The organism is Streptomyces bambusae (genome assembly GCF_020532645.1).
GTDB lineage: Bacteria > Actinomycetota > Actinomycetes > Streptomycetales > Streptomycetaceae > Streptomyces > Streptomyces bambusae.
This window is the reverse complement of sequence record NZ_JAJAUZ010000058.1, coordinates 1-43,125: the sequence shown is the minus strand read 5'-3', so window position 1 is coordinate 43,125 and position 43,125 is coordinate 1. Positions and strand designations below refer to the sequence as shown.

The following is a 43,125-nucleotide window of genomic DNA, read 5'->3' as shown; positions in this document are numbered from 1 at the left end:
CGCGGCCGGCACCCGGGTGTCCGTGTCGTTCACGCCGACGCTCGCGCCGATGCCCCGCGGCATCCTCGCCACCTGCTCCGCGAAGGCCGTCCCCGGCACCACGGCGGAGAGCGTGCGCGCCGCGTACGAGAAGGCGTACGCCGACGAGCCGTTCGTCCACCTGCTGCCCGAGGGCCAGTGGCCGGCGACCGCCCACGTCCACGGTTCCAACGCCGTTCAGGTGCAGGTCGCGTACGACGCCGCCGCCGGACGGATCATCGCCATCAGCGCGATCGACAATCTCACCAAGGGCACCGCCGGCGGCGCGGTGCAGAGCATGAACATCGCCCTCGGTCTCGACGAGGGCCTGGGACTTTCCACGATCGGAGTCGCACCGTGAGTGTCACGGCCGCACAGGGATTCACCGCCGCGGGCATCGCCGCGGGCATCAAGGAGAACGGCAACCCGGACCTCGCCCTCGTGGTCAACCACGGGCCACGTCTGGCGGCCGCGGGCGTCTTCACCTCGAACCGTGTGAAGGCGGCCCCCGTCCTGTGGTCCGAGCAGGTCCTGCGCGGCGGCGCGGTCTCCGCGGTCGTCCTCAACTCCGGCGGCGCCAACGCCTGCACCGGCCCCAAGGGCTTCCAGGACACCCACGCCACCGCCGAGAAGGCGGCCGCCGTCCTCGGCGGCGAGCACAACGCCGGCGAGATCGCCGTCGCCTCCACCGGCCTCATCGGCGTACCGCTGCCGATGGACCGGCTGCTGCCCGGCATCGAGCAGGCCGCCGCGGCCCTCACCGCCGACGGCGGCGAGGCCGCCGCCATCGCCATCAAGACCACCGACACCGTCCACAAGACCGCGGTCGCCGGCGGCAGCGGCTGGACCGTCGGCGGCATGGCCAAGGGCGCCGGCATGCTCGCCCCCGGCCTCGCCACCATGCTCGTGGTCCTGACGACCGACGCCGACGTGGACAGCACCGCCCTGGACCGGGCGCTGCGCGCCGCGACCCGTACGACGTTCGACCGGGTCGACTCCGACGGCTGCATGTCGACCAACGACACCGTGCTCCTCCTCGCCTCCGGCGCCGCCGGCACCGTCCCCGACGAGCAGGAGTTCACGGAGGCCGTACGGGCCGTCTGCGACGACCTCGCCCGGCAGCTCATCGGCGACGCCGAGGGCTCCAGCAAGGACATCCGCATCGAGGTGGTGAACGCCTCGACCGAGGACGACGCCGTCGAGGTCGGCCGCTCGATCGCCCGCAACAACCTGCTCAAGTGCGCCATCCACGGCGAGGACCCCAACTGGGGCCGCGTCCTGTCCGCCATCGGCACCACCAAGGCCGCCTTCGACCCGGACCGCCTCAACGTCGCCATCAACGGCGTCTGGGTCTGCCGGAACGGCTCCGTCGGCGAACCCCGCGAACTCGTCAGCATGAAGGACCGCGAGGTCCGCATCACCGCCGACCTGGCCACAGGCACCGAGTCCGCCGTCATCTGGGCCAACGACCTGACCGCCGAATACGTCCACGAGAACAGCGCGTACAGCTCATGAGCACTGCCCGCAAGCACACCGCCCTGCCCAAGGCGCAGACCCTCATCGAGGCGCTGCCCTGGCTGACCCGCCACCACGGCAAGACGGTCGTGATCAAGTTCGGCGGCAACGCCATGATCGACGAAGAGCTGAAGGCGGCCTTCGCCCAGGACGTCGTCTTCCTGCGGCACGCCGGCCTCAAGCCCGTCGTCGTACACGGCGGCGGCCCGCAGATCAGCGCCCAGCTCGACAAGCAGGGCCTGGTCAGCGAGTTCAAGGCGGGCCTGCGGGTCACCACGCCCGAGGCCATGGACGTCGTACGGATGGTGCTGGCCGGGCAGGTCCAGCGCGAGCTGGTCGGACTGCTCAACCAGCACGGGCCGCTCGCCGTCGGCATGACCGGCGAGGACGCCCACACCATCACCGCCGTCAAGCACGTCCCGCAGATCGACGGCGAGCCCGTCGACATCGGCCGGGTCGGCGAGATCACCGCCATCGAGACCGGCGCCATCGAGGCCCTCCTCGACGACGGCCGGATCCCGGTGATCTCGTCCATCGCGCGCAGCGCCGACGACGGCCACGTGTACAACGTGAACGCCGACACCGCCGCCGCCGCCCTGGCCGCCGCGCTCGGCGCCGAGACCCTGATGGTCCTCACCGACGTCGAGGGCCTGTACGCGGACTGGCCGGCCAGCGACGAGGTCATCAGCCAGCTCACGGCGAGCGAACTGGAACGGCTGCTGCCCGAACTGTCCAGCGGCATGGTCCCGAAGATGGAAGGCTGCCTGCACGCCGTCCGCAACGGCGTGCACACCGCCCGCGTGATCGACGGCCGGGTGCAGCACGCCATCCTGCTGGAGATCTTCACGGACGAAGGCATCGGCACGATGGTCGTGCCGGACACGGAAACGGAAGACGAAGGGGGAGCACAGTGAACGACACCGGCAACGAGGCCTACGCACAGCGCTGGAAGAACGCCCTGACCGACAACTACGGCACCCCCGCCGTGGCTCTGGTCCGCGGCGAGGGCGCACAGGTCTGGGACGCCGACGGCCGTCAGTACACCGACTTCGTCGGCGGCATCGCGGTCAACGCGCTCGGACACGCCCACCCGGCCGTGGTCCGCGCCGTCTCCGAGCAGATCGCGACCCTCGGCCACGTCTCCAACCTGTTCGCCTCCGAGCCCGTCCTCGCCCTCGGCGAGCGGCTGCTCCAGCTGTCCGGCCGCGACGGCCGGGTGTTCTTCTGCAACTCCGGTGCAGAAGCGGTCGAGGCCGCCTTCAAGATCGGCCGGCTCACCGGCCGGACCCACATGGTCTCCACCCGGGGCGGCTTCCACGGCCGCACCATGGGCGCCCTCGCCCTCACCGGCCAGCCGGCCAAGCAGGAGCCCTTCCTGCCGCTGCCCGGCGAGGTCACCCACGTCCCGTACGGGGACGCGGACGCGCTGCGGGCCGCCGTCACCGAGGACACCGCCCTCGTGATCATCGAGCCCATCCAGGGCGAGAACGGCGTGGTCGTGCCCCCGTCCGGCTACCTGCGGGCCGCCCGCGAGATCACCGCGGCCACCGGCACCCTGCTCGTCCTCGACGAGGTGCAGACCGGCACCGGCCGCACCGGCCACTGGTTCGCCGCCCAGGCCGAAGGCGTCGAAGCCGACCTCGTCACCCTCGCCAAGGGCCTCGGCGGCGGCCTGCCCCTCGGCGCCACCGTGGCCTTCGGCCCCGCCGCCGACCTGCTCAGGCCCGGCCAGCACGGCACCACCTTCGGCGGGAACCCGGTGGCCTGCGCCGCCGGCCTCGCCGTCCTCGACACCATCGCCGCCGACGGCCTCCTCGACCGGGTCAAGGAGACCGGCGAGCGGCTGCGCAGCGGAATCGAAGGATCCGGTCCGGTTCCGAAGCACCCGCTGGTCTCCCACGTCCGCGGCGCCGGCCTGCTGCTGGGTATCGTGCTGACCGAGCCCCTCGCACAGAAGGTGCAGCAGGCGGCTCAGGATGCCGGCTTCCTGGTCAACGCACCCGCCCCCGACGTCGTACGGCTCATGCCGCCGTACGTGCTGTCCGCGGCCGAGGCGGATGCGTTCGTACGGGCCCTGCCGGGCATCCTCGACGCAGCCGACGGGGACGGACGATCCGGAGAATGAGACGACGATGAGCCAGGCGCAGGACAACGAGGACTGGCGGACCTCCCGGGCGGAATCCGGGGCAGGCCCCGCCGTTCCGCAGACCCGCACCGCCCGCCACCGCCGGATCGTGGACATCCTCAACCGGCAGCCGGTCCGCTCCCAGAGCCAGCTGGCGAAGCTGCTCGCCGACGACGGGCTGAGCGTCACCCAGGCGACGCTCTCCCGCGACCTCGACGAGCTGGGCGCGGTGAAGATCCGCAACACGGGCGGCGAACTCATCTACGCGGTGCCCAGCGAGGGCGGATTCCGCACCCCGCAGGCCCCGCTGGGGGAGTCCGCCAAGGAGGAGCGCATGCGGCGCCTCTCCGGCGAACTGCTGATCTCGGCGGAGGCCTCCGCCAACCTCGTGGTCCTGCGCACCCCGCCGGGCGCCGCCCAGTTCCTGGCCTCGGCGATCGACCAGGCCGAACTGCAGGCCATCCTCGGCACCATCGCCGGCGACGACACCCTGATGCTGATCAGCCGTGACCCGGCGGGCGGCCAGGCCCTCGCCGACCACCTGCTGCGGCTGGCCCAGAAGGAAGGCTGACCGACGGCCGCCGCCCCGCCCGGGGCGGCGGCCCTCGCCGTCCGGCTCAGTAGCGGGTGACCGCCGTCGGACCGGACACGGTCCCGATCGCGATGTGCGGGCTGCGCCGCGGATCGGCCCAGGCCAGGATCCGCCGCATCGCGTACTCCGGCACCGAGACGCAACCCGCCGTCGGGCCCGCCCCGTTGACGTGCAGGAAGATCCCCGCACCCCGCTTGCGCACCGGCGTCGTGTAGTTGAAGCCGATGACCATGGCGTACGCGTACTGCTGCGCGTATGTGACCAGGTGCTCGGACTCGCCGGGCGCGCAGTCGCCGGGCAGCGGCTCCACCCAGCGGTTGTAGCTTGCCGACGCGTTGTCCTGGCACCACCAGGAGTCCTGGCGCACCGGCCGGTACCGCATCCGGGTGCCCGCCGGGGCCGGCCGGATCCCGAACGCGTACGGCAGGGCGTACAGGCCGGTCGGCGTGGTGTTCGTGCCCTGCTGCCGGGTGGCGCCCTCGGTGAGCCCCTTGGCGCCGAACCGCGCCCCGCTGGTGCCCATCGGGATCCAGTGCCCGGCCCGCCGCTCCCACCAGGTCAGCTTGCCGGTGGTGGCGCCGGGAGCGTCGGCGACCGCGGTGATCAGCTGGCTGCCGCCGCCGGTGTCGGCCATCAGGGCCGGCAGCGGCGCCGCGGGACCGGCGGCCGGTCCGGTGGCTGCGGCGGGCCCGGCAAGGGGGCTGACGAGGAGTGAGGCGACGGCGAGGGCAAGAACGGTTCTTCGCATGCGTCAGACGGTACGCGGCGGCACCGGCAGCGGCAGCGCGGGCAGTCCGTCCAGGCTCGTGCCGACGTGGTCCTTCTTCTCGCAGTACTCGCGGAACTCGTCGTCCGTCTTGCGGCCGAAGTACTCGGCGTGGAGCGTCCGCTCCTCCTTGTACTCCATGAAGGGGACGGCGTAGCCGCAGGTGTCGGACACCCGGCGGGCGTGCACCACGATGACCGCCCGCGCCGACGGGCCGTCGGCCTCGCCGAACCGTGCGATCAGGTCCGCCCAGCGGGGGTCGTCCCGGAAGACGGCCTCGCCCTCGCCGTGCACGCGGACGATGTTCGGCGGCCCGCTGAACGCGCACCACATCAGCGTGATCCGGCCGTTCTCCCGGACGTGCGCAATGGTCTCCGCGCCGCTTCCCCCGAAGTCCAGGTAGGCCAGGGTGTGTTCGTCGATGACCACCAGGGTCCCGGCCCGGCCCTTCGGCGACAGGTTGACGTGCCCGTCCCCGGCCAGCGGTGCGGTGGCGGTGAAGAACACCGGCTGTTCTTCGATGAACTTCCGCAGCCGTCCGTCGATGCGTTCGTATGTTTTCCCCATGGCCTGGATTATCCGCCCGGCCGCCCCGGCCGCCGTCGGCGGGTCAGCCGCGCAGCCCGAGCCGCCTGTGCAGGTCCTGCACCTCGTACCGGTCGAGGGCCTGCCGGCACCGGGCCAGCGCGGCGGCCACGTCCGGGTCTCCGGCCGGCACGCGGAGCGGTGCGTACCAGGCGGCGAGCGCCCCCACGGCGGTGTCCCGCAGTTTCCCGTCGTGTGCGTCCAAGGCGGCGAGGGCGGCCTCCCGGAGGGCGGGTCCGCCGTTCGCCCGGATCAGCCGGAACGCAGCCATCCGGGTGTGCGCCGGGTGCTCCGGGCCGACCAGCGCGGCCAGGGTCCCGGCGGGCACCTGACGGCCGTACGGCAGCAGGGCGAGGGCGGCCTCCCGGGCCACGGCCGGGGCCGGGTCCGCCAGCAGCGGCAGCAGCGGTTCGGGGCGCACCCCGCCCAGCAGCCGCAGCCCGGCGACCGCCCGCGCCCGTACCCCGGCCGCCGGGTGCACCAGCAGCGGCCGCAGCAGCTCCGCGTCCGCCCGGCCACCGCACTCGGCCAGCCCGTACGGGGCCCACTGCGGCAGCGCCGGATCCGCCGGGTCGGCGCACAGCGCCCGGTACCGTACGGCCGGATCCTCGCCGTGCGCCTTCACCGCCCACCGGGCGCAGGCCCTGACCAGCGGCGACCGGTCCGTCAGGAACGGCCGGGCCTCGGTGGTCCGGCCCGCGGCGCGCAGCGCCGTCACCCCCGCCGACCGGGTCCACGGGGCGCGGGCGGTCAGCAGCACCCCGAGGGCGGCCGCCGCCTCCGCTTCCGGCGCCTCCGGCAGGGCCGCGAGGGCCGCGTCGGCGCACAGCCGGGCGGCCAGCGGGTCGCTGTTGCCCCGGGCCGCGCGCGAAGCCAGCTCCGCCAGGGGCCAGCGGCCCTCCCGCAGCGCGAGCCGCACCCCGAGCCGGCGCATGCCGAGGTCGGGGCTGGCTTCGAGCTGCAGGGCGGCCTCCTCGGGCAGCCCGGCCAGGGCCGCGAGCAGCCGCTCGTGCAGCCATCCGCCGTGGTCCCGGCGGCTGACGGTCAGCACGACCGGCCCCAGCGCCACCGCCGCCGGCAGGCCGCCGGGCCCGTCGAGGACCTCGTCGAGGAGGGTGCGGGCGCGTTCGCGGACGGGCCCGGCCCAGTCCGTGCAGCGGACCACGACCAGGGGCAGCAGCCGCGGGAACCCGGCGGCGTGCGCGAGGGCGGCCTCGCGGACCCGGCCGTCCGGGTGGCACAGCGCCAGCGCGACCTCGCCCTCCCCGAGCGGCTCGGGTGGCGGGCGGAGACCGAACCGGCTGCCGGCCGGCGGCCGGGGCCTGTTCCACGGCCAGGCGAAGGTCCGTTCGCCCGTCATGCGCGCCGGCCCCGGCAGCCGGGCGTACCGGCCCCAGCCGCGGACCGCGCGGTCGAAGGAGGTCCACCGCTCGGCGGGCGCCGCGGACGGATCCGGGCCGAGCGCGTCCTCCAGCGGCCCGCCTCCGGCCAGCCGGCACACCCGTTCCTGCCAGGGGTGCACGTAGTCCTCGTGGGCGTCGCCGTGACGGGTCATCGGCCGGGGTGCTGCTCGTAGCGGGCGCGCTGGGCCTCGTAGCGCACCTCGGGGTCCTCGTCGTCGGACAGCGGGGCCAGCACCCGCTTGCGCAGCTCCAGCCCGTGGGCCGACAGCAGCCGCAGGCCCGCGTGGCGGGTGTGCCGGGGCCGCCCGGGGGCCACCAGGCCGGCGAGCCATTCCTCCGGGAGCAGCAGGACGTACGGCACCAGCGCCTTGCGGGCGGCCCGGACCAGCGGCGGGTGGGGGTCGGACATGGCGTGCATCAGCTCGTCGGGGGTGACCGCGCCGGCGATGCGCAGCGCGGCGAGTGCGGCCGCCCGGACCCGCCCGGCCGGGTGTGCGGCCAGCCGGCGCAGCAGGGGGACGGCGTCGGGCGGCGCGCACTCGACGAGGCCGAAGGCGAGGCCGGGCGGCGGGCCGGCCGGGTCCTCGGCGGTCCGCTCGTACAGCTCCCGGTAGAGGGCGGCGGGGTCGCCGCCCGACATCCGCACCACCAGCCGGGCCGCGGACCGCACCCGGGCCGACGGGTCGGCCAGCCAGGCCCGGGCCTCGGCGCCCCGGCCGATGCCGTGCAGGGCGGTGACGGCGCTGGACCGGGCCACCGCGGAGCTCGCCGCGCCGAGGACGCCGAGCACGTCCGCCGGGTCGTCGGGGCCCACGGCGGCGAGTGCGGCGGCGAGGCAGCGGCGGCGGATCCGGGGGTCGCTGCCCGTGCAGGCGAGCCGGGCCAGCCGGCGCGGCGGCAGCAGGCCGGCAGCCAGGGCCGCGTCGAGGGCGGTGTGCCGGATGAGGTCGTCCGGGCTCTCGGTGATCAGAGTCTCGGCCAGTGCGGCGGGCAGCGGTCCGGCGGCCAGGAGGACGGACAGGGCGACCCGCCGGACCCGGACCTCGGGGTCGCCGGCGGCGAGGTCCGCGAGCTGCCCGGGCGTGATCAGGGCGTGCTGCGCCGCTCTGCGCAGGGCGCCCTCGCGCAGCGGGCGGTGCGTGCTGCCGAGCTGTTCGAGGATCCGCTCCGCCGGCACGGCGCCCCGGGTGCGGACCGTGAACTCCCAGCCCCAGTCGCCGTGCCGCCGCAGCCCGGCCAGGAGGGCCACCGGGACCAGCCGGTCGGCGGCCTCCGGGGTCAGCTCCGCGGCGGCCTCGGCCAGCACCTCGCGGGCCCGGGCGCGGACGGCCGGCTGCGGGTCGGCGCACCGGAAGAAGAGCAGGGGCAGCAGCCCGGGCAGCGCGCCGGCGAAGCCGAGGGCCGCCCCGCGGACCCGCGGGTCGTGGTGGCAGAGTCCGAGGGCCACCTCGGCGGGGCCGGGCGGCAGCGCGGACCAGGCCACGCCCGGCGGCCGGGCGGTCTCCACCCAGCGGGGCGCGGTGCTCCAGTCGGGCCGGTCTTCGCGGTCCCGGACCTCCCGCATGCCGCGGCCGGGGTCGGTCTCGTAGTGGACGTTCCACTCCAGCCGCTCCCAGGACACCGCGTCCATGACGTGCAGGGCCCGCTCCGGCGGTATGCCGAGCAGCAGGCGCTCCGCGGGGGACAACGAGGGGCGGAACACAGGACTCATGTCTGCACTCTAGGGAGACACGCCCGCTCTGACCAGCAACTTTCCCGGCTCGTTGACGAAACATACGGAGTAGTGCATAGTTATGCCTGTCGTTGAATGCACCGTAAGGAGAAACCCGTGACCGAGCGCGTCGTACTCGCCTACTCGGGCGGCCTGGACACCTCCGTCGCCATCGGCTGGATCGCCGAGGAGACGGGCGCCGAGGTCATCGCCGTCGCCGTGGACGTCGGCCAGGGCGGCGAGGACCTGGACGTCATCCGCAAGCGCGCGCTCGCCTGCGGTGCCGTCGAAGCCGAAGTCGCGGACGCCAAGGACGAGTTCGCCAACGAGTACTGCCTTCCGGCGATCAAGGCCAACGCCCTCTACATGGACCGCTACCCGCTGGTCTCGGCGCTCTCCCGGCCGACCATCGTCAAGCACCTCGTCGCCGCCGCGAAGAAGCACAACGCCTCGATCGTGGCCCACGGCTGCACCGGCAAGGGCAACGACCAGGTCCGCTTCGAGGCCGGCATCGCCGCCCTCGGCCCCGACCTCAAGTGCATCGCCCCGGTCCGCGACTATGCGATGACCCGGGACAAGGCCATCGCCTTCTGCGAGGCCAAGCAGCTCCCGATCGCCACCACCAAGAAGTCCCCGTACTCGATCGACCAGAACGTCTTCGGGCGGGCCGTCGAGACCGGCTTCCTGGAGGACATCTGGAACGCGCCGATCGAGGACATCTACGAGTACACCTCGAACCCGGCCACCCCCCGCGAGGCCGACGAGGTCGTCATCTCCTTCAAGGAGGGCGTCCCGGTCGCCATCGACGGCCGGCCCGTCACCGTGCTCCAGGCCATCCAGCAGCTCAACGAGCGGGCCGGCGCCCAGGGCATCGGCCGGATCGACATGGTCGAGGACCGCCTCGTCGGCATCAAGTCCCGCGAGGTGTACGAGGCTCCCGGCGCGATCGCCCTGATCACCGCCCACCAGGAGCTGGAGAACGTCACCGTCGAGCGCGAGCTGGCCCGCTACAAGCGGCAGGTCGAGCAGCGCTGGGGCGAGATGGTCTACGACGGCCTGTGGTTCTCCCCGCTGAAGCGCGCCCTGGACGGCTTCATCAACGAGGCCAACCAGCACGTCACCGGCGACATCCGGATGACCCTGCACGGCGGCCGCGCCGTCGTCACCGGCCGGAAGTCCGACGAGTCGCTGTACGACTTCAACCTCGCCACGTACGACACGGGCGACACCTTCGACCAGTCGAAGGCCCAGGGCTTCATCGAGATCTTCGGGCTCTCCTCGAAGATCGCGGCGAAGCGCGACCTGGCCTGAGCCTGGCGGCGCGGCCGCACGCCGCCGCCCCCGGTCCCCCCGGGCGCCCGTGAGCGCACCCCGGGTCGGCCGAGGTGCGGCGGCGTGCGGTGACACCCGCCGCTTCCCCGCTCCTCCGCGGCGGGGAAGCGGCCTCGTACCTTCCGTGAAGTCCTGAGGAGCAGAGCAGTGAGCAGCAACAACGGTGACGTCCGGCTCTGGGGCGGCCGGTTCGCCGACGGCCCGGCCGAGGCCCTGGCGAAGCTTTCCGCGTCGGTCCACTTCGACTGGCGCCTGGCGCCGTACGACATCGCCGGCTCCCGCGCCCACGCCCGCGTCCTGCACGGCGCCGGCCTGCTCACCGCCGACGAGCTCGACCGCATGATCGCGGGCCTCGACGCCCTCGAGGCGGACGTCGCCGACGGCTCCTTCACCGGCACCATCGCCGACGAGGACGTGCACACCGCCCTGGAGCGCGGCCTGCTGGAGCGGCTCGGCGCCGACCTCGGCGGCAAGCTGCGCGCCGGCCGGTCCCGCAACGACCAGGTGGCCACGCTGTTCCGGATGTACCTGCGGGACCACGCCCGGATCATCGGCGGCCTGATCGCCGACCTCCAGGACGCGCTGGTCGGCCTCGCCGAGGCGCACCCGGCGACCGCCATGCCCGGCCGGACCCACCTCCAGCACGCCCAGCCGGTGCTGTTCGCCCACCACGTGCTGGCCCACGTGCAGTCCCTGTCGCGGGACGCGGAGCGGCTGCGGCAGTGGGACACCCGGACCGCGGTCTCCCCGTACGGCTCCGGGGCGCTGGCCGGCTCCTCGCTGGGGCTGGACCCGGAGGCGGTCGCCGCCGACCTCGGCTTCGAGCGCGGCTCGGCCGGGAACTCGATCGACGGCACGGCCTCCCGGGACTTCGTCGCCGAGTTCGCCTTCATCACCGCGATGATCGGGATCAACCTGTCGCGGATCGCGGAGGAGGTCATCATCTGGAACACGAAGGAGTTCTCCTTCGTGACCCTGCACGACGCGTTCTCCACCGGCTCGTCGATCATGCCGCAGAAGAAGAACCCCGACATCGCCGAGCTGGCGCGCGGCAAGTCGGGCCGCCTCATCGGCAACCTCACCGGCCTGCTCGCCACCCTGAAGGCGCTGCCGCTCGCCTACAACCGCGACCTCCAGGAGGACAAGGAGCCGGTCTTCGACTCCTGCGACACCCTCGAGGTCCTGCTGCCGGCCTTCACCGGCATGATGGCCACCCTCACCGTGAACCGGGAGCGGATGGAGGAGCTGGCCCCCGCCGGCTTCTCGCTCGCGACCGACATCGCGGAGTGGCTGGTCAAGCAGGGCGTGCCGTTCCGGGTGGCGCACGAGGTGGCCGGCGAGTGCGTCAAGGAATGCGAGGCGCAAGGCATCGAACTGGACGAGCTGACCGACGCCCAGTTCGCGAAGATCTCCGAGCACCTGACCCCCGAGGTCCGCTCCGTGCTCAACGTGCCCGGCGCGCTGGCCTCCCGCAGCGGCCGCGGCGGCACCGCCCCCAGCGCCGTCGCCGTCCAGCTCACCGAGCTGAAGGCCGACCTGGCGATCCAGCACGCCTGGGCCACCGCCAAGCGGAAGTAACCCGCCCGCGCCCCGAGGGGCGGCAGGACGCGCACCGGCGCTCCTGCCGCCCCTCAGCCGTTCCCGCCCCCGCCCCACCCGGCCAGCTCCGCGAAGTCCTCCGCCACCAGCCCGACCCGCTCGTCGACGTACCGCAGCAGCGCCTGCCCCGGGTGCTGCCGGTCGACGTACGCGTGGTCCCGGGCGGTGATGTCGTCGTCCACCCACGCGAACGGCCGCCCGGCCGTGTAGTCGACGACGTACTGCGTCTTCCAGCACGTGCCGTCCGGCGCCCTCCCGTGCATCTGCGGCCAGTCGATGAAGGGCAGCCGGGGCAGCCCCAGGTGCGGCCCGATCCACTCGTTGGCCTCGTCCTTCCACGTGGTCGCCCAGACCAGCTCGTACACCTCGGCGAGCGCGAGCAGCTGCGCGCCGTGGGCGTGGTTGAGCCAGACGCGCAGCGGCTTGCCCGAGGTCCAGCCGGTGGGGCGCATCCGGTGCGTGGTGTAGCCCGCGGGCCTGCGCTGGGCCTTGGCCGCGTACGGGTTCAGGGGGCCGTCGACGTCGATCAGGAGCAGCGGCTTCAGCGACTTCATCGTTCAAGTGTTCCCTTCTTGGGGTGGGCGAGGCAGCTGAGTTTTTTGGAATGAGACATCAACGTCTCATTTGGTGTATGGTTGTCTCATGGCAATGGATCGTGACCAGGTGCTGCGTACGGCGGCCGCGCTGCTCTCCCGCAAGGCGACCGCCACCATGGACGAGGTCGCGAAGGCGGCCGGGATCGGCCGGGCGACCCTGCACCGGCACTTCGCCGGACGGGACGCACTCGTCCGCGCCCTCGAAGACCTCGGCATCCGCGAGTTCGAGGTCGCCTTCGACAAGGCGCGCCTCGACGAGGGCACCGCGCCCGACGCGCTGCGCCGCCTGGTCGCCGAATCCGAGCCCAACGCCCCGCTGCTGGCCTTCCTCGTCACCGAGAACCAGCTGTTCGAGGGCGACCAGGTCAACGAGGGCTGGGCCCGGCTCGACGCCCGCGTGTCCGCGCTCTTCCGGCGCGGCCAGCAGGAGGGCGACATCCGGATCGACCTCAGCCCCGCCTGGCTGACCGAGGCCCTCTACGGCCTCGTCGGCTCCTGCGCCTGGGCCGTCATGGACGGCCGGGTCGCAGCCAAGGACTTCCAGCACATGGTCGCCGAGCTCCTGCTCGGCGGCGCCCGACGGAGTGTGGAGAAATGAACGGAACCGAACAGACCGGCCTGCGCACGGAGACGGAGGTCAAGAGCCCCGGCCGCTGGCTGGCCCTGTCCGTGCTCGTGCTCGCCGTGCTGCTGGTCGCCGTGGACGCCACCGTCCTCGGGCTCGCGACCCCCTCGCTCAGCGAGGACCTCAAGCCGTCCGGCAACCAGCTGCTGTGGATCGGCGACATCTACTCGTTCGTGATCGCCGGCCTTCTCGTCTCCATGGGCAGCCTCGGCGACCGCATCGGCCGCAAGAAGCTGCTGCTCGTCGGCGCCACCGCCTTCGGCGCCGTCTCGGTGCTCAACGCGTACGCCACCAGCCCCGAGATGATGATCGTCGCCCGGGCCCTGCTGGGCGTCGCCGGCGCCACCCTGATGCCGTCCACCCTGGCGCTGATCCGCAACATCTTCCACGACCCCAAGGAGCGCAGCCTCGCCATCGGCATCTGGGGCGCCACCGCCTCCGCCGGCGCGGCCGTCGGCCCCGTCATCGGCGGCTTCCTGCTCCAGCACTTCTACTGGGGCTCGGTCTTCCTCATCAACCTTCCCGTGATGCTGGTCCTGGTCATCGTCGGCAGCAAGCTGCTGCCCGAGTCCAAGAACCCGGTCGCCGGCCCCTGGGACCTGCCCAGCGTCGGCCTGTCCCTCGTCGGCATCATCGGCATCGTCTACGCGATCAAGGAGCTGGCCAGCCACGGTGCGACCGCCGGGGCCGGCCTCGCCGCCGCCCTCGGTGCCGCCGCCCTGTACGCCTTCGTGCGCCGCCAGCTCACCCTGACCGCACCCCTCCTCGACATGCGCCTGTTCCGCCACCGCGGCTTCTCCGGCGCCGTCCTCGCCGACCTGCTGACCGTCTTCGGACTGTCCGGCCTGGTCTTCTTCCTCTCCCAGTTCCTCCAGCTCGTCCAGGGCCGCGAACCCCTGGAGGCGGGCCTGGCCGAACTGCCCGCCGCCATCGGCGCCGTGGTCACCGGCCTGGTCGCCGGCCGCTACGCCCGCCGGTACTCGGTGCGCACCGTCGTCACCGGCGGCCTCGCCGCCATCGGACTCGCGCTCGGCGTGCTCACCCTGGTCCACCAGGAGACCGGCTACCCGCTGCTCGGCGCCGCCCTGCTGGTCGTCGGCCTCGGCGCCGGCTTCTCCTTCACGGTGACCGCCGACGTGATCCTCTCCAGCGTCCCCAAGGAGCAGGCCGGCTCCGCCTCCGCGGTCTCGGAGACGGCGTACGAACTCGGCGCCGCGCTCGGCATCGCCCTGCTCGGCTCCATCGTCACCGGCGTCTACCGCGGCTTCACGGTCCCGGCCGGCGTCCCGGCGCCCGTCGCCGACGCCGCGCACGAATCGCTCGGCGGCGCCGTCGAGGCCGCGAAGACCCTCGACCCGCAGACCGCGCACACCGTGGTCGGCGCGGCCCAGGACGCCTTCGTGGACGGCCTCCGCCTCGCCTCGGGCGTCGGCGCCGCCGTGCTGCTGGCCACCGCCGTGGCCGCCTGGTTCCTGCTGCGCGGCCAGCGCCTCCACGACGGCGCCGGCCACTGACCGGCCCGGCCCGGCACCCCGGCACTGCGCCGGGGTGCCGGGCCGCCGCCTGACGGTACGGCAGGAGCGGCCGCCCGTACCGGAGTTGACAGTGTGATCATCGGGCGGCAGCATCCGCCCGGTGGAGATGACCGACCTGACCCCGGCGGAACGCCGCATCTGGCAGGCGTTCCCGTCCGACGAGCCCGTCGACCTGCGCGGCGGCCGGACCGACGCCGCGGCCGACGGCGCCTCCTGGGGCCCCGAGCGCACCGTACGGGCAGAGGTGCTGCGGGCCCTGCTCCTGACCGCACCCACCCGCGAGGGCGCCGCCGCGGGCCTCACCCTCCAGGGCGCCCGGATCACCGGCGTGCTCCGCCTGAAGTACGCCGCGATCGACCACCCCGTACGGCTGCGCGGCTGCCACTTCGAAGAGGAGCCCGACTTCTACGGCGCCCGGATGCGGGCCCTGGTCCTCACCGACTCCGACCTGCCGGGCCTGGAGGCCTCCAACCTCGACCTGGAGGTCTACCTCCGGCTGTCCTGCTGCCGCATCCGCGGGCAGCTGCGCCTGTCCGGCTCCCGCATCGGCGGCGGCGTCTTCCTCAACGACGCCGTGATCGGCACCCCCGGCGCACCCGTCCGCGGCGACGAGTCCCAACCCACCAGCCTGCTCCTCAACCACGCCACCGTCGGCACCGACATCCGGGCCAAGCGCCTGACCGTCCACGGCCGGTTCCTCCTCAACGGCACCACCGTGGCCGGCCGGGTCCTCCTCGACGGCGGCTCCTTCGCCAACCCCGGCGGCAGCGCCATCCACGCCGAGACGCTCTCCGTCGGCACCGACCTGTCCGCCAAGGACATCCGCGCCACCGGCCGGGTCGACCTCAAGGGGGTCCGCATCCCCGGCCAGCTCGACCTGCACCGGGTGGCCCTCTCCAACCCGGGCCGGCTGGCCCTGCGGCTCACCAGCGCCGAGGTCGGCGAACTGTGGCTGCGCGGCTCCGAGCCGGTCCGCGGCACCGTCAGCCTGCGCCGTTCCACCCTCGACATGCTCCACGTGCCCACCGGGGTGCTGCCCGACGGCGTCCTCCTCGACGGCCTGACGTACCGCACCCTCGCCCCGCACCTGCCCGCCGAGGAACGGCTGCCGCTCCTCGAACGCGACGAGGGCGGCTACCTGCCGTACGCGTACGAGCAGCTGGCCGCCGCCTACCGGACCGCGGGCGACGAGGCCGCCGCCCGTACCGTCCAGCTCGCCAAGCTCCGCCGGCACCGCCACACCCTGCCCTGGTACGGGCGCATCTGGGGGCACCTCCAGGACGCCACCGTGGGCTACGGCTTCCGGCCCATGCGGGCGGCCGGCTGGCTGGCCGCCCTGCTGCTCGCCGGCTCGGTCGCCTTCGCCGTTCGCCACCCGGCGCCGCTCAAGGCCGACGAGGCACCGGGCTTCAACCCGGTCTTCTACACGCTCGACCTGCTCCTGCCCATCATCGGCTTCGGACAGGAGAGCGCCTTCGCGCCCGCCGGCTGGCAGCAGTGGCTCTCGTACCTGCTCATCGTCATCGGCTGGACCCTGGCCACCACCATCGCGGCCGGCATCACCCGCGCCCTCAGCCGGCAGTAGCGCCCGCCGACGGCGAAGGCCGGACCCCCGACGGGATCCGGCCTTTCCGTGACGGTGCGGAGGGCGCCGCTACGCGGCTTCCTTGGCCTTCGTGGCGTACATGTCCACGTACTCCTGCCCGGACAGCCGCATCACCTCGGCCATCACCGAGTCCGTGACCGCGCGCAGCACGTACCGGTCGCGGTCCATGCCCTCGTAGCGGGAGAACTCCATCGCCTCGCCGAAGCGGACCGTCACCCGGCCCGGCCGCGGCATCCCCTTGCCGCCGGGCTGCAGCTTGTCCGTGCCGATCATGGCGAAGGGGACCACCGGCGCGCCGGTCATGAGGGTGAGCCGGGCGATGCCGGTACGGCCCCGGTACAGCCGCCCGTCGGGGGAGCGGGTGCCCTCAGGGTAGATCCCGAAGATCTTGCCCTCCTCCAGGATCCGGCGGCCGGTCATCAGCGCGGCGACCCCGCCGTTCGCGCCGTCCCGGTCCACGGGGATCATGCCGGCGCCGGTGAAGAACCACGCCATCAGCCGGCCCTTGAGACCCTTGCCGGTCACGTACTCGTCCTTGCCGATGAAGTGCACCGTACGGTCGCACACCAGCGGCAGGATCATGGAGTCGATGAACGTGAGGTGGTTGCCCGCGAGGATGACCGCACCACTGCCCGGAATGTTCTCGATGCCCTCCACGCGCGTACGGAACATCATGCGCATGACGGGTCCGACAGTGGCTTTGATGAGCGCGGTACGGAACAACGTGGGCCCTCCGGCGTCGAAGCGGTCTTGCACCACGGGGAGTCAGTGCAGGTGAGGACGATACTCGCGGGCCGCCGCTGATCGCACATCGGGTTCACGCAACGGATACGCAGTGTTGACGCACGTTTCCGCCATGTTCCGGCCGACCTCGCCCCGCCGTAAGCAACGGCTGCCTACGATCGCGGCGCCGAGAACGGCCGGGAACTGCCGGGGACGGGCCGGAAACACCCGGTACGTCCCGGCCCGTCGACACAGCAGACAGGGGAGCAGACATGACGCAGGGTGGGGCAGCGCGGCGGACCGTGCTGGGCGCGGCGGTGCTCGCCGCCGGCGCGAGCACGATCGGCATGGGCGCCGGGACGGCCGCCGCGGCCGGGTCCCCGGCGGCGGAGGACGGCCGCCACCCGCAGGGCCACCGGGGCCTGCCCGTGCCCACCGTGATCGGGCACCGGGGGGCCAGCGGCTACCGCCCCGAGCACACCCTCGGCTCGTACCAGCTCGCCCTCGACCTCGGTGCGCACGTCATCGAGCAGGACCTCGTGCCCACCAAGGACGGACATCTCGTCTGCCGCCACGAGAACGAGATCGGCGGCACCACCGACGTCGCCGACCACCCCGAGTTCGAGGGCCGCCGCACCACTAAGACCATCGACGGGGTCGCCGTCACCGGCTGGTTCACCGAGGACTTCACCCTCGCCGAGCTGAAGACCCTGCGCGCCAAGGAGCGCATCCCGGCCGTGCGGCAGCGCAACACGCTCTACGACGGCCGCTGGGCCGTGCCCACCTTCGAAGAGGTGCTGCGCTGGGCCCGCCGCGAGGGCCGCCGCCGCGGCCACGAGGTCTGGCTGCACGTCGAGACCAAGCACCCCAGCTACTTCCGGGGCCTGGGACTCGGCCTGGAGGAGCCGCTGGCGAAGCTGCTCCGCCGCTACGGCCGCGACGGCCGCAACGCCCCCGTCTTCCTCCAGTCCTTCGAGCCCTCCAGCATCCAGCGGCTGGCGAAGCTGGTGGCCGCGCCCAAGGTGGTCCTGCTGTCCGGCGCCACCACCCGGCCCTGGGACTTCGTCCAGGCCGGAGACCCGCGGACGGTCGCCGACCTGGTGCGCCCCGAGGGCCTGCGGTGGATGGCCGGCTTCGCCCAGGGCATCGGCCCGACCCTGGACCTCGTCATCCCGCGCACCCCGGCCGGCACCCTCGGCACGCCCACCACCCTGGTCCGCGACGCCCACGCCCAGGGCCTGCTCCTGCACCCCTACACGGCCCGCAACGAGAACAGCTTCCTGCCGGCCGAATTCCGCAAGGGCACCGACCCGGCCGCCTACGGAGACGTCTTCGGCGCCCTGCGCGCCTACTTCGCCCAGGGCATCGACGGCATCTTCACCGACCAGCCGGACACCGCCCTGCTGGCCGCCGCCGACTTCACCGACCGCTGAGTCCGCCGCGGGCCGGCGCTCCGGCTCACGTCACCCCTGCGGGTGAGCCGCGGCCGGCGGGGAAACCCGCCGGCCGCAGCCGTGCGTCCCGGCGGGCATGGACCTGATGCACGAACTCGCCCCCCTGCTCCCGCTCCTGTCGGCGGAGGCGGCCGCCGAGGCCCCCGGCGCGGGCGTGGAGCCCGCGGACCTCGAACAGGCCGTCTGGGTCCGTCTGCTGGAGCGTGACCGGGCCGCCGGCCGGCCCTCGGAAGCGGCGAGCTGGCTGCGCCGCGCGGTCCGCGCCGAAGCCCGTACCGCCCGCCGCCGGGCCCTGCGGGAGATCCCGTACGGCGGCCTGCCCGAGGGCGGCACGCCGACACCGGAACGGGCCGCACTGGAGGGGGAGGCGCAGGACGCCCTCCGTTCGGCGGTCGCCCGTCTGCCCGGACGCTGCCCCGAGCTGCTTGCCGCACTTCTTTCGCCCCGAGACCTCACCTACCGTGAAATCGCAGGGGAGTTGGGTATCTCACAGGGGAGTTTGGGGCCCGTTCGTTCCCGTTGCCTGGGATGTCTGCGCAGAATGCTGACGGCAGAGGTTGCAGCTCCTGAACTGCGGGGAAAGGAGCGGTAGACCGACGGGCTACCAGGTGAGCGGGAGGCATGCGCACATGGGCATGAGCGTGACCATCTCTGCGGCGGACGCGGACGACGCCGAGCAGATCTTCAGACTGCAGTACCTCTGCTTCCAGACCGAGGCCGAGCTCTACGGCAACTACCGGATCGAGCCCCTCGTCCAGTCCCTCGACTCCGTCAAGGCCGAACTCGCCACCGACTGCGTCCTGGTCGCCCGGCTCGGCGACGAGGTGGTCGGCACGGCCTTCGGCACCTCGGACGAGGACGGCACCGGCCGCATCGGAAAGCTCTGCGTCCACCCCCGCATGCAGGGCCACGGCCTCGGCGCCCGGCTGCTGCGCGCCGTCGAGGAGGCCCTCGCCGGCCGCGCCGCCACCAGCCGCTTCCAGCTGTTCACCGGCGAGCGCAGCGAGGGCAACCTGCGCCTCTACCGCAGGGCCGGCTACGCCCGGGTCGCCGACCGGACCGGCACCGACGGGATCCGGCTGATCGTCCTGGAGAAGGCGGCCGCGGACTACGCGGTCAGCGCCTGAGCACCACGCAGCGGCGCCCGGCACCCCAAGCGGCGGGTGCCGGGCGCCGCTGCCTGCGCGGAGGGCGTGCTCAGCGCCGCCGGCGCAGCCACAGCATGCCGGTGACGGGCAGGATCACCGGGATGAACAGGTAGCCCATCCCGAAGTCGGACCACACCGTCGCGTCCGGGAAGGCCTCGGGGCGCACCAGCGTCCAGGCACCCACGAGGAGCACCCCGGCCAGCTCGCCGGCACAGCACACCAGCGCCGCCTTCCGGGCCGCTTCCCCGCCGCGGACCAGCGAGTACGTGATGAACGCGTAGACCAGGGCGGCGACCGCCGACAGCGCGTAGGCCAGCGGCGCCCGGTCGAACTCGGTGGAGATCTGGTAGATCGAGCGGGACACCGCGCCGACCACCATCACCCCGTACAGCCAGACCAGCAGCAGCCCGGGGCCCTTGACGAGCCGGCGGTCCGGCGCGGCTGCGGCGCCGTCCGCGGTCCCGGGCGCGGATCCGGTGGCGGCGGACTCAGGCACCGGTGCCTCCCCAGATGTCGGTGAGCCGCACTTCCAGCACGGCCAGGACCACGGCGCCCGCCGCAACGGTTACCGAGCCCCACTTGGTGCGCTCGGTCAGCGACAGGAACCCGGCGGCCGGGACCGCGCAGAACGCGCCGACCAGGTACGCGACGAAGATGACGCCGCCCTCGTCGGGCTCGCCGCCCTGCGCCAGCCGGACGATGCCGACCACCAGCTGGGCCAGGGCCAGCAGCGTCACCACCGCCATGCCGATGAAGTGCCAGTCCTTGGTCGGCTGGTCCCGGTAGGCGGCGAAACCGCACCACCCGGCCAGGGCCAGCGCGGCCACGCCGAGGGTGAGGGTGAGGGCATCGAGCATGCAGCGAGGGTATTACGGCGCCGCCGGCCGGCCGCCCGCGGGCTGCGCCCGGCCGGGGCGGGTGCGCCCCGGCCCCGCCCCGGGGTAGTGGTCTTGACCACAACGGCGGCCTCGACGGGCCGCCACACGGATCCCGTCAGTGGCTGGATCATGCGGGTGTCCGTGCAGGTCAGGGGCGTGTCCAGGGGGTGGGATCCAGGGGCCTGAGCAGACCGCCTTGTCCGGTATGCGGCTCGATTCTGTCCGCTATTCGGACAGATCTGATCGCCGCGGCGGACGTTCTGCTTTACTGGGCCCATGACCACGACGAGCAGCCGCACCCTTGCGACCGAGGCGATGATGACGCCCGGTGCTCGTTGTATGTGTCGAATGTGCGCCTTCTGAGGGCCCCTTCCCGAGCCTCGCGCCCCGAAGCGAGACCAGGCGAGCCTGTCCGCACCTGACGGATCCGCTCCAGCCCCGCGCATGCGCTGAACCAGCAATTCCTCCCGGTTCCGCCCGTATCGCGTCCCCAGATGAACGCCCCGTGCCCGGCACAGCTGCGCCGCGCACTCGACAGCGACGGAAATCCTGTGATCACCACATCGGGCCTCACGAAGGTCTACCAGTCCCGTGGCCGCGAGGTCACCGCCCTGGACGGCGTCGACCTGCACGTCCGTGAGGGCGAGGTCTACGGAGTCATCGGCCAGAGCGGTGCCGGCAAGTCCTCCCTGATCCGCTGCGTCAACCTCCTGGAGCGCCCCACCACCGGCACCGTCACCGTCGACGGCGTCGACCTGACCGCCCTCGCGGGCGGCGGCGGCCGCCGCGCCGGCAAGGAGCTCCGCCAGGCCCGCAGCCGCATCGGCATGGTCTTCCAGCACTTCAACCTGCTGTCCTCGCGGACTGTGCAGGCCAACATCGAGCTGCCCCTGGAGATCCTCGGCGTCTCCGGCCGCGAGCGCTCCCGCAAGGCCCTCGAACTCCTCGACCTGGTCGGCCTCGCCGACAAGGCCAAGGCCTACCCCGGCCAGCTCTCCGGCGGCCAGAAGCAGCGCGTCGGCATCGCCCGCGCCCTCGCCGGCGATCCCAAGGTGCTGCTGTCCGACGAGGCCACCAGCGCCCTGGACCCCGAGACCACCCGCTCGATCCTCCAGCTGCTGCGCGACCTCAACCGCCAGCTCGGCCTGACCGTGCTGCTCATCACGCACGAGATGGACGTCGTCAAGAGCATCTGCGACTCCGCCGCCCTGATGAAGAAGGGCCGGATCACCGAGTCCGGAACCGTCTCCGAGCTGCTGGCCACCCCCGGCTCCGAACTCGCCGCCGAACTGTTCCCGGTCAGCGGCGACCCCACCGGCGAGGACCGCACCGTCGTGGACGTCACGTTCCACGGCGAGGCCGCCACCCAGCCGGTCATCTCGCAGCTCTCCCGCACGTACAACATCGACATCTCGATCCTCGGCGCCGCGATGGACACCGTCGCGGGCCGCCAGGTCGGCCGCATGCGGATCGAACTGCCCGGCCGCTACGAGGACAACGTCGTGCCCGTCGGCTTCCTGCGCGAACGCGGCCTCCAGGTAGACGTCGTGGAGGCCGCCGACGCCGCCGGGGTGGTCGCCGCCGCCGAGCTCATCAAGGAGGGGGCCAAGTGACCTGGTCCGACATGCAGCCGCTGCTCACCCAGGGCACCTACGACACCCTCTACATGGTGCTGTGGTCCACCCTCGTGACCGTGCTCGCCGGCCTCCCGCTCGGCATCCTCCTGGTCCTCACCGACAAGGGGGGACTGCTGCAGAACCGTCCCCTCAACAAGGTCCTCGGCGTGATCGTGAACATCGGCCGGTCGCTGCCGTTCATCATCCTGCTGATCTTCCTGATCCCGGTCACCACCGCCGTCGTCGGCACCTTCATCGGCCCCACCGCCATGATCGTGCCGCTGGCCATCGGAGCCATCCCGTTCTTCGCCCGCCTGGTGGAGACCGCGGTCCGCGAGGTCGACCACGGACTCGTCGAAGCCGTCCAGTCCATGGGCGGCGGCGTCCCCACCCTGGTCTGGAAGGTCCTGCTGCCCCAGTCCCTGCCCTCCCTGGCCGCCGGCGTCACCACCACCGTCATCACCCTGGTCGGCTACTCCGCCATGGCCGGCGCGGTCGGCGGCGAAGGCCTCGGCTCCAAGGCCATCACGTACGGCTTCCAGCGCTTCGAGACCGGCTTCATGTTCGCCACCGTCGCCGTCCTCATCGCGCTCGTCACCGTCGTCCAGCTGCTCGGCGACGGCGTGGTCCGCCTGCTCGCCCGCCGCGGCCGGACCGCCTGAACAGACTTCCCTCCCCACCACAGCCCGCACTCGTCGTGCTCGGGCGTCGTCCGCACCACCCAGAAAGAGGCACTCTTCGTGCGCAAGAACATCAAGCTCGCCGCCGCCGCCACCGCAACCGCCGCCCTGGCCCTCGGCCTGACGGCCTGCGGCACCTCCTCCGACCCGGCGTCCGCCAAGGACTCCACCGGAGCGGCCGCCGAGTCCAAGCCCCTCGTCGTCGCGGCCTCCCCGACCCCGCACGCCGACATCCTGAACTTCGTCAAGGACAACCTGGCCGCCAAGGCCGGACTCAAGCTGGAGGTCAAGGAGTTCACGGACTACGTCCTGCCGAACACCGCGACCCAGGCGGGCCAGGTCGGGGCCAACTACTTCCAGCACAAGCCGTACCTCGACGACTTCAACAAGAAGAACGGCACCGACATCGTTCCGGTCGTGAACGTTCACCTGGAACCGCTCGGCCTCTACTCCAAGAAGCTCAAGAGCCTCAAGGACATCAAGGCCGGCCAGACCGTCGCCGTCCCCAACGACACCACCAACGAGGGCCGCGCCCTCCAGCTGCTCGCCGCCAACGGCCTGATCAAGCTGAAGGACGGCGTCGGCACCAGCGCCACCCTCGCCGACATCACCGACAAGAAGGGCCTGGAGTTCAAGGAGCTGGAGGCCGCCACCGTCCCGCGCGCCCTCAGCGACGTGGACGCCGCCGTCATCAACGGCAACTACGCCCTCGAAGCCGACCTCAAGCCCGCCGAGGACGCGCTCGCCCTCGAGAAGGCCGAGGGCAACCCGTACGCCAACTTCCTCGCCGTGAAGCGCGGCAACGAGAACGACCCCCGCGTCCTGAAGCTCGCCACGCTCCTGAACTCGCCCGAGGTCAAGAAGTTCATCGAGGACAAGTACGACGGCTCCGTCATCCCCGCCTTCGGGAAGCCCGCCGCCTGATCCGCCGCGGCAAGCAGACCGCCGGGCCCCGCACCCTCCTGAGCCAGGGGTGCGGGGCCCGGCCATGCACATCCGCGGGCCGATGCTGCATGCTGTGCGAAGAAGGCCGTTCTCACAGGCCGTCAAAGTCCCTACAACGGCCCGTAATCCGGTCCCACGGCATGGAGCTGCGCATGACTACCACCTTCCCGGACGTCTCCATCAGCACGGACCGGCTGGTGTTGCGCCCCTTCGAGGAGGCGGACGTCATGGCCCTGGCCGAGATGATGAACGACGAACTCATCACCGCCTGGACCTCCGTGCCCCACCCCTACACCGTCCAGGACGCCCGCGACTGGGCCCTCCACCACTCCCACGCCGAACGCACCGCCGGCCGCGGCATCGTCTTCGCCGTCACCGAGTTCCTCACCCAGCGCCTCGTCGGCTGCATCCACCTCAAGAACGTCGACTGGCGCTGCCGCAGCGCCGAGGTCGGCTACGTCACCGCCCCCTGGGCCCGCGGCGAGGGCTACGCCTGCGAGTCCGTGCTCGCCGCCGCCCAATGGCTGTTCCGCGACCAGAAGTTCGAACGGCTCGAACTGCGCACCGCCGCCGACAACACCGCCTCCCAGCAGGTCGCCCAGAAGATCGGTTGCATCAGCGAAGGCGTCCTGCGCAACGCGTGGATAGTGCGCACCCAGACGCCGGACGGCGGCTGGGCGGACACCCGCACCGACCTGATCGTCTGGAGCCTGCTCCCCGAGGACCTCGACGGCCTCGACGGCCGGCTCGCCGACGCCGGCGGCTACGCCGGATACACCGACTGGAACCACGCCGACTGGCAGTGAGCCCACCGCCCCGGGCCCGGCGCCACCGCGGAAGGTCCGGACCACCCCGGCTACCACCAGGTAGTCTCACCGTGTCCGCCCCGGCGGACCGCACCCCCGCCGCCGCCGACCCCAGGAGACCGAGAAGATGGCCGACCGGGTCACGGTGATCGGCTGCGACGGTTCGCCCCTCACCGCGGCCGCCAGGTCCGCGCTCTCCGCCGCCACCCTCGTGGCCGGAGCCGCCCACCACCTCACGCTCCCCGAGATCCCCCCGGCCGCCGAACAGATCCGCCTCGGCAGCCTCGGCCCCGCCGCCGGCCGCATCGCCGGCCACCGCGGCAGCGCCGTGGTCCTCGCCGACGGCGACCCCGGCTTCTTCGGCGTGCTCCGCGCCCTGCGCGCCCCCGAGCACGGCCTCGAAGTAGAGGTGGTCCCCGCCGTCTCCTCCGTCGCCGCCGCCTTCGCCCGCGCCGGCATGCCCTGGGACGACGCCCGCGTCGTCGTCGCCCACCCCCGCACCCTGCGCCGCGCCGTCAACGTCTGCCGCGCCCACCCCAAGGTGGCCGTCCTCACCTCCCCGGGCGCCGGCCCCGCCGAACTCGCCCTCCTCCTCGACGGCGTCCACCGCACCTTCGTCATCTGCGAGGAACTCGGCACCGCCAACGAGCAGGTCACCGTCCTCACCTCCGACAAGGCGGCCGACCACACCTGGCGCGACCCCAACGTCGTGATCGCCGTCGGAGGCGGCGGCACCGTCGAGGGGACCGACGGCGGCTGGCTCGCCGGCACCACCGGACCGGCCCCCGAACGCGGCTGGGCCCGCCCCCTCGACGGCGCCCCCGAAAGCGAGGGCGAACAGCTGCGCGCCCTCCAACTGGCCCGGCTCGGCCCCCGCCCCGGCGACCTCGTCTGGGACGTCGGCACCGGCAGCGGCGCCTTCGCCGTCGACGCCGCCGCCTTCGGCGCCGCCGTCATCGCCGTCGACGCCGACCCGCAGGCCTGCGACCGGGTACGCGCCCTCGCCCGCAGCCGCGGCGTCCAGCTCCAGGCGGTCGCCGGCCGCGCCCCGCACGTCCTGGAGAGCCTGCCCGAGCCCGACGTCGTACGCGTCGCAGGCGGCGGCAGCGCGGTCGTCGCCGCCTGCGCCGAACGCAGGCCCGAGCGGATCGTCACCCACGCCTCCACCCGCGACGAGGCAGAGGCCGCCGGGCGCGCCCTCGCCGAACGCGGCTACAGCGTCGACTGCGCCCTGCTCCAGGCCGTCGGCCTCGACCCGCACAGCTGGGCGGAGCGCGAGCGGTCTGTCGTCTTCCTCCTCTCCGCCGAGCGCGCCGAGCGCCCCGACCGCACGGACCGTGCCCCCCGGGGCTGACGTCCCGACACGCGGGGTAGGCTGGCAGATCGTTGTACTGCCCCGGACGCTCGGCGTTTTGTTCGAACGAATCGGGACGAGGCGCCCCCGACCGGGCGCCTTTTGCGGTACGGCGAGTCCCGGGGACGCGCGACGTGGCGCAGTCCACAGCGGGCCGTGGCGGTAATGGCTGCCATGGCGGCGAACGGACGCGACAATGCTTGTGTTGTCGACGGGCGTTCGTGCCGCGCGGCACTCACGCTCGTTCTTCATGAGGGGCGCCGGGTGTGCCGCGCTGTGACCGCCCGGCGAGCTGATCGAAGACGCACAACCGATGGGCGAGGGGTACGCATGACTGACACCGGCCAGGTTCCGGAGGGTCTCCCGGAGAACGCGGGCATGGTGGATCAGCCGGGCATCCCCGCCCCGGGGGCCTTCACCTATCTCGACCCGGCCGCCGCCGCACCCGGTGCGGAAGCGGACGAGGAGATGCTCCTCATGCCGAGCGGGCAGGGCGCCTGGAGCGACCCGCAGCTCGTGCCGCCCGCCCCCTTCCCGCAGGAGGCGTACCCCCAGGAGCCGTACCCGCAGGAGTTCGCGCAGGGCTTCCCGCACGACCCGCTGCAGGACACCGGTGCGCACGAGGCCGGAGGCCGGGACACCGGTGCCGTGGACCTCGGCGGCGTACGCGTCCCGCACCCGGCCGGTCCGGCCGCCGCCGCCCCGCAGCAGCCGGGCCGCCGCCCGCTGCACATGGGCCCGCCGGTCCCCGAGGCCACCGGCGGCGTCGTGCGCTCGCTCGCCGACCGCGGCCCGGCCGCGCCGGCCGCACCCGCCGCACCCGTACCGCCGGTGCAGCCGGTCGCGGTGACGCCGCTCCAGTCCGGCCCGCCGACCCTCGGCGCCGGGCCCGAGTACCTCGACGGCCGGACGGACGGGGGAGCGGTGCCCGAGCCGCAGCAGCCCGTCGAGATCCCGCCGCAGGCCGGTGCCCCCTGGGGCGAGGAGACCGTGCAGGCCGTCCAGGCGCCCGTGGCACCCGTACCGCAGCCGCAGATCCCGCTGGTCGGGCAGGCCGTGCCGGTGACCCCGGCCGGGCAGCCGGTGGCGGACGCTGCAGAAACGGTCGTGCCGGAGGGGTTCGTTCCGGTTGAGCCGGTGGCAGCCGAGCCGGTCGTGGCCGAACAGGTCGCGGCCGAGCCGGTCGTGGCCGCTGAGCCGGTTCCGGCCGCCGCCGAGCCCGTCGTCGCCGAAGCGGTCGTCGAGGCGCCGGCCGAGAGCGCCGAGGCCGTCGTGAACGCCGAGGCCGTGCCGGCCGCTCCTGCCGAGCCCGCGCCGGTCGAGACGGCCGTCGCCGTCGAGCCGGTGCAGGCCGCTGCGGCCGTACCCGCGCCCGAGGCCGTACCGGCCGCCGAGCCGGTGGCGGCCGAGGAGCCCGTGGCCGTCGTCCCCCAGCCGGAGCCCGTCGTGGCCGAGGCTGCGCCGGTCGCGGAGCCGGTGGCGGCCGAGCAGCCCGCGCCGGCCGCCGAGGCCGTCCCCGTGCCGGCCGAGCCCGTCGCCGTCGCCGGGGCCGTGGTCGTCGAGCCGGTCGCAGAGGCGCCCGCCGAGGCTCCCGTCGCCGGGGCCGTGGTCGCCGAGGTGCCCGCCGTCGAGGTCCCGGTCGCCGAACAGGCCGTCGTCGCGGAGCCCGTGGCCGTGCCGGCCGCCGAGGCCGTGGCCCCGGTGGACCCCGTCGCCGTCGAGCCGGTCGTGGCGCCCGGCGCCGAAGCCGCTCCGGTCCAGCCCGCCGAGGCCGTCGTGGCCGAGGCGGTCGCCGAAGCCCCGGCCGAGGCGGTCGCCGCCGAGCCCGCCGCAGAACCCGTGGCCTCCGAGCCCGTCGTCGTGGAAGCGGCCCCCGTCGAGGCCGTCGCTCCCGAGGCCGTGGCCCCCGCAGCAGACCCCGCCCCCGCCGAGCCCGTCGTCCCCGAAGCCGTGACCGCCGAGGCCGTCGTCGCCGCGGCCGAGGCCCCGCCGGCCGCCGAGCCCGCGCCGGCCGCCGAGGCCGTTGCGGCCCCGTCCCCGCAGGACGCCCCTGCCGAGGAGCTTCCCGCGGCCGCCGAGAGCCCTGCCGCGGAGCAGCCCGCCGTCGAAGAGACCGCCCCCGACGCCCCGGAGGACGCCCTCGCTGCCACGGAGGGCGAGGAGCCGCAGCCCGAGGCCGAGCCCCGCCCCGCCGCCCCCGGGTACGCCGACGCCGAGCGCGAGGCCGTCCTGCGCGTCATGCGCGAGCGCCGCGACATCCGCAACGGCTTCCGCACCGACCCGATCCCGCACGAGGTGCTGCTGCGCGTCCTCGAAGCCGCGCACACCGCGCCGAGCGTCGGGCACTCGCAGCCCTGGGACTTCGTCGTCATCCGGTCCGCCGAGACCCGCCGGACCATGCACGAGCTGGCCACCCGCCAGCGCGAGGCGTACGCGAAGTCGCTGCCCAAGGGCCGGGCCAAGCAGTTCAAGGAACTGAAGATCGAGGCCATCCTCGACACCCCGGTCAACATCGTCGTCACCGCCGACCCCACCCGCGGCGGCCGCCACACCCTCGGCCGGCACACCCAGCCGCAGATGGCCCCGTACTCCTCGGCCCTCGCCGTCGAGAACCTCTGGCTCGCCGCCCGCGCCGAAGGCCTCGGCGTCGGCTGGGTCAGCTTCTTCGACGAGCGCGAGATGGTCCGCGCCCTCGGCCTGCCCGAGCACCTGGAGGTCGTCGCGTACCTCTGCGTCGGCTACGTCGACGAGTTCCCCGACGAGCCCGAGCTGATGCAGGCCGGCTGGTCCAAGCGCCGCCCGCTGTCCTGGGTCGTCCACGAGGAGACGTACGGCCGCCGCGCCCTGCCCGGCGAGGAGCCGCACGACCTGCTCGCCGAGACCGTCGCCGGCATCCGCCCGCTCGACGCCAAGGCCCTCGGCGAGGCCTGGGAGCGCCAGAAGCGCATGACCAAGCCGGCCGGTGCCCTCGGCATGCTGGAGATCATCTCCGCCCAGCTGTCCGGCCTGTCCCGGGTCTGCCCGCCGCCGATCCCCGAGCCGGCCGCCGTTGCGATCTTCGCCGGCGACCACGGCGTGCACGCCCAGGGCGTCACCCCGTGGCCGCAGGAGGTGACCTCGCAGATGGTCGCCAACTTCCTCGGCGGCGGCGCGGTCTGCAACGCCTTCGCCAACCAGGTCGGCGCCGAGGTCTGCGTCGTCGACGTGGGCGTCGCCGGCGAACTCCCGGCCACCCCGGGCCTGCTGCCGCGCAAGGTCCGGGCCGGCACCGCCGACCTGACCACCGGTCCGGCCATGACCCGCGAGGAGGCGATCGCCGCCATCGAGGTCGGCATCGAGACCGCCCGCGACCTGGTCGCCGCCGGAAACAAGGCGCTGCTGACCGGCGAGATGGGCATCGCGAACACCACCGTGTCCGCCGCCCTGATCTCCGTGTTCACGGACACCGACCCGGCCGAGGTCACCGGCCGCGGCACCGGCATCAACGACGAGACCCACACCCACAAGATCGAGGTCGTCCGCCGGGCGCTGGAACTCCACCAGCCCGACCCGTCCGACCCGATCGGCGTCCTCGCCGCCATCGGCGGCCTGGAGCACGCGGCCATCGTCGGCCTGCTGCTCGGCGGCGCTTCGCTGCGCACCCCGGTCATCCTGGACGGCGTCAGCGCCGGCGCCGCGGCCCTGGTCGCCCGCGCCATCGCCCCCGAGTCCCTGTCGGCGTGCATCGCGGGCCACCGCAGCGCCGAGCCGGGCCACGTGGCCGCGCTGACCAAGCTGGGCCTGCGCCCCCTGGTCGACCTCGACCTCCGGCTCGGCGAAGGCACCGGCGCCCTCCTGGCCCTCCCCCTGGTCCAGAGCGCCGCCCGCGCCATGCACGAGGTGGCCACCTTCGACTCGGCAGGCGTGACGGAGAAGTAGGCGCCGGCAGGGCCGGATGCCGCGCAGCGACGTCCGGCCCCGCCCAGGGGGCACCTCCCAGTCCCCTGGGGCCGGGGGCGTTCGAGAGGCGCAGTGTCCGGGGCGGAACCCCGATCTTCCAGCCCTGCCCCGCCCCGCCGTATCGTGGACCCTGCACCAACAAAACCGCACGTCAAAGACAGGCCGCTCCAGCGCAGCAGCGGCGCAGCCCCGCCGCACCAGGAGCCACACCGCCATGGCCGAACACACCGCCTACCCCGTCGGTCTGCGCCTCACCGGCCGCCGTGTCGTCGTCATCGGCGGCGGCCAGGTCGCCCAGCGCCGTCTGCCCGCCCTGGTCGCGGCCGGCGCCGACGTCCTGCTGATCTCCCCGTCCGCCACCCCGTCCGTGGACGTCATGGCCGAGACCGGCGAAATCCGCTGGGAGCGCCGCCGCTACGAGGACGGCGACCTCGACGGCGCCTGGTACGTGCTGGTCGCCACCCGTGACCGGGAGGCCAACGACCGGGTGTCCGCGGAGGCCGAGCGCCGCCGCATCTGGTGCGTGCGCAGCGACGACGCCGAGGCGGCCACCGCCTGGACGCCGGCCACCGGCCGCAGCGAGGGCGTCACCGTCGCCGTGCTCACGGGCAACGACCCGCGCCGCTCCGCCTCCGTGCGCGACGCCATCGTCGAGGGCCTGCGCGACGGTTCGCTGGCCGCCCCCGCGCACCGCGACCGGCCGTCCAACCCGGGCGTGGCCCTGGTCGGCGGCGGTCCCGGCGACCCGGACCTGATCACGGTCCGCGGCCGCCGCCTGCTCGCCGAGGCCGACGTGGTGATCGCCGACCGGCTCGGGCCCCGTGACCTGCTGGACGAGCTGCCGCCGCACGTCGAGGTCATCGACGCGGCGAAGATCCCGTACGGCCGGTTCATGGCCCAGGAGGCCATCAACAACGCGCTGATCGAGCACGCCAAGGCCGGCAAGGCCGTGGTCCGCCTCAAGGGCGGCGACCCGTACGTCTTCGGCCGCGGCATGGAGGAGGCGCAGGCGCTCGCCGAGGCGGGCATCGCCTGCACCGTCGTCCCCGGCATCTCCAGCTCCATCTCGGTGCCCTCCGCCGCCGGCATTCCTGTCACCCACCGGGGCGTCGCCCACGAGTTCACCGTCGTCAGCGGGCACGTGGCCCCCGACGACCCGCGCTCGCTCGTCGACTGGGCCGCGCTGGCCAAGCTGACCGGCACCCTCGTCGTGCTCATGGGCGTGGACAAGATCGGTGCGATCGCGGCCCGCCTCGTCGAGTGCGGCCGGCCCCCCGAGACCCCCGTCGCCGTCGTCCAGGAGGGCACCACCGCCGCGCAGCGCCGGGTGGACGCCACCCTCGCCACGGTCGGCGAGACGGTCCGCGCGCAGGACGTCCGCCCGCCCGCCGTCATCGTGATCGGTGACGTCGTCGGCGTCGGCATCCCGCCGATCGCTGTCTGAGCCCGCACCAGGCCCAGTAACCGCCGGTAACGGATCTCGTTCCCGGCGTTGGCACCACACCCAGGACAAGGCAGTATCACCCTGTGGCTGATCTCATCACCGTCGAAGACCCCGACGACCCGCGCCTGCGCGACTACACGGGACTGACCGACGTCGAACTCCGGCGCCGCCGCGAGCCCGCCGAAGGCCTGTTCATCGCCGAGGGCGAGAAGGTCATCAGACGGGCCAAGAGCGCCGGCTACGAGATGCGGTCGATGCTGCTGTCCGCGAAGTGGGTCGACGTCATGAAGGACGTCATCGACGAGCTCCCGGCTCCGGTCTACGCCGTGAGCCCGGAGCTCGCCGAGCGCGTCACCGGCTACCACGTGCACCGCGGGGCCCTCGCCTCCATGCAGCGCAAGCCGCTGCCGACCGCCGAGGAACTCCTCACGACGGCCCGCCGCGTCGTGATCATGGAGTCGGTCAACGACCACACCAACATCGGCGCCATCTTCCGCAGCGCCGCCGCCCTCGGCATGGACGCCGTCCTGCTCTCCCCGGACTGCGCCGACCCGCTCTACCGGCGGTCGGTCAAGGTCTCGATGGGTGCGGTTTTCTCCGTGCCGTACGCCCGTCTGGACGCCTGGCCGAAGGGCCTGGAGGCGGTCCGCGAGGCCGGCTTCAAGCTGCTGGCCCTCACGCCGCACGAGAAGGCCTCCGCCATCGACGACGCGGCTCCGCACACCCTCGAACGGGTCGCCCTGATGCTGGGAGCCGAGGGCGACGGCCTCTCCACGCAAGCCCTCCGCGCCGCCGACGAATGGGTCCGCATCCCCATGGCCCACGGCGTCGACTCCCTCAACGTGGGCGCAGCCGCCGCCGTGGCCTTCTACGCGGTGGCCACGTCCCGCTAGGAGGGGGCGGGAAGCCGAGGTCCGGGCAGGGGGGCAATTCCAGCCCGTCCGGCGTTTGAGGACCGGGGTACGGGGCGGAGCCCCGAGATCAAGCCTCGCCGGCCTCCGAGGCGCGGCGTCCGCGAAGCCTTGCGCTTCGCCGACGCGCCGGTCACAGCTTCTGCGCCGCCGCGATGCCCAGCGCAACGACCAGCGTGACCACCACGAACACGATCAGCCGCTGCCGGAGCAACCGCCGGTCCGGACCCACCGGCCGACGCCCCGCCCCGGTCGTCCGCGGCGCAGCAACCCGCCCCCCGGTCCGGGAACCCGTACGCGACGCCCCCGTGCCACGAGGCGCCGCCGCCCGCCCACCGGGCCGCGACTGCGACGGCCGCGGCGCCGGAGTCCCCGACGTCCGCCGCTCCGTCCGCTGCTGGGCGTACTGCTCCGCGAGCCGCCCACTGGGCCGCTCCGGACCGCCCCGCTGCGCCGGCGCCCGCACCTCGGTCAGCCCCTGCGCCTCACGGGCCGCGATCTCCTTGAGCCGCATCGACAGCTGCAGGGTGCTGGGCCGCTCCTCCGGATCCTTGGCCAGACAGGCCTGCACCAGCGGCGCCAGCGCATCGGGCACGCCGTACAGCTGCGGCTCCTCGTGCACCACCCGGTACAGCATGACCTCGGAACTGCCGTGCCCGAAGGGCGAGTCGGCGGTGGCCGCGTACGCGAGGGTGGCGCCGAGCGCGAAGACGTCCGTGGCCGGGGTGACCGCCGCGCCGCGCACCTGCTCGGGGGCGAGGAAACCGGGGGAGCCGACCGCCGTGCCGACGTGCGTGAGGGTGCTCGCACCGGTGGCCCAGGCGATGCCGAAGTCGATGATCCGCGGCCCCTTCGGGGACAGCAGGATGTTGGACGGCTTCAGGTCCCGGTGCACGACCCCGGCCTCGTGGACGGCGACCAGGCCCTCGGCCAGCGCGGCCCCGATCGCGGCGATCTGCGCGGCCGACAGCGGGCCCTCCTCGGCCACCTTGTCGTGCAGCGAGGGGCCCGGCACGTACTGCGTGGCGAACCAGGGCCGCTCCGCGTCCAGGTCGGCGGCGACCAGCCGGGCCGTGCAGCCGCCGCGGATCCGCCGCGCCGCCTGCACCTCACGGGCGAACCGGGAACGGAACTCCTGGTCCTCGGCCAGATCCGGCCGGATCACCTTGAGCGCGACGCGCTGCCCGCGGCGGTCGGAACCGAGGTAGACCACGCCCATGCCGCCCGCACCGAGCCGCCGGTGCAGCCTGAACGAGCCGACGACACGCGGGTCCTCGCGCCGGAGCCGCATCATCGCCATGTCCACCCCGTGTGCCCGGTCGTCCTGTTGACGTGGCACAGCTTACGGACGATCCGCCATGTGTGCTCAGAGGCCGCGCCCTCGGCCGGGAATTCGACTGTCAGTGCGGGGCACGACACTTGAGGGTTGGTCAGAACCGGCCGCCGGATCCGCCGCCCGCCGGGTTCCGGCCACCAAGAATCCCCGGGATCAAGGGCGTTGGGGCCGCACGGCCGTCCCGGGCGGCCGCCACGGCGGGGGAGGGGCGCGGGGGGAGCGGACGGGCGCGACCCGGCCCGCGGCGGAGCGCGGAGCCAGGCCCGGAGGGAGCCCGAAGTGATCGAAGTCACGCTCCGTGTCCCCTCCGGTGCCACCCCGTGTCCACGCCCCTCCGGACCCCCACCGCGGCCGCCCGACGGTCTCCCCTCCGGGAAGTCCCCCATCCCGGGGACGCCGTCTCCACCCAGGGGAGTACGCCGGACCCCGGCACCTCATCCTCCCGGAGGCCCGGAAGAGGGTACGAAGGCATGAGGTGCCGGAACCCGCCCCGCCCTACTGTTGAAGACAAGCGGCGGGTGGACACACTCGTCCCCCGAGGTCAGCCACCCGCCGCTCACCACTGCACGCACGGTACGAAGGGGAGTGGGGACATGGCCTTCACGGCAGGCCGGACACTGGTCCGCACCCGGGGCGGCAAGACCGCGCCGCGCCACCCGCTGGTGGCCGCCGCCATGGTCCTCCCCCTCGCCACCCTCCTCGTGGTCGTCTTCGGCGGCTGGGAAGCGGTGGTCACACAGGCGTCGTCCGTGGGCGTGATGCTGGGGCGCTGAGCGGCGCTCCGGGCCCGGGAGAGCGGCCCGGGCCGGGACATCGGCCATCGGCCCCGTGGGGACGGGGGTGCTGCGGACGGCAGGGAAAGGGTGCTGCCCGTACGACTGGGGAGTCGTACGGGCAGCACCCTTTCGCGTGTCCGGCCGCCCGCCTCCGACCGGCCCCGCTGCGGCGTCCGGACGCATCCGGGACGCGTACGCCGGGCGCACCCCGCACCCCTGCGCGTACGATCCCTGCAGGCCCGACGACCTGGGGGAACACATGGACCGCTTTGCCGCGGAGCTGGCCGCCCTGGCGGTCCCGGCCGCCGCCGCCGGCCCCCGGGAGCGCCCCGGCGTCCCCAGGCAGCACATCCTGCTGGCCGACCGGCCCGACGGCACGGTCGTCCGCAACGGCGGGGTGGTCGTCAAGGCCCACGCCCGCGACAGCGACCATGCGGCCCTCTCCGTCCGCATCCGGATCGCGGCCGCCGGACCGCTCGACGGCATCCTGCTGGCCCCGCTGGCCGTGACCGCCCCGGAGGGTGCCCTGACCACCCTGCTGCGGGGCCGCCCGGTGTCCGCGTGGCCGCACGGCCAGCCCGTGGACCCGGAGCGTCCGGAGGCCGCGCCCTGGGAGGACGCCGCCCGGCTGCTGGCCCGCCTGCACCGGGTGCCGGCGGCCGTACTGCCCGGCCCGGTGCCGCCGATGCGCGGCCCGGCGAAGGTGGCCCGGGCGCTGTCCCGGATGGCGGCCGCGGGGCCGCACCCGCAGGCCGCGGTGGTGCTGGCGGCGGCTGCCCGGCTGCCGGCCTGGGCCCGCGGGGAGGCCCCGGCGCCGCAGTCCGCGGTGCTCTGCCACGGCGACCTGCACCTGGGCCAGCTGGTCCGGCACCCCGCCCCCGACGGACCGTGGCTGCTGATCGACGTGGACGACCTCGGCCTCGGCAGCCCGGCCTGGGACCTGGCCCGGCCCGCCGCCTGGTACGCGGGCGGGGTGCTCGGCCCGGAGGTCTGGGAGCGGTTCCTGGCCGCCTACCGCCGGGCCGGCGGGCCCGCGGCCGGCCCCGAGGGTGCCGACCCGTGGCCGGAACTCGACGTTGCCGCCCGGGCGCTGACCGTCCAGACCGCCGCGCTGGCCCTTGCCAAGGCGCATGCGGAGGACCGCGGACTGGACGACGTGGAGCAGCTGATGGTGCAAAGCTGTGCCCGAATCGGCACACTCCCGCCGGACTTGGACCGGGGGACCGCGTCGTAGGGTGAACTCCACGCCACCGGGCATGCATCCGGTGACGACGTCCGACGGCGAGGAGTGAGCCGATCATGCAGTGTCCGAAGTGCCACGCAATGATGCACACGTACAACCGCAGTGGTGTGCAGATCGAGCAGTGCAGCGGCTGCCGCGGCATATTCCTGGACTACGGCGAGCTGGAGGCCCTGACCCGCATGGAGGGCCAGTACGGCCAGGTCCCGCCGCCGCCGGCGCCGCCCGCCTACCCGGCCGGCCAGGCCCCGGCCTGGGGTGCCCCGCAGCACCACGGTCACGGTCACCACGGCCACGGTCACCAGCGCGGCTTCGGCCGGATGCTCTTCTCCTCCTGATCCGACCGCGGTCCGTTCGCCGGCCCGGCCGCCAGGCCTGCCGGCGGACCGCCCGGCGGACCCTACGGCGTCCCCTTCCCGGGGGCGCCGTTTCTCCGTGCTCCCGCAGCGGTCCCGCACACGCGAAAGCCCCGGCCGTGGAGACGGCCGGGGCTTCCGGACGGTGCGCGATACTGGGATTGAACCAGTGACCTCTTCCGTGTCAGGGAAGCGCTCTCCCGCTGAGCTAATCGCGCGGGGACCTTCTTCGCGTGAATGCGAAGCCGCAGGTCGGGCGGTGTTGCGTGCGCGATACTGGGATTGAACCAGTGACCTCTTCCGTGTCAGGGAAGCGCTCTCCCGCTGAGCTAATCGCGCGGGGGATCCGAAGATCCAGTGGACGATACTGGGATTGAACCAGTGACCTCTTCCGTGTCAGGGAAGCGCTCTCCCGCTGAGCTAATCGTCCTTGGAGGTGGAGACGGGATTTGAACCCGTGTAGACGGCTTTGCAGGCCGTTGCCTCGCCTCTCGGCCACTCCACCATGGAGCTGCAGGGGTTCTCGGGAAGATCCCCCACTTCGAGCGGACGACGAGATTCGAACTCGCGACCCTCACCTTGGCAAGGTGATGCTCTACCAACTGAGCCACGTCCGCATGTCGCCGTGTTGCTTGGGGTTTTTCCTTCGCTCCCCGGCGACGTGTTGAACTCTAGCGGATTCCCGGGCCAGCTCAAAAACGCGTTTCCGCAGCGTGCTGCCGTACGTTCACAACAGGTCACCCGCCGGCCGCCCCACCGGCGCCCGGCGGCCACCCGTCCTAGACTCACAGCCGTGCACGACCTGCCCCCCATGGCCCGCTTCGGCGGCCTGCTCGCGACCGACCTGCGTGACGTGACCAGCGATCCGGGCGCTCTGGAGTCCACCGGCTTCTGGGCCGTCTCGGCCGACTTCGAGGGGCGCCTGGTGTGCGCCCGCTTCGGAGACGTGCGCCCCGACCCCGTGCCCGAGCCGGTGCCCGGCGCCTGGCGGGGCCCCGACACCGCCGGGTGGACCTCTTCGCTGGACCGCGAGGCGTACGTGGCCGGCGTCCGGCGGATCCGGGAGTACATCGCGGCAGGCGAGGTCTACCAGGCCAACCTCTGCCGGGTGATGTCCGCGCCGCTCGCCGACCCGGACCGCGCCGACGTGGACGCCCTGACGGACCTGCTCGCCCGCGGCAATCCGGCCCCCTTTGCAGGAACGATCCGGCTGCCCGCGCACGGCGTGGAGATCGCCACCGCCTCGCCGGAGCTCTACCTGCGCCGCACCGGCCACATCGTGGAGTCCGGCCCCATCAAGGGCACCGGCCGCACCGCGGCCGACCTGCTGCCCAAGGACCACGCCGAGAACGTCATGATCGTCGACCTGGTCCGCAACGACCTCGGCCGCGTCTGCAGCACCGGATCCGTCACCGTCCCCGAACTCTGCGCCGTCGAGGAGCACCCCGGGCTGGTCCACCTCGTCTCCACCGTCCGCGGCGAGATCGCCCACGGCGCCGGCTGGCCCGCCCTGCTCGCCGCCACCTTCCCGCCCGGTTCGGTCACCGGCGCCCCCAAGTCCTCCGCACTGCGGATCATCGAGGAGCTGGAGACCGCCCCCCGCGGCCCCTACTGCGGAGGCATCGGCTGGGTGGACGCCGACCGCCGCACCGGAGAGCTGGCCGTCGGCATCCGCACCTTCTGGATCGACCGCGAGGCCCCCGGCGGACCCGCCCTCCGCTTCGGCACCGGCGCCGGCATCACCTGGGGCTCCGACCCCGAACGCGAATGGGCGGAGACCGAACTGAAGGCCGCCCGGCTGCTCGCGGTAGCGTCGGGGACGTACCAGGCGAGTGGAGGGACCGTACGGTGAGGATCTGGCTCGACGGAGAGCTGCGGGACGCGGACGCCGCCAGGGTGTCCGTCTTCGACCACGGCCTGACCGTGGGGGACGGCGTCTTCGAGACGCTCAAGGCGGTGGACGGGCAGGCCTTCGCGCTCACCCGGCACCTGGACCGGCTGACCCGCTCCGCGCGGGGCCTCGGCCTGCCCGACCCCGACCACGACGAGGTCCGCCGGGCCTGTGCGGCCGTCCTCCGCGACCGGCCCGTACCGCTCGGCCGGCTGCGCATCACCTACACCGGCGGAATCTCCCCGCTCGGTTCCGACCGCGGCGACAGCGGCCCCACCCTGGTCGTCGCCCTCGGCGAGACCACCCGCCGCCCCGACACCACGGCCGTGATCACCGTGCCCTGGGTGCGCAACGAGCGCAGCGCCGTCGCCGGGCTCAAGACCACCTCGTACGCCGAGAACGTCGTGGCCCTCGACCGCGCCCTGCGGGCCGGGGCCTCCGAGGCGCTCTTCGGCAACACCCTCGGCCGGCTCTGCGAGGGCACCGGCTCCAACGTGTTCGTCGTCCTCGACGGCGAACTCCACACCCCGCCGGTGGCCTCCGGCTGCCTCGCCGGCATCACCCGGGCGCTGGTCGTCGAATGGACCGGCGCCCAGGAGACCGACCTGCCGCTGGACGTGCTCGACCGCGCCGAGGAGGTCTTCCTGACCTCCACCCTGCGCGACGTCCAGGCCGTCCACCGCATCGACGGCCGCGACCTCGCCGCCGCCCCTGGCCCGGTCACCGCCAAGGCGATGCGCGTCTTCGACGAGCGCGCGGGCGCCGACCTCGACCCGTAGGGCCCGTCCGACCGGTAATTGCCGGTGACGGAACGCCGCAGGGCCGGTACAACTCCACTGATGACCACCACCCTGCGGCCGACCGGGCCGCTCCAGCAGAGCAGCAGCGGGGCGCGGGTGCGCGCCTACGAGGTCTGCGTCAACAGCCGGCACGTCGGCGCCCTCGAACTCGGCACGGACACCCCCTTCGGGCCCGTCCTCGGCGAGATCAGGGGCCTGTACATCGACGAGCCCGACCGGGGGCGCGGCCGCGGCGCGGTCGCCGCGCTCGCCGCCGAGGAGGTGCTGCGCTCCTGGGGCTGCCGCCGGGTCCGGACCGCCGTTCCCGCCGACTCCGCGGCCGGCCGCCGCCTCGCCGCCGCCCTCGGCTACCGCGAGGTCTCCCGCAACATGGTCAAGGACCTCGACGGCGCCCCGTGCCCGCTGCCCGACGGCATCACCGGGCGGCCGATGACGGCCGCGGAGTACGGCCCCTGGCTGGTCCGCGCCATCGAGAACTACGCGAAGGAATGGACGGACCGCGGCCTGCCCGCGGAAGCCGCGCAGGCCAAGTCCCGCGCCGACCACGACAGTCTGCTCCCGGACGGCCTCGACACCCCGGGCGTGTGGTTCCGGGTCCTGGAGCAGGCGGACGGCGCCACGCTCGGGACGCTGTGGGTCTCCCGGCACGACCGGGTGCTGCCCGACCGGGCCGGCGCCTACGTCTTCGACGTCGAGGTGGCCGAGGAACACCGGGGGAGGGGTCACGGCCGCTCGCTGATGCTCCTCGCCGAGGAGGTCGCCCTGGCCGACGGGGCCCCGCTGATCGGCCTCAACGTCTTCGCGGGCAACACCCCGGCGCTGCGCCTGTACGAATCGCTGGGCTACCGGCCCAGCTCCTACAACTACGGCAAGGACCTCGTCTGAGACCCCGCCCCGCCCCGCCCCGGTTCCGGGCGGGGCGGGACGCCGGCCTCAGGCGCCGAGCAGCCGGTCGGCGATCTCCGTGATGCGGGCGCGCAGACCCTCCTGGCTCTTTCCGCCGTCGAGGCGCTCGCCGCCGATGACGTACGTCGGCGTGCCGGTCACACCGATCGCCTTGCCCTCCGCCTGGTCCGCGTCCACGATCAGGATGTGCCGGCCGTCGATCAGGGCGGTGTCGAACTCCCCGGCGTCCAGGCCGAGTTCGCGCGCCACATCGAGCAGCACGGCCTCGCCGCGCTCGCCCAGCTCCTCCGCCCGGGCGAGCACCGCCTCGGCGTACGGCCAGCCCTGGCCCTGCTCGGCGGCCTCCTCGGCGGCCTGCGCCGCGGCGAACGCGTGCTTGTGCTTCTCCAGCGGGAAGTGGCGCAGCCGGACGTCCAGCCGGTCGCCGTAGTGGGACCGCAGGGCGCGCAGGTCCTCCAGGGAGCTGCGGCAGTCGGGGCACTGGAGTTCGCACCACACGTCCAGGACGACGGTGGCTGCGGGGGCGGTGGGCTGGGAATCGCTCATGCCCCCAGTCTCCCAGCCGCCGCACCGCCCGCCGCATCCGGCCGTCCGGTACCCGTCGCGGATCCGGCCGCCTGCACCCTGCGGAGGAGGCCGCCCCGGAGATCCCCCGGAGATCCGGCCGGAGCGGCCCGCGGGCGTGGCCCGGGTGCCGCAGGGCGGTGCAGGATGGAGGGGAGACAACCTCCCCGGTGCCGTCCGGGGCCCGCCGAGCTGGAGGATCGCATGCTTGCCGAGACCATCTGTTCCGCGGTGGCCGCGGCCGGCCTGGGCATTGCGGCGCTGACCGCGTACCGCAAGCGCTTCCTGGCCGCGACCCGGATCGCCGCCTACGCGCTGGTCCCGCTCGGCCTGGTCATGACCGGGGTCGTGGACTGGCTCTCCGGGATCGTCTTCAAGCCGACCGTGTGGATCGGCTTCGGCGTCCTCGGCCTGTCCTGGCTCCTGTTCACGGCGACCCGCCTCGTCGAACGCCGCGGCAAGGGCCGTACGGCCGCTCCGGCGGGCCCGGAAGCCGTGGCCCCGGCCGCCTCCGCCCCCTCCCTCGGCAGCCGACCGGCCCCCGCGGCCCCGCCGAAGTCCACGGCGCCCGCCGACGACTTCTCCGACATCGAGGCGATCCTCAAGAAGCACGGCATCTGAGCGGCGTACGGCTCCGCGCCCGGCCCGGCGGCCGTGAACGGACGGCCGGCACAACCACGGGATCTGACGAACTGGCCGTCCGCGCGGGCGTGTTGAGGGGCAGCCGGCGGTTGGCTGCGCCATCATGCCCCCGAGATGGCACCGAACACCCAGCGGGGCGAGGCCCCCGTCGTCACGGCAGCGGCCGCACCCCTTCCGGGCCCCGCCGACCCGGCGCCCCCGGGCCCCGAGGCCCGCGGCTGCCTGTACGCCCTGTCCCAGCCGCCGCTGATGATCTTCCTGTCGGTCATCGCGGCGCTGCTCCTGATGGCCGCGGTGCACGACCTGCTCCTGCTGTGACCGCGGCCGCTGCGGCTACTCGCCGGCTTCCTTGCGGCGCGCCCGGTACGCGGCGACGTGCAGCCGGTTCCCGCAGGTGCGGCTGTCGCAGTAGCGGCGGGAGCGGTTGCGGGACAGGTCGACGAAGGCGCGGCGGCAGTCCGGGGCCTCGCAGCGGCGCAGCCGCTCCCGCTCGCCGGAGACCACGATGAAGGCCAGGGCCATGCCGCAGTCCGCGGCGATGTGGTCGCCGACGGAGGCGCCGGGCGCGAAGTAGTGCACGTGCCAGTCGTAGCCGTCGTGGTCGGTCAGCCGGGGGGTGGTGCCGGCCGCCGCCACCAGCTCGTTGATCACGCCGGCCGCGATCCGGGGGCTCTTCGCGCCGAACACCTGGGCGAAGCGGGTCCGGACGGCCCGTACCCCGGCGAGGTCGCGCGCCCCCAGCTCCCCGACGTCGCTGATCTCGTGCTCGCGCACGAAATCGCGCAGCGCACCGAGGTCCGACAGTCCGTCGGCCTGGTCCGCTTCGGGCGCGGTGTTCACCAGGTCGACGACGACGTCGAGCGCGCGACGGGTGTCGTGGGGAATCTGCACGTGATCCGCTCCCTGGGGCTGCCGGCAGGAGGGTCCCGCCGCTGGCCGACTCTAGCGGCTCCCCCGGAAAGCGCACCGGCGCCGTCCCCGCGGGTGGCTCCCGCGGGAACAGCGCCGGCACTGCCGTATGTGGTTGTCCAGCTCACACCGTCGCCCCGAGTCGGACGGTGTCGAGCGAGGCTCGTGCTGGTTCAGCTCTCCGCCAGGATGTGGGAGAGCTCCTGGTCGAGGTCGAAGTGCCGGTGCTCGGTGCCTGGTGGAACCGCGGCGTCCGTCCGCTTCAGGAACGATTCCAGCGCTCGTGCGGGTGCTTCGAGCAGTGCTTCTCCCTCCGGTGAGCTCAGGGCGATGCAGACCACGCCCTGACCGTGACTCCGGGACGGCCAGACGCGGACGTCTCCGGTACCGGTGGGCCGGTGCAGGCCCTCGGCGAGGAGGTCGCGGGCGAATACCCATTCGACCGTCTCCTCGGCGCCGGTGTGGAAGGTGGCGTGCACGGCGTAGGGGTCGGCCGTGTCATACCGCAGGCCCGCGGGTACAGGCAGTGAGGACTCGCTCGACACAACGAGGCGCAGGTGCAGCTCGCAGCTGACCGTGGTGTTCATAAGCGCCAGGGCCTTTCGCTCAGTGTGCGCTCGGGGATTCGCACGTCGGCGAAATCGACATGCCACCTACGGTGCCGTTGTAAACCCCTCTGACCGTTTTGCGGTTCTTCAGGTACCTCGGACGGCGGATCCCAGGGGCCCTCGACATGTGCTGGGCACGCCCGTCCGGCTCGGGTAGGTTTGCGTCCATGAATACGGGGAGTGACGAAGACAAGACCGCGGAGACGTCCGAGGGGGAGCAGCCGCTCGGCTCGCGGGCGCCGGAGTTCATCAAGGCCCGCCGGACCCTGCACCTCAGCTGGCAGGTGGGCGTCTTCATCGTCGGACTGGCCGTGGTCGTGGCCGGCGTGATCATGCTGCCGCTGCCGGGGCCGGGCTGGCTCGTGATCTTCGCGGGCATGGCGATCTGGGCCACCGAGTTCGTCTGGGCCCAGCTCGTGCTGCGCTGGACCAAGCGGAAGGTGACCGAGGCGGCGCAGCGGGCGCTGGATCCCGAGGTCCGGCGGCGGAACCTGATCCTCATCACCACCGGGCTCGTGATCACCGGGGTGCTGCTCGGGGTCTACCTCTGGAAGTTCGGGTTCGTGATGCCGTGGAGCATCGCGCAGTGACGGGCCGAGGGTGGGGGTGGTCTCGGGTACCCGCTGACATGCGGTAATGTTCTCGGTGTGCCCGGGCGATTAGCTCAGCGGGAGAGCACTTCGTTCACACCGAAGGGGTCACTGGTTCGATCCCAGTATCGCCCACCCGGACCGAAGGCCCGGAGACCGAATAGGTCTCCGGGCCTTCGGCGTTTCCGCGCGCCGTGCCGGTGGCCCGGAGGGCCTGTCCGGCAGCGCCTGCCCGGCTGCCGACCGGGCAGGGCCCCGGCCCGACTGCCCATGGGGCGCGGCACCCACCGCTTGCCGGTGCCGCCTGCCTTCCGGGCTGGGCAGTCCGACCCTGCCCGGGTCGATTGCCCGCCGGGCGGGGCATTCCCACCCGTGCTCGGCTGCCTGCCCGCCGGTCCTGGCATTCCCACCCTGTCCGGGTCGATTGCCCGCCGGGCCTGGCCTCACCTTGCTCCGGCCGGCTGCCCACCGGGCGGGGGGCAAAGTCCAGCCGACTTGGGCCGGCTGCCCACGGGGCGGGGGCAAAGTCCAGCCCCTCCGGCGCTTGAGGAGCGGGGTTTGGGGCGGAGCCCCAAGAACGGCAACCCGGCCGGCGCCGGGC

Annotated in this window: 42 protein-coding genes and 6 tRNA genes; 31 read left to right on the top strand and 17 right to left on the bottom strand. The window is 73.7% G+C overall.

Annotation, left to right across the window (positions count from 1 at the left end):
• The 5 genes from LG634_RS29885 to LG634_RS29865 all read left to right on the top strand — a co-directional run.
• The coding region (locus tag LG634_RS29885; RefSeq protein WP_264203765.1) for an Asd/ArgC dimerization domain-containing protein at nt 1-379 on the top strand (379 nt) is incomplete at its 5' end.
• Entirely contained in the window at nt 376-1,533 is a 1,158-nt protein-coding gene (gene argJ, locus LG634_RS29880) for a bifunctional glutamate N-acetyltransferase/amino-acid acetyltransferase ArgJ (protein WP_226738285.1), read from the top strand. The genes LG634_RS29885 and argJ, both read left to right, overlap by 4 nt.
• A complete protein-coding gene (gene argB, locus LG634_RS29875; protein ID WP_226738283.1) occupies nt 1,530-2,447 on the top strand; it encodes an acetylglutamate kinase in 918 nt (305 codons plus the stop codon). The genes argJ and argB overlap by 4 nt, the downstream gene beginning before the upstream one ends.
• Nucleotides 2,444-3,658 (top strand): acetylornithine transaminase, encoded by a 1,215-nt coding sequence (locus LG634_RS29870; protein ID WP_226738281.1) that lies wholly within the window; start codon nt 2,444-2,446, stop codon nt 3,656-3,658. The genes argB and LG634_RS29870 overlap by 4 nt, the downstream gene beginning before the upstream one ends.
• 7 nt (nt 3,659-3,665) lie before the next feature.
• Nucleotides 3,666-4,229, top strand: a complete 564-nt coding sequence (locus LG634_RS29865; protein ID WP_226738279.1) for an arginine repressor — start codon at nt 3,666-3,668, stop codon at nt 4,227-4,229.
• A gap of 46 nt (nt 4,230-4,275) precedes the next feature.
• Here LG634_RS29865 and LG634_RS29860 read toward each other — a convergent pair whose 3' ends face one another.
• Genes LG634_RS29860 through LG634_RS29845 form a run of 4 tightly spaced genes read right to left on the bottom strand, consistent with a single transcriptional unit; the run spans nt 4,276 to nt 8,715 of the window.
• Nucleotides 4,276-4,998: a L,D-transpeptidase family protein gene (locus LG634_RS29860; protein ID WP_226738277.1), complete on the bottom strand. Its 723-nt coding sequence runs from the start codon at nt 4,996-4,998 to the stop codon at nt 4,276-4,278.
• Between the two features lie 3 nt (nt 4,999-5,001).
• Nucleotides 5,002-5,583: a pyridoxamine 5'-phosphate oxidase family protein gene (locus LG634_RS29855; RefSeq protein ID WP_226738275.1), complete on the bottom strand. Its 582-nt coding sequence runs from the start codon at nt 5,581-5,583 to the stop codon at nt 5,002-5,004.
• A gap of 43 nt (nt 5,584-5,626) precedes the next feature.
• The gene (locus LG634_RS29850) at nt 5,627-7,156 is read right to left on the bottom strand and encodes a hypothetical protein (protein ID WP_226738273.1); all 1,530 of its coding nucleotides are present in this window, start codon (nt 7,154-7,156) and stop codon (nt 5,627-5,629) included.
• Nucleotides 7,153-8,715 carry a HEAT repeat domain-containing protein gene (locus LG634_RS29845; RefSeq protein WP_226738271.1) on the bottom strand — a complete coding sequence of 521 codons (1,563 nt, stop codon included), beginning with the start codon at nt 8,713-8,715 and terminating at the stop codon, nt 7,153-7,155. Before LG634_RS29845 ends, LG634_RS29850 begins: the two co-directional genes overlap by 4 nt.
• Nucleotides 8,716-8,832: 117 nt before the next feature.
• Here LG634_RS29845 and LG634_RS29840 point away from each other — a divergent pair, with 117 nt between their 5' ends.
• Together LG634_RS29840 and argH are read left to right on the top strand one after the other, a co-directional pair.
• Nucleotides 8,833-10,026, top strand: coding sequence for an argininosuccinate synthase (locus tag LG634_RS29840; RefSeq protein ID WP_226738269.1), 1,194 nt, complete (start codon nt 8,833-8,835; stop codon nt 10,024-10,026).
• Between the two features lie 168 nt (nt 10,027-10,194).
• The gene (gene argH / locus LG634_RS29835) at nt 10,195-11,625 is read left to right on the top strand and encodes an argininosuccinate lyase (protein WP_226738267.1); all 1,431 of its coding nucleotides are present in this window, start codon (nt 10,195-10,197) and stop codon (nt 11,623-11,625) included.
• 53 nt (nt 11,626-11,678) lie between these two features.
• Here the strand turns inward: argH and LG634_RS29830 are convergent, their stop codons facing one another.
• Nucleotides 11,679-12,191, bottom strand: coding sequence for an HAD domain-containing protein (locus LG634_RS29830; RefSeq protein ID WP_308072698.1), 513 nt, complete (start codon nt 12,189-12,191; stop codon nt 11,679-11,681).
• Nucleotides 12,192-12,288: 97 nt separating this feature from the next.
• On the opposite strand from LG634_RS29830, the gene LG634_RS29825 reads away from it, so the two are divergent.
• From LG634_RS29825 to LG634_RS29815, 3 genes are all read left to right on the top strand, one after another.
• On the top strand, nt 12,289-12,840 hold the full coding sequence (locus LG634_RS29825; protein WP_226738263.1) for a TetR/AcrR family transcriptional regulator: 552 nt from the start codon (nt 12,289-12,291) through the stop codon (nt 12,838-12,840).
• A complete protein-coding gene (locus LG634_RS29820) occupies nt 12,837-14,381 on the top strand; it encodes an MFS transporter (protein ID WP_226738261.1) in 1,545 nt (514 codons plus the stop codon). Before LG634_RS29825 ends, LG634_RS29820 begins: the two co-directional genes overlap by 4 nt.
• A gap of 121 nt (nt 14,382-14,502) precedes the next feature.
• Nucleotides 14,503-15,987, top strand: a complete 1,485-nt coding sequence (locus LG634_RS29815; protein ID WP_226738259.1) for a membrane-associated oxidoreductase — start codon at nt 14,503-14,505, stop codon at nt 15,985-15,987.
• 69 nt (nt 15,988-16,056) lie between these two features.
• Here LG634_RS29815 and LG634_RS29810 read toward each other — a convergent pair whose 3' ends face one another.
• Nucleotides 16,057-16,689 (bottom strand): lysophospholipid acyltransferase family protein, encoded by a 633-nt coding sequence (locus LG634_RS29810; protein ID WP_226738257.1) that lies wholly within the window; start codon nt 16,687-16,689, stop codon nt 16,057-16,059.
• Between the two features lie 314 nt (nt 16,690-17,003).
• Here LG634_RS29810 and LG634_RS29805 point away from each other — a divergent pair, with 314 nt between their 5' ends.
• The 3 genes from LG634_RS29805 (at nt 17,004) to LG634_RS29795 (ending at nt 19,312) form a co-directional block, all read left to right on the top strand.
• Complete coding sequence (locus LG634_RS29805) at nt 17,004-18,164, top strand: glycerophosphodiester phosphodiesterase (protein WP_226738255.1); 1,161 nt, start codon at nt 17,004-17,006, stop codon at nt 18,162-18,164.
• A gap of 97 nt (nt 18,165-18,261) precedes the next feature.
• A complete protein-coding gene (locus LG634_RS29800) occupies nt 18,262-18,777 on the top strand; it encodes an RNA polymerase sigma factor (protein WP_226738253.1) in 516 nt (171 codons plus the stop codon).
• A 37-nt stretch (nt 18,778-18,814) separates the two neighbouring features.
• The gene (locus LG634_RS29795; RefSeq protein WP_226738251.1) at nt 18,815-19,312 is read left to right on the top strand and encodes a GNAT family N-acetyltransferase; all 498 of its coding nucleotides are present in this window, start codon (nt 18,815-18,817) and stop codon (nt 19,310-19,312) included.
• Between the two features lie 70 nt (nt 19,313-19,382).
• Here the strand turns inward: LG634_RS29795 and LG634_RS29790 are convergent, their stop codons facing one another.
• Complete coding sequence (locus tag LG634_RS29790) at nt 19,383-19,829, bottom strand: hypothetical protein (RefSeq protein WP_372482516.1); 447 nt, start codon at nt 19,827-19,829, stop codon at nt 19,383-19,385.
• Nucleotides 19,822-20,190 (bottom strand): hypothetical protein, encoded by a 369-nt coding sequence (locus LG634_RS29785; RefSeq protein ID WP_226738249.1) that lies wholly within the window; start codon nt 20,188-20,190, stop codon nt 19,822-19,824. The genes LG634_RS29790 and LG634_RS29785 overlap by 8 nt, the downstream gene beginning before the upstream one ends.
• A 572-nt stretch (nt 20,191-20,762) precedes the next feature.
• Here LG634_RS29785 and LG634_RS29780 point away from each other — a divergent pair.
• From LG634_RS29780 to LG634_RS29745, 8 genes are all read left to right on the top strand, one after another.
• Nucleotides 20,763-21,824: a methionine ABC transporter ATP-binding protein gene (locus tag LG634_RS29780; RefSeq protein WP_226738247.1), complete on the top strand. Its 1,062-nt coding sequence runs from the start codon at nt 20,763-20,765 to the stop codon at nt 21,822-21,824.
• A complete protein-coding gene (locus LG634_RS29775; RefSeq protein WP_226738246.1) occupies nt 21,821-22,489 on the top strand; it encodes a methionine ABC transporter permease in 669 nt (222 codons plus the stop codon). Before LG634_RS29780 ends, LG634_RS29775 begins: the two co-directional genes overlap by 4 nt.
• 78 nt (nt 22,490-22,567) lie before the next feature.
• Complete coding sequence (locus LG634_RS29770; protein ID WP_226738244.1) at nt 22,568-23,431, top strand: MetQ/NlpA family ABC transporter substrate-binding protein; 864 nt, start codon at nt 22,568-22,570, stop codon at nt 23,429-23,431.
• 173 nt (nt 23,432-23,604) lie between these two features.
• On the top strand, nt 23,605-24,258 hold the full coding sequence (locus LG634_RS29765) for a GNAT family N-acetyltransferase (RefSeq protein ID WP_226738242.1): 654 nt from the start codon (nt 23,605-23,607) through the stop codon (nt 24,256-24,258).
• A 127-nt stretch (nt 24,259-24,385) separates the two neighbouring features.
• Entirely contained in the window at nt 24,386-25,612 is a 1,227-nt protein-coding gene (gene cbiE, locus LG634_RS29760) for a precorrin-6y C5,15-methyltransferase (decarboxylating) subunit CbiE (RefSeq protein ID WP_226738240.1), read from the top strand.
• 330 nt (nt 25,613-25,942) lie between these two features.
• Complete coding sequence (cobT, locus tag LG634_RS29755) at nt 25,943-29,530, top strand: nicotinate-nucleotide--dimethylbenzimidazole phosphoribosyltransferase (protein WP_226738238.1); 3,588 nt, start codon at nt 25,943-25,945, stop codon at nt 29,528-29,530.
• Nucleotides 29,531-29,765: 235 nt separating this feature from the next.
• Nucleotides 29,766-30,995 carry a uroporphyrinogen-III C-methyltransferase gene (gene cobA / locus LG634_RS29750; protein ID WP_226738236.1) on the top strand — a complete coding sequence of 410 codons (1,230 nt, stop codon included), beginning with the start codon at nt 29,766-29,768 and terminating at the stop codon, nt 30,993-30,995.
• A gap of 83 nt (nt 30,996-31,078) precedes the next feature.
• Complete coding sequence (locus LG634_RS29745) at nt 31,079-31,888, top strand: TrmH family RNA methyltransferase (protein WP_226738234.1); 810 nt, start codon at nt 31,079-31,081, stop codon at nt 31,886-31,888.
• A 151-nt stretch (nt 31,889-32,039) separates the two neighbouring features.
• On the opposite strand, the gene LG634_RS29740 is transcribed toward LG634_RS29745, so the two are convergent.
• The gene (locus LG634_RS29740) at nt 32,040-33,212 is read right to left on the bottom strand and encodes a serine/threonine-protein kinase (protein ID WP_226738287.1); all 1,173 of its coding nucleotides are present in this window, start codon (nt 33,210-33,212) and stop codon (nt 32,040-32,042) included.
• 623 nt (nt 33,213-33,835) lie between these two features.
• On the opposite strand from LG634_RS29740, the gene LG634_RS29735 reads away from it, so the two are divergent.
• From LG634_RS29735 to LG634_RS29725, 3 genes are all read left to right on the top strand, one after another.
• Nucleotides 33,836-34,015: a hypothetical protein gene (locus LG634_RS29735; RefSeq protein WP_226738231.1), complete on the top strand. Its 180-nt coding sequence runs from the start codon at nt 33,836-33,838 to the stop codon at nt 34,013-34,015.
• A gap of 262 nt (nt 34,016-34,277) precedes the next feature.
• Nucleotides 34,278-35,252, top strand: a complete 975-nt coding sequence (locus tag LG634_RS29730) for a phosphotransferase family protein (RefSeq protein WP_226738229.1) — start codon at nt 34,278-34,280, stop codon at nt 35,250-35,252.
• Nucleotides 35,253-35,317: 65 nt separating this feature from the next.
• A complete protein-coding gene (locus tag LG634_RS29725; protein WP_226738227.1) occupies nt 35,318-35,596 on the top strand; it encodes a TFIIB-type zinc ribbon-containing protein in 279 nt (92 codons plus the stop codon).
• Nucleotides 35,597-35,760: 164 nt separating this feature from the next.
• On the opposite strand, the gene LG634_RS29720 is transcribed toward LG634_RS29725, so the two are convergent.
• The 5 genes from LG634_RS29720 to LG634_RS29700 form a co-directional block, all read right to left on the bottom strand.
• Nucleotides 35,761-35,832: transfer RNA gene (locus LG634_RS29720), tRNA-Val, on the bottom strand.
• Between the two features lie 49 nt (nt 35,833-35,881).
• A tRNA-Val gene (locus LG634_RS29715) sits at nt 35,882-35,953 on the bottom strand.
• A 19-nt stretch (nt 35,954-35,972) separates the two neighbouring features.
• Nucleotides 35,973-36,044, bottom strand: a tRNA-Val gene (locus LG634_RS29710).
• Between the two features lies 1 nt (nt 36,045).
• Nucleotides 36,046-36,119 (bottom strand) — tRNA-Cys (locus LG634_RS29705).
• Nucleotides 36,120-36,158: 39 nt separating this feature from the next.
• Nucleotides 36,159-36,231 (bottom strand) — tRNA-Gly (locus LG634_RS29700).
• 176 nt (nt 36,232-36,407) lie between these two features.
• On the opposite strand from LG634_RS29700, the gene LG634_RS29695 reads away from it, so the two are divergent.
• From LG634_RS29695 to LG634_RS29685, 3 genes are read left to right on the top strand one after another with little or no spacing between them, the layout of a single operon-like run.
• Entirely contained in the window at nt 36,408-37,466 is a 1,059-nt protein-coding gene (locus LG634_RS29695; protein ID WP_226738225.1) for a chorismate-binding protein, read from the top strand.
• Entirely contained in the window at nt 37,463-38,284 is an 822-nt protein-coding gene (locus LG634_RS29690; RefSeq protein ID WP_226738223.1) for an aminotransferase class IV, read from the top strand. Before LG634_RS29695 ends, LG634_RS29690 begins: the two co-directional genes overlap by 4 nt.
• Before the next feature lie 60 nt (nt 38,285-38,344).
• Nucleotides 38,345-39,190 (top strand): GNAT family N-acetyltransferase, encoded by an 846-nt coding sequence (locus LG634_RS29685; protein WP_226738222.1) that lies wholly within the window; start codon nt 38,345-38,347, stop codon nt 39,188-39,190.
• Between the two features lie 48 nt (nt 39,191-39,238).
• On the opposite strand, the gene LG634_RS29680 is transcribed toward LG634_RS29685, so the two are convergent.
• Nucleotides 39,239-39,757, bottom strand: coding sequence for a DsbA family protein (locus LG634_RS29680; protein WP_226738220.1), 519 nt, complete (start codon nt 39,755-39,757; stop codon nt 39,239-39,241).
• Nucleotides 39,758-39,922: 165 nt separating this feature from the next.
• Between LG634_RS29680 and LG634_RS29675 the strand changes: the two genes are divergently transcribed.
• Both LG634_RS29675 and LG634_RS29670 read left to right on the top strand, forming a co-directional pair.
• Nucleotides 39,923-40,396, top strand: a complete 474-nt coding sequence (locus LG634_RS29675; RefSeq protein ID WP_372482515.1) for a hypothetical protein — start codon at nt 39,923-39,925, stop codon at nt 40,394-40,396.
• Between the two features lie 135 nt (nt 40,397-40,531).
• A complete protein-coding gene (locus LG634_RS29670; RefSeq protein ID WP_226738291.1) occupies nt 40,532-40,735 on the top strand; it encodes a hypothetical protein in 204 nt (67 codons plus the stop codon).
• Between the two features lie 15 nt (nt 40,736-40,750).
• On the opposite strand, the gene LG634_RS29665 is transcribed toward LG634_RS29670, so the two are convergent.
• Nucleotides 40,751-41,308: a CGNR zinc finger domain-containing protein gene (locus tag LG634_RS29665; RefSeq protein WP_226738216.1), complete on the bottom strand. Its 558-nt coding sequence runs from the start codon at nt 41,306-41,308 to the stop codon at nt 40,751-40,753.
• A gap of 191 nt (nt 41,309-41,499) precedes the next feature.
• Nucleotides 41,500-41,913, bottom strand: coding sequence for an SsgA family sporulation/cell division regulator (locus tag LG634_RS29660; protein ID WP_004002642.1), 414 nt, complete (start codon nt 41,911-41,913; stop codon nt 41,500-41,502).
• Nucleotides 41,914-42,101: 188 nt separating this feature from the next.
• Between LG634_RS29660 and LG634_RS29655 the strand changes: the two genes are divergently transcribed.
• Complete coding sequence (locus LG634_RS29655; RefSeq protein ID WP_226738215.1) at nt 42,102-42,524, top strand: TIGR02611 family protein; 423 nt, start codon at nt 42,102-42,104, stop codon at nt 42,522-42,524.
• 63 nt (nt 42,525-42,587) lie between these two features.
• A tRNA-Val gene (locus tag LG634_RS29650) sits at nt 42,588-42,659 on the top strand.
• Nucleotides 42,660-43,125: the final 466 nt, after the last annotated feature.

Bases quoted from the DNA above. Each gene is read 5' to 3' on its own strand.
- argB (WP_226738283.1), top strand. From the start codon at position 1,530: ATGAGCACTGCCCGCAAGCACACCGCCCTGCCCAAGGCGCAGACCCTC.
- LG634_RS29865 (WP_226738279.1), top strand. From the start codon at position 3,666: ATGAGCCAGGCGCAGGACAACGAGGACTGGCGGACCTCCCGGGCGGAA.
- LG634_RS29860 (WP_226738277.1), bottom strand. From the start codon at position 4,998: ATGCGAAGAACCGTTCTTGCCCTCGCCGTCGCCTCACTCCTCGTCAGC.
- LG634_RS29855 (WP_226738275.1), bottom strand. From the start codon at position 5,583: ATGGGGAAAACATACGAACGCATCGACGGACGGCTGCGGAAGTTCATC.
- LG634_RS29850 (WP_226738273.1), bottom strand. From the start codon at position 7,156: ATGACCCGTCACGGCGACGCCCACGAGGACTACGTGCACCCCTGGCAG.
- LG634_RS29845 (WP_226738271.1), bottom strand. From the start codon at position 8,715: ATGAGTCCTGTGTTCCGCCCCTCGTTGTCCCCCGCGGAGCGCCTGCTG.
- LG634_RS29825 (WP_226738263.1), top strand. From the start codon at position 12,289: ATGGCAATGGATCGTGACCAGGTGCTGCGTACGGCGGCCGCGCTGCTC.
- LG634_RS29820 (WP_226738261.1), top strand. From the start codon at position 12,837: ATGAACGGAACCGAACAGACCGGCCTGCGCACGGAGACGGAGGTCAAG.
- LG634_RS29810 (WP_226738257.1), bottom strand. From the start codon at position 16,689: ATGCGCATGATGTTCCGTACGCGCGTGGAGGGCATCGAGAACATTCCG.
- LG634_RS29805 (WP_226738255.1), top strand. From the start codon at position 17,004: ATGACGCAGGGTGGGGCAGCGCGGCGGACCGTGCTGGGCGCGGCGGTG.
- LG634_RS29800 (WP_226738253.1), top strand. From the start codon at position 18,262: ATGGACCTGATGCACGAACTCGCCCCCCTGCTCCCGCTCCTGTCGGCG.
- LG634_RS29795 (WP_226738251.1), top strand. From the start codon at position 18,815: ATGGGCATGAGCGTGACCATCTCTGCGGCGGACGCGGACGACGCCGAG.
- LG634_RS29785 (WP_226738249.1), bottom strand. From the start codon at position 20,190: ATGCTCGATGCCCTCACCCTCACCCTCGGCGTGGCCGCGCTGGCCCTG.
- LG634_RS29765 (WP_226738242.1), top strand. From the start codon at position 23,605: ATGACTACCACCTTCCCGGACGTCTCCATCAGCACGGACCGGCTGGTG.
- cbiE (WP_226738240.1), top strand. From the start codon at position 24,386: ATGGCCGACCGGGTCACGGTGATCGGCTGCGACGGTTCGCCCCTCACC.
- cobT (WP_226738238.1), top strand. From the start codon at position 25,943: ATGACTGACACCGGCCAGGTTCCGGAGGGTCTCCCGGAGAACGCGGGC.
- cobA (WP_226738236.1), top strand. From the start codon at position 29,766: ATGGCCGAACACACCGCCTACCCCGTCGGTCTGCGCCTCACCGGCCGC.
- LG634_RS29735 (WP_226738231.1), top strand. From the start codon at position 33,836: ATGGCCTTCACGGCAGGCCGGACACTGGTCCGCACCCGGGGCGGCAAG.
- LG634_RS29730 (WP_226738229.1), top strand. From the start codon at position 34,278: ATGGACCGCTTTGCCGCGGAGCTGGCCGCCCTGGCGGTCCCGGCCGCC.
- LG634_RS29725 (WP_226738227.1), top strand. From the start codon at position 35,318: ATGCAGTGTCCGAAGTGCCACGCAATGATGCACACGTACAACCGCAGT.
- LG634_RS29685 (WP_226738222.1), top strand. From the start codon at position 38,345: ATGACCACCACCCTGCGGCCGACCGGGCCGCTCCAGCAGAGCAGCAGC.
- LG634_RS29680 (WP_226738220.1), bottom strand. From the start codon at position 39,757: ATGAGCGATTCCCAGCCCACCGCCCCCGCAGCCACCGTCGTCCTGGAC.
- LG634_RS29675 (WP_372482515.1), top strand. From the start codon at position 39,923: ATGGAGGGGAGACAACCTCCCCGGTGCCGTCCGGGGCCCGCCGAGCTG.
- LG634_RS29670 (WP_226738291.1), top strand. From the start codon at position 40,532: ATGGCACCGAACACCCAGCGGGGCGAGGCCCCCGTCGTCACGGCAGCG.
- LG634_RS29660 (WP_004002642.1), bottom strand. From the start codon at position 41,913: ATGAACACCACGGTCAGCTGCGAGCTGCACCTGCGCCTCGTTGTGTCG.
- LG634_RS29655 (WP_226738215.1), top strand. From the start codon at position 42,102: ATGAATACGGGGAGTGACGAAGACAAGACCGCGGAGACGTCCGAGGGG.